Source organism: Mesorhizobium sp. M0664 (genome assembly GCF_040320565.1).
Classification (GTDB): domain Bacteria; phylum Pseudomonadota; class Alphaproteobacteria; order Rhizobiales; family Rhizobiaceae; genus Mesorhizobium.
The window spans coordinates 1-55,881 of record NZ_JAMYPW010000038.1 but is presented as its reverse complement, the minus strand read 5'-3'; the positions used below and the strand labels follow the sequence as shown (position 1 = coordinate 55,881).

Genomic DNA, 55,881 nt, shown 5'->3' with positions numbered 1-55,881 from the left:
ACATGCAGCGGGGTGGTTCACTCAGGTCGCTAGGGAACGGCGGTTGTGGATAGTACTGTATCGTCCGCTGTACATCGCGGGCGGTCGTATCGTCGCGTGTGAGCAGCCGGACAAGTTCGAGCGATTCATCGAGGCACGAGGAAATTCCACCGCCTGTGAGACGATTTCGATCACGATGGAAACGTGGAAACCCCGGTACGACCCGAACCTTCTTGAAGGATTTCAGACAGGGAAGAAATCTCCAGTGCGTTGTGGCCTCGTAGCCGTCCAGAAGACCCGCTGCAGCCAAAAGAAGTGCGCCCTCGCAGACTGAGCAAACCCAGGTCGCACCGCTTGCTGCTTGCACGAGATATTCGACATAGCGTCGGTCTCCACTGCCGTTCATCATCGGCGCCAGCGCTGCCGGGTTCCCACCGGGAACCCAGAGCACATCGGTTGTCGTGGCATCGGCGAACGAATGCGTTGGCAAAAAGCGAAATCCATCGCGCGTGACGATCGGGGCTTTCGCTGTTGCTACTACTAGACGGACTTCTAACCCATCCACCCATTTTAGGACCTCGTGAGGGCCAGCAACGTCAAGAAGGTCGACCTCATTGTACACGGGGATGCTGATGATCACAGAAGACCTCCGTCGAATGACAGGGGGGATCGCGAAAAATCGTGCGGAGCTATACGAAACGCAGCGAACCAGCGCGGTGGTCGCGGCACATGACGTCGTTCAAATATCGAAAAGGATACTATCGTCGCCATAACGACCCAATGGATCGGGCCCGTCACTACAATAGCGAGAAGCATGAAGGCCCAGCACGTGCCAACACAAGCTCGAGCATGCGATAGGCCGAACCGTAGGGCGCTAAATTCACCGTCTACAGAAGGGCCCGGAAGCTGATGGCATGCGTTGAGAGACATTTGCTTGAGCGGCGTAATCTGCCAGATCAGAGTGACGGTGCCGCCGAGGAGCGCTGGCATGAATGACGCCTGCATTAAGAACGCAATCGGGATCAGAACGACGCCGACTGCCACCCAGACCATGAGGTAGGGGAGCAAGAACAGCAAACTTACTCGCCACCTCCGGTGCCTTAAATTCGACTGCCAAACATGGAGCAAAGGTGCTGCCAGCAGCGGGGCCATCATCCCCATCAGCATGGCACACCACGACAACGCGACCACCGTCAGGTCGCCACCTGCAAGCGCCGCCTCAGCCCTGGCTGTGATCGTCTGTCCAGATGTTCCCGCTAAACACAGGTCAGGCATCGTCGGAATGATATTTGATCCGACCGTCAAGGCCCAGCCCAACACCGTGACGAGCAGCAAGGGCCATGGCAGGCGCAAAAGAAGTATCCACATGATGCTCATGAGCCGCATGTCATTGTCCTGAAAGTAAATACACTGCCAGATCGTTCCTCATGGCCCTCTACCAGCAGAGACGACGCTTGCTCATCAACAATGACGGCACCGGCTTGGCCAAGCTTTTCGGCGGCCTCAGCGGAGGAAGGAGGCTTTGCGCATTCCTTCTTCAGAATAACCTGCCTAGCGAAGTTTGCCGGCGTGCTTTTGCGCATCATTGGATGCCAATGGCGTCGAAGGCAGTCTCGACCGCCGACACACGGCGCGCCAATTGGTCGGCGTGCAAATTTCTGAACAATGTCCGTGCTGCGCTAAGTACGCCTCTCCGGCTGTCGGTGAATTGCGACGTACGTGAGAGTTGCTGAGTGACGGCGATATAGAAAATACCGGCGACCTGGTCCGCCTCGAAAACGAAGCCGCCGGCGTCTGAAGCAGTCATTATCAAATGTGCAGCCTTGTTATGTATGCCGCTGTTTGTATGCACCCCGCCCCAATCACCCCTCTGCGTATTCGGCAATACTCGAAAGTCATTCATATGCGCCGGCTGACCAAGAGAAGCCGGATCTGACAGGTCACGAAATGCTCCTCCCCCATTGGCGAAACCCTGGCCGAGTTTCCAGTCCCAACGGCGCCGGTCCGGCTCGCCTCGATTGGCAATAAGAATGCCAAAAATATCGGAATATGACTCGTTCAGCGCTCCCGACTGCCCGGCGTATTCGAGACGCGAAGTGTTGTCCGTTACGCCATGGAACATCTCATGGCCCACAATGTCCAAAGCGGCCGCCAAAGTCAGGAGTTGGCCGTTGCTCATAACCTGGCCATACACCATTTGCTGGCCGTTCCAATAAGCATTGAACCATTGCCTTCCGTCACGGCTCTCGCTCGCGACAACGCAGTTCACGCTCGCGTTCATAGGGCCGCCCTGATTATCGATGTTATTCCGAAGAACGACCGTGCGAAGAAAGTCCGCAACCGCTTCAGCGTTTGCATGGGCGCTCACCGCACCAGGGGGCCAAGCCGGCGTCACCTGCTGACCAGGTAAAGCCCCATCATGCACGTTTGGATCGTCGAACTGGAAATCGAAGGTCTCGATGTTATTTACCGTGTCCTTCAGAACGCTTCGGTTGCCGATCGTCTCAACTCGAATACTTCGCTGATTTTGCTGGGCATCGACTGCATTCTGCACCTCTGACGCCATACTAGGCGTACGCGGAAGCTCAGCAATTACCCTTCCCGTTTTCGCATCAACGACGTAGTCGAAATAGCGTGGGGCGATCGTATCGGTGCTCTTGGGGGCCCGTTTCGAGTGGGCGACTGGCACGTCCTCAAAGATGAATGCTAGGTGCCACTTAGCGCGCGAAGCGACATAGTAGTAATTGAGTCGCGGAGCGATGCCCGTAAGGTCTTTCTTGTAGGGTGGCTTATTCACGACCGCTTTAGCTGCCTCCGCGGGTGAAATCTTTGCTAGCGGCTGCACACCTGCTGGCTCGCCCAACGCGGAGTTAATGCTCACCAATCGGTTTTTTTCGTCGAGTTCGACTGTCACCAGCGACCCGTACACCGGGATATCATGAAAGGCTTGTCGAAACTTAACGGTTCGCGTGCCGGTTAGGGGCACCGTATCAGTTCCGATCGTTTTGAATTGGCTCTCCGCATCCTCCGTTTTGGGAGCAACGAACTCGGGAGTGAGTTTGCTTTCGAGCGTTTGATTCAGATAGCGCCTGGCTGCAGTTTCAGGGTCGACAGCTTCCGTAGCCGCAGCCGGGAAGGCAAACGTTGGGTGAGCTGCCTGCTCGCTTGCAAGTGCGGTGAATGTAGCGTGGGATTGCTCGTCCTGCGCGTGGATGGAGAATGACTTCAGACCGTTTCCGCTGCGGTCCACAACTGCGGTCGCCATGGGAGACTCTTTCGATCCATCAATTCTGTTTTCAGGTACCAGTAGCCCGTTCGTGTGCAGCCCTACTGGGTGTTATCGCATTTCTTCTCTGGGTCGGGTTTCCATTCCGCAGCTTTGAGCAAGGCCCCCTGCTGACAGATATCGGCGTCACCGCTCACGTGCCCGTTACGGTGCCATAGGTACCAGGAACTGGCTTCGGCGAGGCATGCGTAATGTTGTAAAGTGTGTCCTTGTCCTTCAGTACAACGCAGCCGCTTTCAACGCCCTTCTCTGCACAACCTGAGGCATTGACCTGTTGGGCGTGAGCGCTGAATGCAAGCGCTGCAAAGGCAGTTGTTGTGAAGATAGCTAGACCAAGCTTTTTCATTTCATCCTCCCATGATCCGTTTCTTGCTAAGCACATGCGCGCCGTTTGCTTTCAGGGACCGGCATTCCGTCGACAAAGGGCACTTGCGTTCCCCGCCTTACCAATAGCGAATTGTCAACGCGCAGAATCTTCCGAACGCTTGCGAGAGCGTCTTCATTCACGTCGATGTATGCGACGATGTACCATTCTCCGTTCTCTTCCCGAGCCATCCCCATCGGCTCTGCCCTCCATTTCAGGGCGCCGTGATGCGGCATGAAGTATGTTTCCTGAACACCTCCAACGGCGGCGAGGCCCTCCTCAAGGGCATATTCCATCACTGCGCAACATAGTTGGGTGAGCGTTCCACGCAGTCCGGTCGAGCGTTTTTCGGGAACGACGAAAGTCCGCGTCCATTCCGCCCAGTCGGGTCGACGAGGGACACCCGATCTCTCGCACATGTGAGGAAATATCTCCGAAACCATGTGTGGTTCGCTCGTTGGGATCAATCGAGCCGAGGTCACCACGCGCCCCTCTTCGATGCCAAGCAAATAGGTTGCGGCGTCCGTATCAAATTGGTCACGTTCACGACCATCCGGGCTCGGAGGGCGCCAACCTTTCTGGTGCACGAAGAAATCGTGGCGGCGGCGCAAGAACTCGTCGAATTCGTTCTCGTAGAGGCGCTTATTCAGCGCATTGACGACATGGGCAGTTATCACAACGCGACCCCCTTATCCTTCCCTGGAGGATAGTTGCAGGCTCGCTAAAATGCGTCACCTGTCCGATCGGACAGTTGACTAGGCTATGGATGGATTAGGCGCTTGCGAACTGCCTCAACTACGGCCTGGGTGGTGGTCGCAACCCCAAAGGCTTCGCGGGCCTTTGTCAGATGCCATTTCGCAGTCCGTTCGGTGAGCCCAAGGATCTGAGACGTTTCGGACGATGTTTTCCCCGCCGCGGCCCATAGAAGGACCTCTCTTTCGCGATCGGTTAGTAGATCTTCGTTCTTATCGTCTCTCTGTGAGAGTGCTTGGATAGCCATTCCTGCGTAAATGGCCATTGTCACCAACTGAACCTCCTGCCGAGGCGACAGCGAGCAGACCTTGGCTGAAGATGCAAACGAAAGTACCGATTGCCAATGACTGACACTAAGCATTGGCACCGCAAAACCACTCATGATGCCAAACTCAGCTGCTTCGCCCGCTACCCGTTGGGAGGCCTTTGTGCCAGACCATTTCGCCGGAACATCTGCCCAGAGAAATGGCTTCAAGGTCTTTGCCGAGTAGATGCAAACACCATCAACAACTGCATGCTCGGCATCGACGTATCGTTCAAACCAGCCGTTGGGCCAGCCGTTCAGTTCGACCATAGGAGCAAGCTTCTGGCCGCCAAGCGGCACGCCGCTCAAGATAAGATGTTCGAAGCCGAGGGTTTTGACCGTGTGAAGCAGGTCGGTGAGTAGTTGACCGACATTGGCATGTTTTCGACAGCGTTCGACGAAGTCAAACACCTCTGAATCGATCATGGCGTTTCCTCCCCGCCGCCGCCGATACAACACTTCCCCTTTTACCACCAATACCCTATTCAATGTGGAATCAATTTCCATTCAAATAGCGATGAACGTGCGGACTTTCGGAGCCGAGTCAAAGCAACCTGTTTTGTCAGATATCGATGCAGTTCCTGTCCAATGTTGATAACTTCGGTGTCGCCTCCATCGGGTCGCTGTATCGACGCTTAAATCCCTCGCTTGCTAACTACTTGGCGTCGATCGATTCCGGTCTTGCGCCCCCGATGCCGGTCGCCTGCTGGGGCCCACGCCGACGCCAGCATTGACCGTCAGTGACGATCACTGGTTCCCGTCTGTGGCCGTTCGGTTGCAGGCGGATCTTTTCGGTCCTATCCACCTTCGGCCAGCGGTGCCAAAAGGGGTAACAGTTTGAGATAGGAAATGTCTGCGATGAGAATGAAACGACAACATCGCATGGCGCGGTTCCGCGGCTGAGAGAACTTCGAGAGAGCCTTGGGGGGAAGCACTCGACTTGATGGCAACCAACCAAGCGCGGCGTCCAAAGGATATCCTGGCGAGCATTCGAGTTGGAGAGGCTAACACCTTCGGCAGAAGATCGCCCCAAAAGGGCTATCGGCGGTTCCGTCGCAGGAACGAAAAAGGAATAGGAGCAGAACTTTCGTGTGCGATTTATGCACACAACATCGCGTAATTAGTTGATTATATTTCTGTATCCGTCCAATCCATCATCGTCCCGACTCGCAATTTCGAGTTCGTGGTTGCTCGATCTCGATTTGTTGTCAGGCCGCTTGCCGACGATAGCAAAAGAACGCCTCCTCGATAGGGGGTCTTGCGATGTAGCGGTCTAGCGACTCGGCCCCCCACATTTGCAGCGGAACATTCTGTGGAGTATCATTTGTCCGATTTACACGTCGCTGTTCGCTTTTGCCGAACGAACTATTGAGGCAGCTTCCGCACAAAGCCACATCCTATTATGGCAGGACGATCTCGCCCTGTTGGGATGATATTGATATGCGGATCTGGTTGCACTCATGGCAACATAGCCCTGTTTCTTTGCCACGAAGCTGCCGAAGCAACTGCCTATTTTGGCTTCGCGCGGCTGCGGCCTTTTCGCGCCGATATCTCCGAGGCAGCGTCTATGAAGAGTGACGCGATCTCCTACCCGCCGAGAGGACTCTCTCGCGACGAAGCCGCACGCTACGTCGGTGTCGGATCGACGCTTTTTGAAGAGATGGTTGCTGACGGGCGCATGCCGAGACCTAAACACATCAACAGTCGGGCCGTTTGGGACCGTGTAGCGCTCGATATCGCGTTCACCTGGTTACCCGACAAAAACAACGGTCTGCAACAGCTTTTGGAGCGGAGCAAAAAGGAAGCAAGGAGATAGAATAGGCAGCTTGCGCATACGCTGCTGGCGTAATAAAGTCGCGGGCTCGTACGGAACACGCGACGTGAACGATCGTGAAAAGCTTGCGCATGAAGTTAAAACTTGGCGCGCCAAGGCAGGATTCACGGCCGAAGCCGCAGCCAAGGTGCTTGGGATACCGAAGCGCACATTTGAAGGCATTGAGCAAGGCAGGGGCTTCCCTTACCCGTTGCTCCTTCGGGTCGCCATGGAGAGCAAAAGCCCTTCGTCTCCGGCGACGATCGAGGTGCCCCGGCGCTTGGAACAGCAGAAGGCTGGAAGGAGGGCTTAATGGGCCGGCCATTCAAGGATGACAAATATCCCGGAGTCTCGTCGCGCCTGAAAAGCGGTAAGCTCGTCTATCGTTACCGCGGCAAGGGAAAGCCCGAAATTCGGCTTCCAGGCCGGCCGGGTGATCCAGAGTTCGAAGCCGCCTATGGACGGGCAACTCAAGGCCAGAGTCAGAAGGCCGTGATCATCGACTTGCCTGGACGGGCGTTGCCAAAGACTTTCGGTCATGCTGCCCGCCGACTTGAAACGACGATGGAATGGCTGGACTTCGACCAAGCGACCCAGCAGAAGAATGCTCGGCTTATTGAACGCTTCCTTGAGATGAAGGTCGACCCCGCCTATCCGCTGACCTGGCGCGACACGCCGATCGAGCATCTCGATGCCGACCGTCTGCGTGCGATTATCGAAGGCGTCTTTGGCACCAGACGGACAGTCGCAAAGCACCTGCTGGTAGCGATCAAAAAGCTCCTTTGGGTGGCGATTGACATTGAGAAATGGATCAAGCCGCAGGACGATCCTTCGCTGTCAATTCGCGTTCGCATTCCCAAATCGACGGCCAATCCCGGGTGGCCGATGGCCATTCGTGAAAAGTTCGAGTCGCGCCATGCGGTCGGCTCGGCGGCACGCACCTGCTATGCCCTCGGCTTCTGGCTCGGGAATAGACGCGGCGATATCGCCACACTGGAATGGGAAGATCTGGTCAGCGAGGAAATCGAACTGTTCGATGGCTCGCTGGTTTTGATCGAGGCCTTCGAGTTCCGGCAGAAAAAGAACCGAAACCGCCACGGCGGCAGGGAAGTGTTTATCCCCGTCGTGGACAAGCTGGCGCAGGCTCTGGAGCCGGTAGACCGTTCGAAAGGTGGACCGGTATTGAGGAATGGCTATGGGCGTCCGTTTGCGGAAAAAAGCCTCACCGGCATGATGGCACATTGGAACAAGCAGGCCGGCATTCCGGAGGGCTACACCCTGCACGGGCTCCGGCGTACCTTCGGCACGTATCTCGCCGAATGCAACATCCAGGCACGCGCCATTATGGAAGCGATGGGACATTCCTCGATGACGGTGACGGACGCGTACGTACGGGAAGCCAACAAGAAGCGGATGGCCGTCGATATCGCCCGCGCGATCAACGAGCGGGAGGCGAAACGCGACGCCATAAAGCAGCGGAAACCGCTTCGCGTCATCAAGTGAATGGTTTCAATTGGCCGGTGCAGGGCGGCTTATCTGCCGCCCTTTTTTGTTGGGCCCATAACGGGCCCAAAACGTTTTGGGCCGAGGCCACTTTTTCGTAATTAAATCAATGGTTATGGTGGGCCCGGAGGGTATTCAGAAAGCCATAAAAATCAATTGGTAAGAGATCAGTGGGACTTCAGAGCATTCAAATCTTTTCCAATGTTTTTCAATGTTGTTGTCCCACTCAGAAGTGCCTCAGTCCACCAAGCCGACGCACTGAACGCCTCACTCCGAAGGGAGGTTTGCGCAAGGCGAAAGGAAGATCGCGTCGGTGTGCAGCCTTCCTGAGAAAGGTCGCGGTAGCGCCAACTGCTGACGCTCAGCGCGAAGACATCAATGTCCTGTTATGGGGCCGTCAGAGGACCGGCCGCTTGTCGCGCCAAGAAGCGATAGCAGACATGCAACTAGGTGGTACAAAATCTCTAGCGTGACCCTTTCGAGACATTTGCGTGCGGCATTTGCGTCTCGAAAGCGGTTCTTTAGTGCTACCAGCACCAACGACCGTCGGCGGTCGTTCAGAACACGGGTTACCGTCTCTAAACCGTATATTGGACCGGGCAGCCGCCGGAAATTGATCGAATGGAGGTGATCGCATGTCAGGAGGCGTTCAAAAACGACCTACGACCGCGATCTTCATCGCGGCCGTTTTCATGGTGTCATTCCCGGCTATGCTGACAAGTTCTTTATGATCGGCAGCTTGCGGATCGTCTTGCCCGTCGCCGCCCGTAGCGCGTTGGCGACGGCCGGGCCGATCGGCGGCACACCCGGCTCGCCAACGCCCGTGGGCGGCTCGTCGGACGGCACAATGTGCACCTCGACGCGCGGCATCTGCTCGATCCTGAGCGGCATATAGGTGTCGTAGTTCTCTTGGTCTACGACACCGCCCGTCAGGGTCAGCTCCTCCTGGAGGATCGCGCCTAGCCCGAAGCCGATACCGCCCTCCATCTGAGCGCGGATCTGGTCAGGATTTATCGCGGTGCCGCAATCTACCGCGCAGACGACGCGGTCGACTTTGAAATCATTTCCATCGTTGAAGGTGATCTCGACCACCTCGGCGACATAAGTCGAGAGGCTTTCATGCAGGGCCACGCCGCGGAAACGGCCTTCCGGCAGAGGCTTGTCCCAGCCTGCCTTCTCAGCAGCCAATTTCAGCACGCCGGCATGCCGTGGATGGTGACCGAGCATCGACATGCGGAAGTCGACCGGATCACGGTTCGCAGCGGCGGCGAGCTCATCGATCAGGGTTTCCATTGCGTAAGCGGTGTGGGTGGAGCCTACCGAACGCCACCACAGCACTGGGATGTTCACGTCCGTGGTGGTCAGCTCGACCTTCAGGTTCGGGATCGCATAGGGCAGGTTGGTGGCGCCCTCTACGGAGGTCGGATCGATGCCGTTCTCGATCATCGCCGCAAAGGGCGAACCGCCCGCGATCGATTGGCCCACGATGTGGTCATGGAGAGCGACGACATTGCCTTCCTTGTCGAGCCCCGCCTCGACTGCGTGCACATAGGCCGGCCGGTACCGCCCACCCCGCATGTCGTTCTCGCGGGTCCACTGCACCTTCACTGGCTTGCCGGGTCCCAGTGCACGCGCTGTGGAAACAGCTTCGATAATGAGATCTGCGTCCGAGACCGCTCGGCGGCCGAAGCTGCCGCCGGTCTTCATCACGTGCAGCCTCACTTTGTCCGGCGTGGTGCCGCCTACTTGAGCGGCAGCCGCCTGATAAAGGTCGGGCATCTGGTGTCCGCCCCAGACGTCGATGGTGCCGTCTTCGTTGATTCGGGCGGCCGCGTTGAGTGGCTCGATCGAAGCATGGACAAGATAGGGGAATTCGTAGTGCCCTTGGATGACTTTCTCAGCACTGGCCAACGCTGCGGGAGTGTTACCGTCGTCGCGCGCGGTGGCCGCGCCCGGATCGTCTGCTGCCTTAGTGTATTCGGCCATGATCTCGGCCGTGCCGCGCCTTTCGGCCTTCTCTTCGTTCCAGGTCACCTCCACGAGATCGCGGCCCTTGAGCGCCGTCCACATGTCCCTGCCGACCACGGCAATGCCGCGCGGCGTCTGGACGACATCGACAATGCCGTCGAGTGCCTTGGCCTTGGAGGCGTCGAAGCTCTCGATCTCAGCGCCGAACTTCGGCGGATGGATCATAACGGCCGTATTGAGTCCATCCATCTTGAGGTCGATCGTGTAGGTCTGCGCGCCATTGGTCTTGCCGGCGGAATCGTAGCGCTTGAGGCTGTCCGATCCGATCTGGGCCCACTTGTCGCGCGGCTTTAGCGGCACGTCGTCGGGAACCGGCATTCCCGCTGCGGCTTCAGCCAGGTCACCGAAGCGCGCCTGCATCCCTGAGGCGTGCGACACGACCCCGGAAGCGACTGTGATCTCGCCGGCTGGCACGTCCCACCGCTGCGCCGCGGCCGCCACCAGCATGGCCCGTGCGGCAGCACCCGCCTTGCGATAGCGCTCCCACGACGAGCTCATCGACGTGGAGCCACCGGTTCCCTGCGCGGCCCCGCCCCAGGCGAGATTGCCGTAGAGCGCGGTATTGCCATATCCGCCGACCACGTGGACCTGCGCCCAGGCGCCGTCGAGCTCTTCCATAACCAGGGTGGCGATGCCGAAATAGGAGCCTTGTCCCATCTCGAACTGCGACGAGTGGATGACGATTCGGTTCTCCGGTGTGATCTCGACATAGGTCTGGAAGGGGTTCGCCTGGACCGCTGCAGGCGTCGTTTGTGCGTTGGCGGGCGCGGCCATCATTAGCCGGTAGCCCACGGCGAGGCCCGCGGTGGTGACGGCCGTGCCGAGGAGGAACTGGCGGCGCGTGGGCCCCACGGCATTATGCTTCGGGAGAAACTGCAACATGCCTCAAGTCTCCAGCCGGTTGGCGGTCTCGTGGATGGCCGCGCGGATGCGATGATAGGTGGCGCAGCGGCAGAGATTGCCGCTCATCGCCGAATCAATATCATCGTCCGTCGGCTTCGGCGTCTCTGTCAGGAGGGCCACGGCCGACATGATCTGGCCAGACTGGCAATAGCCGCATTGAGGTACGTCGAACTCGGCCCACACGGCCTGGACCGTTTCGCCGATCTTGCCCGACACGCCCTCAATGGTGGTGATCGAGGCTCCTTCGATGTCGCCGACTGCGGTCTGGCACGAGCGCGTCGGCATGCCGTTAACGTGAACCGTGCAAGCGCCGCACTGGGCAAGGCCGCAACCGAATTTCGTTCCTGTGAGTCCGATGCCGTCACGGATCGCCCAGAGCAGCGGCATCTCTGGATCGACGTCGAGTGTTCGCGCCTCGCCATTGAGGGTAAATGCGACCATGGCTTGCTCTCCTTGTCCTGAGCTGGCTATCTCGTTGCCCCTCCGCCCGGCTAGAAACCGGACTCTTCTTGCTGAGGCATAGCGACCACAGACTAGGATCGCGCAGCTCGAGCAACAAGCCGCTAGCTGGCAATCGCGAGATCGTGAAGTGGCTCGTGTCGAAAGGCTGGAGGCAACTGAATGTCATTTTTGGGCCGACCGGCCGGTCAGTTTCCGGCTCGATGACCTGGTTGGCAGTCATTCCGCTTCTAACCCTAAACACCAGACATGAACTGTAGCAGCATCATAAAAGACGACATCAAGCGGCGATTTTTCGTTGCGCTGCACCGCTAGCTCGTTCGCGTGGTTCATGATCCGCTGGTTATCCGCGGATGCTGGTTCACCATAGATGCCAACACAGAGCTTGCGAAACTTGCCACGCGCTATGCGGTTAAGGATGTGGTCGTCATTCGTAGCGAGCGAATGGCCGAAAATGAAGAAGCAATGGCTGGCGGTCTTCACATTCGCGGTGAACTGCTTGAAGCCTTGGTACAGGTGGGCATTGTGACGGATCTTCGCCTTCTTCTGGGCGCTGGTGGGCTGATGAAGGGCGGCTTAGGGTCATGATTTCCGGTTCATCGCGCTGCAATGACCGATGAGTCACAGACGCCGCATTTCGCGCTAGACCGCAGCTGCGGTATTCTCGATCATACGCTCACCCATCCTATTCGCACCTCGTTGCCCCCGTTCGCCGCACCTATCGATCGGAGGCTTCCAGCCTCGCGATAGCCGCGCTATGCGGCTGCACACAACCTGACGACGAACAGGAGCAAGATTGGACATACAAGCCAGCACAAGATCGCCCTCCCCCTGTCCTTGCTCGTTTTCATGCGAAAATAATCAACTGAGTGCTGCGGGGATAGCGAGGCCGATTTGGCCCACTTCAGAGCGAAGTCGGCCATAAGCCATTGACATTAAACATTTTGGTGGGCGCGGGGTGCTTGGAAAGTCAGAAATATCAAAGGCTTATTCGACAGTGGGACTGTGTTGCGTTGCTACGCTCTCCGGTCTTTTCCGTTTGATTTGTCCCACCCTGATGCCGATTGCGGTCATTCGCCGCTGCCTTGGTCAATTCCCGATTCCACAAGCATCCGGTCCTGAGTGGGCAGACGGCCTTCCTAGTGGCAATTAGCCAGCGACACGTTGACCTTTCTCGTCATGCGCGGGTGAAATCTGCGTTCGACCATATACGTCGTCGAAGCGAACGATATCATCCTCGCCGAGATAATCGCCGCTCTGCACTTCAATGATCACCAGGTCAATTCTGCCTAGGTTCTCCAGCCGATGCTTATGGCCGCAGGGGATGTAGGCTGATTCGTTTGTCGCCAGGAACAACTCCTGCTCGCCATTGACGATTTTCGCGGAGCCGCTGACCACGACCCAGTGCTCCGAACGATGATAGTGCATCTGCAGGCTCAGCCGCCGACCGGGCTTCACCTCGATGCGTTTGATCTTGAAGCGCTCGCCTTCCTCAAGAACCGTGTAGGTACCCCACGGCCGGTGTACCGTGCTATGGACCAGGTGAGCTTCATGTCCTGAAGCCTTGAGGCCCTCGAACAGCTTCTTGACGTCCTGAACGCGGTCGCGGGATGCGACAAGCAAAGCGTCCGGGGAATCGACGATCACCAGATCGCTGACACCGACCGTGCCGATGACGCGCTTGTCGGAGCTCACATAGCTGCCGGTCGTGTCGACCATATGCACATCGCCGCGTATCCTGTTCCCGCTTTCGTCGGGGGCGATCAAATCGGCCATTGCGTTCCAGGATCCGATGTCGTTCCAATCCATGTCGCAGGCAACCACGGCAAGTTTGTTCGTCTTCTCCATGACAGCGTGGTCGAGCGAGATTCGCGGGGCGGAGCCGAAATGCTCAGGCGCGAGTTCGATTTTGGCAAAGCCTTCGCCTTGACTGAAGCGCCCGTTCTCGTAGCTGTCGGAGACGGCCTGGATCACCGCGGGGCAATGCGATGCCATCTCGTCGAGCATGGTTTGTGCGCTAAAGCAGAAAATGCCGGCGTTCCAGAAGAAGCGCTTGGACGCGACATAGGCTTTGGCTGTGTCCAGATCCGGTTTTTCAACGAAACGGACGACTTTCTCACCATCCGCTTCGATATAGCCGAATGCCGTGTCCGGTCTGGTTGGGGCGATGCCCAATGTGGCGATCCGCCCGAGCTTCGCATGTTCGATGGCCCGGCACATGACGTCTAAAAATGCAGGCAGGTTGCCAACCATGTGATCGGCTGGGAAGACGCATAGAATCGCGTCAGGGCCTTGCGTTGCCTTGGCATGGATGGCGGCTGCCGCAACGGCTGCGGCCGTATCCCGGCCTTCAGGCTCGAGCAGAAAGGTGCGTGGCAGGACCACGGAATCTAGTTCGTCGAACTCGTCCTTGGTAAGGAAGAGGTGTTCCCCAGATGTCACGGCGACGAGTTCCACTACGCCCTTTATCGAACCGACGCGCAGCACAGTGTGCTGAATGAGAGAATGTCCATCTGCTACTTTAAGGAAAGGTTTGGGGTGCGATTGCCTCGAAGCGGGCCATAGCCGCGATCCGGCTCCACCGCTGATGATGACGGGAACCACTTTCATTAAACAACCTCGATTTCGTCTCTGGACGTCATTGCCCGCGCCCTTAGCGTCAGCGTCACGACCGCCGTCGCTCTAGGATGGTCTTGCGGCGCTCCGAGTAACAGCGAAGTTCTGGCGCGTTGCCGGACGGCCGCAGATGAATGATCTCGTCATTCTGTATTCGTGCCCTAAGGCCGTTGGTTTCATCGACGTCGGCAACAGTCCCGAATGGAGCCAAGAACTGCTGCAGTGTGTCCGGATCCTCGAGCCTGCGGATCAAGCTGAGCAGCTGCGGGACATTTAGCGTATGCCATGGCCCGCCTCTCGTGAATTGCGGTCGATGTCTCTATGCCTGTTCGTTGCATCTGCCGAATTGCCCCGGTAGCGGGCCCTAATCAAGATGAGAGATTCTTTGGCTGCCTTCTATCAAAATCAAACGACTTGGGTCCTTCAGATCGAACTCAATTACCCGCGGTACGAAAAGGCGTGCATATCGTGTAAAGGCGCTCGTCGGAGGAAACCGAATAACGGTATCGCAGCGCCCGAGAAGATACATCTCAACGAGGGCGGAAATTGCGCCGTCCATCCCAAGTGCTGCAGTGTGCAAGGGGCCGTCTTGATCGGATCGGAAATGCTTGGGGACGGTGAGAAGATCGGGAAACCTGGCCGACAGGTGATCCAGGATTTGCGCGCTGTCCGTGCAGAAGAACAGCCGCACAGGCTTGGGGTGCGGTAACGCTTTAGCCTTATCAACCGCAGTGCACACTTGTTGAACGGCGAACTCCGGATCGGCCCAGTAGGGCGCATGGTCCATGATGTCTTCACCGTTACCATGTCGAACATGAACCCCGATGATGCTGTGCCCCTCAAAACATTCTTGGTAAATGGCATCTATGCGTGTTTGAATTTCAGACCGAGGCTTGACACTCTGGAAGACCTGCCGCTCGGCATCCTCATCGCAGCGCCACATTAAGCAAGCGTCACACACTACTGTGTTCGCTTCGACATCGTGTTCGGCCTGAAAGAGCTCGCCCAACTCGTCGCGCTCTTGGAAAATCTGCTCATCTGGGCGGTAAAGGCAGTCGATCGCTGGCCTATTCCACCACTCCGGGAAGAATGGACCCGGGAAGGAAAAGTCGTTGATCCGGTCGTCGCAAATAGCCGGTACGCCAGCGATGTCATTGATCGGTTGGAAGAACACCGGAAAGGCATTTGTGAAGGGTTGGTCGAGATAGCAGGACCCGCGCCAGTCGACGGCTAGCGTTCGTCCCGACCGCTGAGCGTAGCGCCAAGCGGCCGCCAGCGACCACAGACAATCACCGAAGCCCGTACGCCTCTGAGAGACGACGAACCTGCGCTTTACCAATCCACTGACCTGCATTTTCGGAAATCTCGTTTCAGAGACGAGGTTGCATCTGGCTTGGGATCTCTTAATCGATACTAGTCGACCGTTACGCCGGGCGATTTGGTAGAGGCTGCGCGTGGGGCAGAAGAGCTCCCTCAGCACTGCCTATCCTTATCTTCTGTGACGCTCGCAAATCTTGACGCCGGGTACACTCGCTTCCGGTTTAAATTCAGCGTTCTCTAATGCGCCCGGCGACATGTGTAAAATTGATTGCGTGAATGTGGCCCATCCATGTGATGGATACTAAGGCGTTCCTTGACCATGAGCCTCTGCTGACGTGGGGCCGCGCTTAGCTAAGCGAAACAGCCGGTCGAGGCAGTCCACAAAGTCCCTTTTTCAGTCCAATTCTTAACTGCCTCAACGTAACATGTCATTTGCGGGCGTTTCCTGAAGGACGGATGTGCAGGACCCGCCAGCCGTCGAATGTCAGGCGCAGGCCATCCACGTCATTTATGGCCATCATGGCGTCGGTCCCACCGAAAGATGCGACACGGCGCCCTCTGACGCTCTCAAGTGCGCCAACATGGCGCAACTCCTGCCGGATAGCTTTCGAGCCGGCTGGACTGAGCGACTGGCACGCGATGCTGTGCGACGATGGCCGGGAGAGGAATTTTGGCGTCTGCAGCCATGTGGAGGATCGTTCCGACGGTTCTGCGGGTTCTCGGTGTCAGAGCCGACACCTGTGCGAACCCGCTCTCGTCCGTTTTCGACAGGCCCTTGAGGTTCATGACCCTGTTGTTCGCCGAGATCACCCGCCAGTTCAGCGATCCAGGTGAAGATCGGCACGCCGGTCGATGCGGCGATCATCGCCTCGGCCAGCGAAGATGATGAAGAGGGCCATTGGGTCAAGTACAAGCGCCGACCAGCGTTTCATTGCTTCAAAGCCCATTTCGGTGCCTACGCCGAGACGGCCCTTGTCGAGGAGATCGCCGTCACGGCGCCCACACCGAGGACGGCAACGCCGTTCCTGATGCTCTGCCCGACAATCCCGGCGAAGTGTTTGCCGACAGCGCCTACCGAGGCAATCATCTCGGCGACGCGGTGCGCGCCAAGGGTGGAAGGCCGCGCATCGTCGCAACCGCTATGTGGGGGCGCGACGAGGCCGAAAGCTCGACGCCTGGAACCAACCGATCCTTAGAATTTGTACTCGGATCGAGAAGATCTTCGGCACCTGTAGCCGGATGCGATGGCGAGGGCTGGCAAAGGCGGCCGTTCAAACACAGTTTGATGGTCGCCTCGTCCCGCCCATCGTTGAAGCCCAGCTACCGTTTTCGGGCTAGCGCGCCCGAAATTCCTTGGAGGTCAATACGTAATGCCCTACCCGGCTTTTCGCCGCCGTCTCAGATGTGCGGTTCGCCCAAAGCCCCCGACTGCCACGAACTTTGTCTTCGCGCGGAGCGAAACCTCGCGCCCACGACTTTGTGCCGCCGATGTGCCGCGCTGCCTGTCAAACAATCCATTTTATGGATGCACCTCATCCAAACAATCGATTTCACTGATCAAAACAATTTCCATTAGAAGACGCTGAAGCAGGCAAAGATTACTTGGTCAGCGCAAAAGAGGGATGGTGGAGTTCTAGTGTGGCTTGGACCCACATGCTCGCCATTTTATCTGGGAACGGCTACGTGCCCTGCTGGCGCAGGGCAATACGATTCTACTGGCCACCAACTTCGTGGAAGAAGCGGAGCGGCTATGCAACCGACTGTGCGTGCTTGAGAACGGATGTAGAATCCCAGAAGGGCGTCCTAACTCGCTGATTGATGAGCAAATCGGGTGCGACGTGATTGAAATCTATGTCGCTCACCCCGCGAGCTGAGTTCGGCACTCAGGCCGCATGTGCGACTTAGGCAGGTTAGCGGCGAGACTCTGTTTTGCTATGCCTCGAAGCCGGAGCAGGTGTGCTCGCTGGCTGACACTGTCAATGACGAGCTCCGCGCCGCATCTGTCGAAATCCTACCATAGGGTATGAGGCGGGCCGCCGGTGTGGCGAGCCAGATTCGAAACTTCAACTACCATAGAGCAGGAAGAAAATGGGCGAGAACAGGAAAGTTGCTCTGGTTACGGGCATAACGGGACAGGATGGTGCCTATCTCACGCGTCTTCTGCTGGAAAAAGGCTACGTCGTTCATGGGATTAAGCGACGTTCCTCTTCCTTCAACACGGGTCGCATCGAAGACATCTACCAAGACCCGCACGATCCCGATCCGCGCCTAATTTTGCATTACGGTGACCTCACTGATGCGACTAATCTCATCCGAGTAGTTCAGGAATCCCAGCCAGACGAGATTTACAACTTGGCCGCTCAGAGCCATGTCCAGGTGTCGTTCGAAACGCCGGAATACACAGCAAACGCCGACGGTATCGGAACATTGCGACTTCTTGAGGCGATCCGCCTCCTCGGTCTGAAGGACAAGACCCGCTTCTATCAGGCCTCGACTTCAGAGCTCTACGGCCTCGTGCAATCCGTACCGCAGAACGAAACAACGCCCTTTTATCCGCGCAGCCCTTACGCCGCCGCCAAGCTCTACGCCTACTGGATCGTGGTCAACTATCGCGAGGCCTATGGTATCCATGCTTCCAACGGCATTCTCTTCAATCATGAAAGCCCACTGCGCGGCGAAACTTTTGTGACGCGCAAGATCACCCGCGCCGCCGCTGCTATCTACCTCGGCAAGCAGGACAAGCTTTATCTCGGCAATCTCGATGCTCAACGCGATTGGGGCCATGCGCGTGAGTACGTGCGTGGTATGTGGATGATGATGCAGCAGGATCAACCGGATGATTACGTGCTGGCGACGGGCAAGACGACCCCTGTCCGCCAATTCGTCGAATGGGTTTTCGAAGATGTCGGCGTCGAGCTCGAATGGCGTGGTGAGGGAGTCGACGAAAAGGGCTATGATGTCGAGACCGGCAGATGCCTAGTCCAGGTAGACCCACGCTACTTCCGCCCCACGGAAGTCGATCTTCTCCTGGGCGATGCCACAAAGGCGAAGGAGAAGCTCGGCTGGGTGCATGAGACATCCGTGCGCGAGCTCGCCGCGGAAATGGTGCGGGAAGACCTAAAGGTCATGCAGACATCGGTAATCATGAAGGAAGCATAATGTACGATCTGAAGGGAAAAGCCGTGTGGGTCGCGGGCCACAAGCATGGTGGGCAGCGCTGTTGTAGGCCGCCTCGCGTCTGAAGACTGCAAAGTTATGGCCGCCCTGACGTTTCCCCCAAATTTTATCCAGTCGATTACCGGATAGCTATCTGCCTTCACCTACCTCGGCCTAGTGCAGAATCTTGGCCGAATGAACTCGGCGCTCTTGCTGCACACCAATGGTCCGTCCGCGCGAAGTGCGATCATACCGCCGCAGCTTACCTTCAAATCCGGCACTGGCGAGGATCTAGATCCAAGCCGACGGCGCCGGGCATCAAATAGAAAGCCGCCGACCCAAGCCAGCGGGCTTGATTGGGATGGCCCGCGCGGACGGTCAAGGCTGCGCCGGCCGACCATGGCGGAGGGACCACCTTGGTCAACGGCACGGCCCGATGACGCCGTGCCGATGTACCACAACATGCGGCGAGATAGAGCCTTCCGGCGTCGCGGAAAAAAAGCCCGCCGGTTTTGAGCCAGCGGGCAAGTTCTGGAGTGGCTGAGATCAACCCAGCATCAGTCAACGACCGGCGGAACGGTTGGTTGCAGTGGATGCCAGCTAGCCGCAGCATGCTGTGAATCGTAGCAAAGTGAAAAACAAAACTCTGGACTTCTAGGTCGGACTCGCCCCAATATTTGTTTGGGGGATTCACATGAAAATTGGAGCACTCATCGCAAGTGCAGCCCTGTGCGTCAGCAGCTGCTCTACGAGCGCTGTCGTGTCGGACAGCGATCTCACGGCAATGAATACCGTTGCGCTATGTCACGTTCTCGCCAGCAGCACGGACGAACAGTATCGTAGCAGGGTAGCGGCCCTTCTAGTGCGCAGGGGCGCAACAGCAGAGAAGTGCACCAGGCTTGTGCAAACCGACAATGCTGTCGCGACAGGCATAGCAATCGCGGCTGTCGGCGGCGCAGCTGTGGGTGTCGCTGCCAACAACGGCTATGGAGGCGGAACATATTACCGGCCACCGCCACCACAAACCTATGGCGTCGCGTGGGACCAATTCTATGGCCAGAACTACAGCGTTATCTGGCGCTGCCGCGACCGGTCCACCGGGCGGTTCCTTGACGATTACTATTGCGCCGGCCTGCCCATGGTCGACAGCGCATGGCCGGGCTGGTCGGCGTAGCGGATGAGCAGGCCATACCGCAAATATCGATCCAATCGGTGGCAGAGACCCACCGGTGCCAAGCTGTGGCGGCGCCAACTTGCGAGCGTGCCGGCAATGCTCGGTCTTACGGCAGCGGCGGTGGCCGCCTTCCTGGCGCCGTCGGGCGCGCAACGTAGCGACGATGCATCAAAGGCCAGCCCACGAAGGGCGGCGCCCGCCTCGCTTACCGGTGTCGCTTCCGTCATTGACGGCGATACGATCGAAATCCACGGCCAGCGCGTCCGCTTCAACGGCATCGACGCGCCAGAGAGCCGGCAGCTGTGCCGCGATGCGAATGGCGCCGAGTATCCTTGCGGCCGGCGATCGGCCGAAGCGCTGGACGCTTTCCTGGCCGCGTCGAGGCCGCTCGAATGCACATTCGTGACGTGGGACCGCTACCACCGCTTTGTCGGCGATTGTCGGCGCGCCGACGGCGCGGGCGTGGCCGCCTGGATGGTCAAGCACGGCCAGGCGCTGGATTGGCCTCACTACAGCCAGGGCGCCTATGGGGGGCAGCAGGCGCAAGCCCAAGCCTCAAAGATCGGCCTGTGGGCCGGGACGTTTCAGGCACCCTGGGAATGGCGCGCTGCGCACGCCGACGGCGCGGCGCCGTCGAGTCGCCCGCTGGGCATCATCAGCCGTAAGCTGGTCGCGCAGAGCGGCTATTCTTGCGAGCCGCGGAGAACGTGCAAGCAGATCGGTTCCTGCGACGAAGCCAACTGGTACCTGCAAAACTGCTCATGGGGCGGAAAACTCGATCGCGACAAGGATGGGATCCCATGCGAAACACTCTGCTAGCAAGATCGCTGCGGCAGCGATTGGCCTTACGACAGGCGTAGCTCTAGGTGTCCATGGCGTTTTCTGCGAGCGAATCCGTAACTGCCATGGATTTGACGCTCGCCAGTGCGCCCTTTCTCATGGTGGCAATTGCTGAGCTCACCAAAATACCGATAGCCACCCTGCTTTTTAGTGCGTCCTGGTTCTGGAAGCCCATGATCTTGGTCTTCCTCCTCGTTCTGGCAGGCATAACCTTTGAGACGGTGTTTATGGGAATGGAGCGAGCGGGTGCTCTGCGCCAACTGCGTTACGAGGAACTCGTAAACAAAATCGACGCGCTGGACCCAGGAGGCTATGAAGCTGGCCTCGGCCGACGAACTTGGCCGAAAATCCGATCAGGTCGAACAGGCGCGTTCCGAAATTGAGCAGCTTGCGTCTCTTGCGGAAAAATCCCGGGCGACCTTTCAGTCGCAGATTGCCGAGGTCAATGCTGAATTGGAGGGAACGACCGCCCTTACTCCAGAAGCGTCGCGCGTTCGCGACCAAGTGGAGGAAAAAAGCGCGGTTCGATTGGCGTTGATTCAGCAGCGCGACGGCGAAGCAAAGGAAGCCGTTGATCAGTTCGAGCGTCAACGCGACAGCTTTGTTGAACGTATCAAGATGGCGCGCGATTCCGGCGATAGCGACTCGGCACGCCGGCTAGAATCAGAAGTGGCGAAACTTGCTAATCCACGCACTAAAATTATAGCCAAGTTCGACACTCAGATAGAGCCGCTCGACCAAGAGGTCGCCGCCCTGCGTGCAGGTTTCGATGTTTGCGGGCAAGCAGCCCTCCTATGACTGCCGACCAGAGGCAAAAACTTATGGATAGACGCTCGACGTTGGAACAGACGCGCGACAGTGATGCCGGGGCTTGGCAGCGCCGATTGGATGACGCTGGCAAACGGCTCGCAGAAGCGCAGGCCGCTGAGGCCAACAAGGCACACATCTCGGCCCAAAACCAGGTCAGACAAGACCTGATTGCCAAGGAACTCAGCGGTTTGGAGAAGGAGCGGATCCCCATGGCGCGAACAGATCAGGTCCGCCGTATTGCCTCCCGCTGGTACGGCAGCAAACCTGAACTGGAGACTGAGGCACAGGCCGGAATAATCTCTGTGATTTGGTTCGGCTCGCTCGCGCTCATCGCCGCGCTCGCGGGACCAATTACGGCAATGGTCGCTCTAGCGCTCCAGCGCATTGCCGCCCGAGAAGAGGACAATTCAGAGAGCAAGACTTCCAGGCTGCTCCGCAGAATGCTTCTGAGTTGGCGTTGGCGCCGAATTCGAACGATTAAGGTACCAGTCGAAGTTATGGTCGAGAAAGAGGTTGAGAAGCGGGTTGAGGTGCCTGTGGAAAAGGTGGTCAAAGAGATCCTCTATGTTCCGCTCTTCACGGACGACCCCGAAGTTCTTCGAAAAGCCCTGGACCAAGATTTGCCGCCTGAGGTCGCTGATCTCGTGACGGTATCAATGAAGGACCGCAAAAGTGCTCGTCAGGCATAACACCACGCTGCTTGAACAAGCCGTCGATCTCGCCGTCAAGAGGTCGGCAATTCCGACCCTGCAAGCTCAAGCCGCGGCTCAAGAGAAAACAGCTCGAGCGACCGCCATTCGCCGAATGGCGACAGGCGGGGCCATTGCAGTGGCGGCAGTCGGGATTGGGCTGGGCATCAAGCTTGGTCTCTGGGATAAAACCTTGCCGGAGCCAGTGGCTTTGCCGACCATAGAGCAGCCAAGCGATCTCACCTCCCCAACAGATGAGCCGCCTATTCCTGTTCCAACTCCAAAGCCAACTCAGGAGCAGGCGCCCCAAGGCGTCGCGTGCCTCTTCAACATCCTTGATCTGCTGGATCAGCAACTCGATGCGATCAAGCTCGCGGCTGATCTGCGCTAATGAGCGCTGGCGGCAGTGGACGCCCATCTGCGGTAATGAGCGCGTCGAGACATCTGCGTCGATCGCCTTTCAACGGTTCGTATCCGGACACACCTTGGCTGAACAAAAGGCCCTTTATCCTGTTGACGTGCCTGATCGCTCGTTCGTCAGAGCCTTCCGCTCCCGCACCAACCGGCGACGGTCTTCCTCCTCCAGCGTTGGCACTCGCAACATGGCGCAAACCCTAGGCTCGCCGCGGTTGTAGGCCAGCAACGCTCGAACCAGTGCTTCCCCGTCAATCCTGTCGGTCTTGGCCCGCCGGCGGCGACGCGATGTGGCAATGGATGCCGGGTCAACGACATAACTCTCGATGCCTTCGCGTTCGAGGACCCGATGTATCCAGAATCCATCCAGACCAGCTTCCTTGATTGATATGACCCGGAAACGCTGCCCTGTCCGCACTTCCGCCTTTCGTTGCAGCTCTGCGAAGTGATCGAGCAAACCCGGAATGTCGCCCCCGACACGAGGTGTCTCGACATTCTCTCGCCCCCACCTGGCGAAAGCGAAGTCACGAGCCATTTTGAACGAGACAGTTCTAACGAGACAAATATTGCGGCAAGATCGACGCGGATAGCGGCCGTGGTGTTGGCTTGCATGCTGACCTCCAGGTGATGTTTGGCGGCTTCACTCTGGCAGAGCGCTGGTCGCCTTCCATCCCCATAGGATCTTCACGAGAGCGGACTGGCAGCACACAGTATGATGATGCTCAGAGGCGGCCGTTCCGCTGTTGGCCCGTGAGCTGACGTCAAAATTCCTTGGGCATGTCCGATAGTGTGAAAACCGTATTTCACACTGACGACATACACATCGAGGGAATTTGCGACATCTACGCACCCTACACCTGCACCCGGATCTCTTCGGCTCTCGGTGGACTTGAGTAACTTGGCCGACGATTTGGCGAGTTTGGCGAATTTCTCGTCAAGCTCGCCGACCTTTTCGAGGTGATTCTTCTTTGTCACCGCGCGGTCATCCAGACTTAGCTTGCCGCCAATACCCTCATCGCACTAATTGCTATAGGACCGTCAACTGCCTTGGCGCGAATCGTAGCAATCAGATACGGTGCTAAATAGTTCGTCGTGAGGGCGACGGGGGTAAATACTTGGAACACGAAGCTGTACGCCAGATACATTATATCCAGCAGGCTCTATCCCAAAACAAGAGAGCGGTCGGCTTCTTCATTGGAGCCGGATGTCCGCTATCGATCCGGTTGGCCGACGGCTCGGCCTTGATCCCTGACGTCGCCGGCCTAACCAAAGTGATTAGCGAGACCTTCGCCGTCGGGGCGCACAAGGAAGCATGGAAGAAGTTGCTCACGGCCGTGATCGAGGACGATGGCGGAGCCAATAATATTGAATATATCTTAAGCTACATCCGGCAACTGGCCGCCGTTGCTGGTCCTAGTACAGTCAGAGGGCTCGACCGAACAACGCTCGATCAGCTGGATGCCGAGATTTGCGCCGTCATCAGTGAGCAAGTGGATAAGGCCCTGCCGGATCGCAGTTCTGCGTATCACGACTTGGCGATCTGGGCCCGATCGATCCGACGCGCCAAACCGGTTCAGATATTTACTACCAACTACGATCTCTTGGTCGAACAAGCGCTCGAAGAGTCCGCCACACCTTATTTCGATGGCTTCGTCGGAACTCGGAAGGCGTTTTTTGACCTTGGGGCCGTAGAAGATGAAAACCTGCTTCCAGCTCGCTGGGCGCGCTTATGGAAAATACACGGCTCGCTCAATTGGCGCTTGACGGGTGATGGCAAGAGAGTCGTGCGGTCAGACAACCGCGACACGAGCACCTCGTATCTGATCTATCCGTCGCATCTTAAATACGATCAGAGCCGGAAGATGCCCTATCTGGCAATGCTCGACCGATTGAAGGCCTTCATCCTTCAGCCGAATGCAATCCTGTTCATGTCGGGCTATTCGTTTAGCGATGAGCACATTAATGACGTCATCTGCAGGTCTCTGGAAGCCAATCCGACCGCCCAGGTCTTCGGCCTTATATACGGTGATCCCGCTGATGTTCGTTACAAGAAGGCTCGCGAGTGCGGACTTCAGCTGCCGAACCTGAGCATCTTGGGCGATCATTCGGCTATAATCGGGCGAATTGAAGGGCTCTGGAAGGCCCTCGCTGATGACGTTTCCTCTTCTATACCACCGGGCATAGTCATCAAAGCGGCCGACGGAAAGACAAAAGTCGGCGTAGGTAATTTCGCTCATTTCGGCTTTTTGATCCGTTATCTCACCGGTGAGGTGACCGAAGATGACGCCGTCTGAATCGGCCCTCGCGACGGTCATTGGCACGGTTCAGGACGTCAGTGGAACGACTGTGAGCGTTACGCTCGGTTCCGGGCAGCATTCGGGGCTGACCTTTGTCAGGGGCCAAGGCTACCGCATCGGCCAGATCGGCAGCTTCGTCAAGATCCCGGTCGGCTATACAGAATTATTCGGAATCGTCAGTCAGGTGGGAGCCAGTGCTGTCCCTGCCTCCAGGGTCGGAGAGCAGGCAGAAAGTCATCGGTGGATGACGGTGCAGCTGATCGGGGAAGGTCATAAGTCCGAGAGCTTCCAGCGGGGCATCTCCCAGTACCCCACCATCGACGACGAGGTTCACCTCGTCTCCGAGACCGATCTTCAGGCGATCTACGGCCGCGTGGGCGCGCTCAACAACTACGTAAGAGTAGGACACATTACGGGAAGCGAGTCGATCGACGCCCTTGTCGACATCAATAAACTGGTCACGCGCCACTCGGCAATCGTCGGAACCACGGGATCGGGCAAGTCGACGACCGTCGCAGGCATCTTATCCGCGCTGTCGGATCCAGGCCGGTTTCCATCATCAAGGATCGTTGTTCTCGATCTTCATGGAGAATACCCAAAAGCGCTGGGGGATCGGGCGAACATTTTTCGAATCAATCCAAACGCCAAGGCCGCCAACGAGCTTCCGCTCCGCATCCCCTATTGGGCTCTGAATTTCGATGAAATGCTCCGCCTGACCTTTGGGGCTCTACCGGCAGACGGCAAGGCGCGGAACGTCATCCTAGAACGCGTGATCGCAGCCAAAGGCGCGTTCCTGCGCACCTACCCACTTGCCGGGATTGACGAAGCCAGTGTCGGCGGAGACAGCCCTGTTCCCTTCTCTCTGAACAAACTCTGGTATGACCTGTATTGCGCCGAGTTCGGAACTTACAATCCCGCGCTCGGCAATCCATCTGATCCGAGCTCGTGGATGTATGAGAAGGATGGCGCGGGCAACGATATGGTGGGCGACGCGATGAAGGGCGTCGCTCCTCGCTTCCGCAGGGTCAAGGATATCAAGGGGGACGATGAGAAGATCCGCTATCTTCCGGACCCTCTCAATCTCGCCAGCGCGCTTGAAAATTTAGGGTCCAAGCTCCGGGTGTCACGGTTCGACTTTCTTCTGAAGGCGGGTGATTGGCATCCTGCCCTGGACGGAAAGGTCGAAAAAGACCTAATGGAGTTGATGAAGCAATGGATTGGGGGCGCTCGCAACACCAGCATCATCGACCTGTCCGGCGTGCCGTCATCCATGACCAACGACATCATCGGGGTCGTGCTGCGCGTCCTCTACGATGCACTGTTCTGGGCTCGAAACCTCTCCGAGGGAGGGCGAGAACGTCCGTTGCTGATAGTCATGGAAGAGGCTCACAACTATCTCAACGGCGCTAACGACGGCCTGGCGGCGAGCATCGTGCAGCGGATAGTCAAGGAAGGGCGAAAATACGGCATCGGTGCAATGATTGTCAGCCAGCGCCCCGCCGAAATCGATCCGACCATCCTCTCTCAGTGCGGAACTTTTTTCGCGCTACGGCTGAGCAACGCGACCGATCGCTCACACGTGACGGGCACGCTCTCGGACAATCTTGAGGGTCTGACGAACATGTTGCCTATCTTGCGGACGGGAGAAGCCATAGTGCTAGGCGAAGCCGTCAACATGCCGATGCGAGCAACTATCCAGGCCCCGCCCAAGGACCGCAGGCCCGACAGCCAGGATCCACTGGTCTGCGACGTCCAGATGCCAGAGGATTCCCAATCGCCGGGCGGATGGAATATTCACCTCAACGCGGACGCATCATACGACGATTTCGTTCGTGTCTGGCGGCAACAGAATCCTTCCCTCACAAACTCCAACGAGGCCTAGATCATGGCATTCCGAGACTTTGCACCATTCACTTCCTCCAGCATCCAGGCATTGCGATACGATGAGGGGACGCAGGTTCTGCAGGTTCTGTTCAATAATGGAGGCGTGTACGAATATTACGGTGTGCCGGCACGTATGGCTGAGGAGTTCGAACGGTCCGAGTCAAAAGGCGTCTTTCTAGCCGCGAACTTGAAGGGACACTACCGCTACAGCCGCGTCTGAACCCTGGAGGCCCCAACCGCATGGCAACCGTCTCGCTCGACCAGAAACGACGCCGGGTCGAAATCTCGTCCTTTGAGCTAGCAAACGAGGTGGTGTTCGCCTTCTTCAACCGGTTGCCTGCAGCCGATCGTGATGAAAAGCTGCATCGAGCGCTCTACATCGGTGTCCTTGCTCTGATGGAGGACCGGCTGTCTTCGTTCCTCTCTCAAACTGCAAACAGTCTCGGCACCGAACTGGAAAGCCTGAAGCTGATCTTCGATATGAAGCAAGAGCTTTTCTACAAAAGCGCCGCCAAGGGTGCGCACGCTGAGATTGAGATCGCGGACTTCCTCAACGACCTCATCAAATCACGCCGGTTTGAAGACACCGTGCATCTAACCGGAAGCAGCACAGGACTGCTTCCGCGGAACAAGACGGGGGATATCCTGTGCGAGATAGCGGGGCGTCCGGGCGCGCGCATCGCTATCGAGTGCAAGTTCGACAAGGGTATTCGGCTCGGCGACATCCGATCCAAGGACGTCTTCTCCAAGTCTTTCGACACCGCCTGGAGCCAACTTCTGGAGACCCAAGCCAACCGCGACGGACAGGCCGGCATCATCGTTCTGGACGCTACTTTGGCTGACAATTCGGTGCTCGCCGAAGTCAACGACCTGAAGTTCATTCCCGGTGTCGGTTTTGTGGTGATTGTGGATTCAGCCCGCGGCGACTACCGCAACTTGGCGATCGCCTATGCGTTGGCGCGGGACCTTGTTCTGCGACCCAAGAGCGATGACATCGATTTGGAAATACTCGCCCTCATCGTTAGCCGGACTGCGAAGGATCTTTCTGACGCGGCAGCCATCCGCTCGCTTGTCCTTTCCAATATCGAGACTGCCAAAGCGATTCTGGCGCGGCTAGAAAAGAGCATTTCCCTGATGGAATTCAACGGCCGGTATCTGGCGAAATTCATGAAGGACGGAACCCTGTCGAAACAGGATCTAATCAGCTTCTACTCCGGAGAGGAGGTTAGGGAGCGCTATCGTGTGGTAGAACAGGAAATCAGAGCCCTGGGCACTTAAGCAGCGTAGAGAGACTAGAGAGCTTGACGCCGCCCGTTTTAATGGCGGGTGACAGATTGCGTTCTTCGGATGGGAGAGTGCCGGTGTCCAGCAGGTTACGTGTGTTCATTAGTAGCACGATGAATGATCTCGGCGATGCGCGTCGGGCCGTGTCTGCACGGCTCAGCTCTCTCAACCTTGAACCCGTCAATGCCGAAAACATGCATCCCGATGGTAGCGCCAGTTGGGACGTCATCCGCGCAGAGATTGAGGCATCTCACCTCTTCGTCTTGCTGAGTGGAGACAGCTACGGTTGGATCCCGCCGACCGGCCCTGGAGGCGGCGAAGGACGATCGGTAACGCATATGGAGGCTCTGTACGCCAAAACGATCGGGCTGCCGATTCTTCCCTTCTTCAAGAAGATCCCGTACGGATCGTCCAACACCACGGTGGAGGCAATAGCGCGCGACTCGTTTCGCCGGGAGGTCGGAGATTGGGAGGCTGGCCGTTTCAGGCAAGAGTTCGAGTGGATTGATGAACTCGAGCGCAAGGTAGGAGACGCTTTGCTTGATCTTTTCCACCGCTCGGTCTTGAAGGAGATGGCCGAGAAGCGGCTCACTGGCATCCGGACACTTACGGGGGCCTCTGGACGGAAATTCGACAGGATGCCGATTCCTACCGGCTTCGTCGGTCTCGACCCGGTGCTCTTAGCTGGCGCAGGCATATCGGTGTCTGCTGGACTGCCGACGGCTAACGTGATGATTGAACTCTTCGGCGCGCGTTTGTCGCTTGGCATCGACGGGGACCGTATCCTCGCGAGGCACCGCTTCGCGGACGTCGCTTCTGCCGTTGAGCGCCGGTTCGGCCGAGCGGAGCTGGAAAGGACTGTGGTTCAAGCATTCGATATGGTGCAAGGTGTGGCGCCGACGCTTGGCCATCTGGCGGCGGTCTCAAGCTTCCGCCACATCGTCACCACTAATTACGACGACCTGTTCGAGCGGGCCAGCGTCGCACGAGGCGTGCCCTACACAGTCCGATCATCGAACGGTGAGGTTCGTGGGGACGGAGAGCAACTCACCATATTTCAGGTCGATGGGTCCGTCGGTAGCCCCTCTTCATTGATTGTCACCGAAGAGGACGCAGCCCACGCTCGCCTCGACAGTCTATACTGGAGTAGCATCGCCCAAGTGATCGGGAATCGACCAGTGATTGTTGTTGGCCACTCACTCCGGGATGAAAATGCGAGACGCGTGTTGGTAGAGCGCGGTAGTGGAGCCGGGCTCTACGTGTCAATCGCCAGTGATCCGATGGACGAGATCCTGCGCGATCGGTTCGGACTTGCGGAATGTGTCGGCACTGCGGACGACTTCCTGCAATCCTACGAGTACGCCCATAGGCAGGCGGAGAGCGGAGCCCTCACCCTGTAGCAATCGTTGCGTCGGCGAGCTACGATCTATACGACCATCCAAAGGCCACGCTAGAAAAACTCGGACGGGTTGGACTGCAAGCGGCCCAAAACAAAGCCCTCACTGTCTGGCGCTGTCTTTGGATCAATTCCATAGTAGAAGTGTTCCCCAAGAGCCTCCTATGGATAATTCGATCTACTAAATTGAGTCGTTCCTTAGAGAAGACCGTCTCAGTGTGAAAGTCCCATTTCACACTCTCGGACGATTCGAAGGAATTGTAGCGTCTGCTTTTAGGAGCCTGCATAACAGTCCGCAACGACCGACAACGGGCGCAGAGCCGGCATTGGTTCGGGGCAGATCAGCTCGTCTTTTGTGCCCTGTGTTTCGGCTTGCCGCCGGCAAGTTGCTTCAATGCATTTGCCCGCCTAGAAAGGTGCCCCCTCGGACTCACTGGTCGCTGTCACTTATTCGGACCCTGAAATTGGCTGCCGCCGCGATTTCTCTGACTTGTCGACGACAGGGAGCCCTTCCTTTCTGGCCTTGGCAAACGCTCGATCGCTCTCCAGGAACTCCGCCAGCATGAACGGGATGAGTTCCGCTACCGATTCGGACTCGCCATAGGTCTGACGATAAAGCGCCGCATAGTCCTTCAGTGCTTGGTTCAGGTCTGCACTTACGCTTATGGTGATCTTCGAAGGTGTCCGATCCGGAAGTTTGCCGAGTTTCAGATTGGTCATGATGACTCCAGTCAATTCGGGTACGGTCGCAGCACAAGATCCTTGTGCACGATGACGCGCAGTGGCCAACCAGGGCGGACGGTGATCGTGGGCTGAATATTGAGGTTCTTCTCGGTGATGCGCTGGCCAGCTTGACTGACGTTCTGCTGAGCGGATTCGCGGATTGCTTTGACCAGGTCGCTTTCGTCTTGCCCGAGGCTCAGCTCGGTGCCGACCCCCAGCAACGTGGCCAGCGCAACGCCTTTCATCAGCTGCCAGGTGTGGAAATCCACCTTGTCCTCAAGCCCGGCATAGCCGGCGGTGTCCGTCGCCGGCAGATTGTCGATTTCGATCGAAGAGCCGTCGGGCAGCAGTATCCGTTGCCAGACCAGCAGCGCGCGCCTTTGTCCAAAGGCAACAACGCTGTCATAGGTGCCAATCAGGCGAGAGCCTTGCGGAATGAGCAAGGTGCTGCCGGTGACTGTGTCGTGCACATTCTCGGTGACCTGTGCGACGACGAGGCCGGGCAAGTCGGAATTGATGCCAGTGATCAGGCTCGCTGCGATGACGCTGCCGGCCATCAGCTGATACGGCGAAGCCGGCGTCTGCAGTGCATGCAGATTGTAGATTCCACTTGTGTTCCGCTGGCTGACAAAATCGAGCTTGCGCTGTTGATTGTTTTGGTCGCCCTCGGCCGGTGCAACGGAAGCTGAATCGCGTGCGGCATCGGATTGTGGAGCCGTTCCATCAAAGGGTGGACGCCCGCCCTGCCCGTTGCCGGCGGCATCCGCTTGCCGGGGTCGATTTTCGATCCGGAAGAAGATTTGCGATTCGCGCGCCTCGATCGCCTGCTGTGCAAGGCGCTGCTCCTCCGCCGAAACCTCCTGGCCCGGCGCGATGCCCAGCTGGCGTTGGTGCTCAAGGATGGGGCGGCCGAGGTCGCCGGGCAGCGGTGGTCCAAGCACCGGAGGCTTGGGCTTGATCCCGGAATAGTCCTTGGGCAGCCTTTCAATTGCCTCCGCGGTTGGCTTCCGCTCAGTGTTGTAAAGCTCTTCAGCCTGCTCTTTGATGCGCAGTGCCGGTCCCTGCAGCGCCATCATGGTGATGCCTAGAACGGTGCCGGAACCAACAGCTGCAATGGCGACAATAATGCCGCGCTTGAAGCGCACAGCGCGGCGGGGCGGGGCCCGCAGCTGGAGCTGTTCTGGATCGAGTTTCGGTGAAGGATCGGAGCGGGAAGTATCCGTCATGGGCCGTCCCTCACCTGCTGGAACGCGAAAAGAGCAATATCCGCCGCGGCGCTTGCCTGCCGTCGGTCCTCGTGATGCGCACCACCTGTTGCTGCTTGGCGCCGAGGCGCAGTTCGGCCGCGGCGAAGAGGCGATCGACAATGTAATAGTTGCCGCGTATGCGGTAGTTGACGAGCTGGTTGTCCCCGTCAGCACCGACGATGAAGAGCGGCGGGGCCTCGCCCTGATCGATGCGGCGCGGAAACTCGATGTAGACCTTGCTGCCATCATCGAACGCGCGCGTCGGCCTCCAGGGCGGCATGTCGCCGGTAATCGAATAGCGGAAGCGAATATTTTCGAGAGCCACATTCGACGCCACTGGCATAGCAGCCTCGGCCTGCGCATCGCGCCGGCGTAGCGCGATAATCTGGTCCTCGCTGTAGGTCCAGGAGATTGCCGCCATGGCGGTCTTATCCGTGCTTTGAAGCTGCAAGTGATAGCTTCGCCGGTCCGTGGTGATCACCAGATTGGTGGCAAGTCCTGGCGCGAAGGGCTTCACCAGCACATGGGTGCGCTGGTCATCGCCGGAGCCACTGACGGTGTCGCCAATTACCCAGCGCACTGTATCGCCGGCCGACACGGATTGGAGTTTCTCGCCTGACTGCAGAGCGATATCGCTGACGCGCTCCGGTGCGGCATAGAGCTGGTAGAGCGCGCCTTCGGCAAAGGGGTAAACCTGCACCGCATTCACATAGCCATATTTGGTGGGTTGCTGCGTCGCCGCCTTGTTGGCATCGGCGACACGTTCTTCAGGCGAGCGCCTGTCTTCAGCAGCCTTGCCCGGCTCGGGCTGCAACTGGCCGGGCAGCGGTAGCGGTTTCGGCACTTCCACGACTTTGACGGGCTTCTCCGGCGCCTTCTCGATTGCCGCCGGTTGGAACTTGGCAGCATCATAGGAAATCTGAGGTGGCGGCACCGGCTTCGAGGCACAGGCGGAGATGACCGCAGCCGACGTCGACAGGACCAGCGCAGTGCGGAGCGACGAGAGTCTATTTTTCATTGGCGGGCTCCTTTGGGGGAACGGAAGTCTGCGCGGCACTGTCGAGCTCGCGCGACCAGTCGATGGCATTGATGAAGACGCCGAGCGGGTTTTTGCGCAGCTGATCGGTATTGTTCGGCGGCCGGATCACAATGGTGAGGATCCCGGTCCAACGCGTTGTGCTGGCGAGGCTGCCGCGCTCAAAGACCTGCTCGGTCCATTTGACTTGAAAGGAGCTGTCGGACGCTCGAACCACGCTCGTCACCTGCACCGAGACGCTGCGCGTGCCGATCTTGCCGAACGGGTCGTTGGCCTTAGCGTACTCGTTGAGAAAGAGGGCTCCGCGGTCGGTGGCAAAGTCGTAGGCCGAGAGCCAATTCTGCCGCACCAGCACCGCATCGGTGGAAACAGAGCGGACATTCTGGATGAAGCGGCCGAGATGCCAGGCGATCTGGGCATCGGTGGGCTCGTAGTCCCGGATTGCTGGAGCGACGGCGCGCGCCTCGCCGAAACGATCAACCTCGACGACATAGGGCACGACGCGGCCCTGCATCGACTGCCACAAGAGTCCACCAGAGAGCCCGGTGGCCAGAGCGAGGCAGCCAAAGGCCATCAGGCGCCAGTTCCTTGCCTGCACGCGCGCAGTGCCGATGCGCTCGTCCCAAAGTTGGGCGGCCTTCTGGTATGGTGTGACGGGGTGGGGCGTCTTCCCGTAACGCTGAACAGGTCGCTTGAAGAGCATCTAGTCTTCCTTATCGTTGAGAGAGGGGTTGGCGCCGCTTCCACCCCGATCGCCATCGCGGACGGCCTGCGTGGCGGCGTGGCGATGGGCGCGCGCGGTCTGTTCGGAACGCAAGCGCCTCGCCCACGCCGGCGCGGCATTGGCACCTGACGCGGCAGGGTTTCCGGTCATTGATGCGGTCGGCGTGCCGCCCGTCGCGGTCCAGGCGGCATCGCGGCCGGCATCGGCGCTGCGCCGGAATGGTTCTGTTGCAGGTCGCATTCCCCGAATCGCGGCGCCGCCAGCTGCGCCGGCAACGCCCTGCAGTCCAGCAGCTACGCCGGAGAGGCCGGACTCGGGCGATGTTGCACGCCTCATCTGCCAAGCTGTGGAAGCAGCCGATCCCATGGCCGTGCCGGCTCGAAGGGCGGCGAGACCGCCGCCGGTTGCCATGCGCGCGCCGGCAAGCGCCGCACCTCCGGCAACGAGCGTTGATCCGGCGGCCGCCGCGGTGGTTCCGAGTGCGGCTCCCGCGCCAAGCTGCGGCGCGCCGGAAACAAGACCCGAGGCAATTCCCGGTCCGAAAATGCCGAGCCCAAGCAGCGCCAACGCGCCCAGTACCTGTGACATGGCCGCGGCCAAGTCCGGCTCCTTGCCTTGCAGCGCGGAAGCGAACTCGCCGAAGAGCGTGGAGCCGATGCCGACGATGACAGCAAGCACCATCACCTTAATGCCCGACGAGATCACATTGCCGAGCACGCGCTCGGCCAGAAACGCCGAGCGGTTCCAGAGCGCGAAGGGCACCAGAACAAAACCGGCCAATGTGGTGAGTTTGAACTCCAGGATAGTGATGAAGAGCTGAATTGAAAGAATGAAGAAGGCGATGAGGACCAGAAACCAGGCGAGAAGCAGCACGAAGATGGTCAGCGCGTTGCCAAAGATCTCGGGGAAGCCGACTAGCTGGCTCGCTTGATTGAGCAGCGGCCAGGCGCCCTCGAAGCCGGCCGCGGCAATGCGGCCTGGCCGCAGGAGACTGTCGGCGGACAGATTGCCGGCCGATGCGTTGATGCCGAGCCCGGCAAAGGAATGGTAGATGATGTCGGCGAGGTTCTTAAAATTGTTCAGGATGAAGGCGAAGGCGCCGACATAGAGCACTTTTCGGACAAGCCGGCCAAGAACATTGGGCTCGCCGCCGAACGCCCAGACCAGGCCTGCCAGCGTGATGTCGATGCCGATCAAGATGGTGGTGAGAAAGGCGACGTCGCCCGAAAGCAGACCGAACCCGCTATCAATATAGCGGGTAAAAGTCTCCATGAAGCGATCAATGACGCCGAGGTCGTTCATGTCGCCGCCTTCCTCGTTGTCTTGAAGAACTGCTGATCAGTTGCCGGGATAGGCCGTTCCGGTACCCAGGAAACGCTTCGTCGTCTCGCGGGCGGCTTCCTCGGACTGCGCCTTGCGGGCAGCATCTTCGGCTTCAGCCCGGAACTGGGTCGCGAGCAGCGTCTGGATCTGAATCTGCTGCTTGGTCGAAAGCGCGATCAGCTGATTGGTGGCCTGGCTTGCCTCAAGGGCACCTGCCGCGCCCTGACTGCGGTTGACGAGATCGGTAAGCAGGTCGCCGTCGGCCCGCACGTTCTCCACGATCTGCGACTGCGCGCTCATGGTTTGGCGGAACGCCTGCATGGCGTTTTGCCAGCGCTCGCGCGCGGCGCTCGCCACATCGCTGACCTTGATTGTGGCGTCGTAGCTTTCCGGATATTGCACACGCCACTGGTTCTGAAGCTTGTCGAGATCGAAGCTCAGGCCGCTGGCCTGGGTCATCAGGCCGTCGATCCGTTGGAGCGAACCTGTGAGCTGGCCGACGGAAGAAAAATCCAGGCGCTGAAGGTTGCGCGCCATGTTCTGCAGCATCGTCGCCTGGTTCTGAAGCGACTGGATCTGGTTGTTTATCTGCTCCAGGGAACGTGCCGCTGTCAGCACGTTCTGCGCATAATTCGACGGATCGAACACGATTAGGGCGTGGGCCGGCTGGACGTAGTCGGCCATCGGTTTTGCGATTAGGGAAACGGTGATCAGGCTGGTGAGAAGGCGGCGCCGCATCATGACGATTGCTCCTTGTCTGGTTGAGGGAATTGCTGGAGAAGCTCGGCAGCCCAATCGAGGCCGCGCGCACTCAGGAACCGGGAGGCAAAGCTGTCCTGCCCGTGCTCTGACAGGACGCTGTCGATCAAAGCTTGCGTGGCCGGATCAGAGGCCCCGCAGAGCGCAAGAGCGATCGGGCCGAGCCCGAGCTCGAAGAGGCGGTTGCCGCGGCGCGACTGCAGATAATACTGGCGCTTCGGTGTGGCACGGGCGACCAATTCGATCTGCCGCTCGTTCAGGCCGAAGCGCTCATAGGCTGCCCGCGCCTGCGGTTCCACGGCACGGTCATTGGGAAGAAAAATGCGCTGTGGGCAGCTCTCGATGATCGCCGGCGCGATCGACGAGCCAGCGATGTCTGCAAGTGACTGCGTGGCGAAAATGACGGAGACGTTCTTCTTTCGCAGCACCTTCAGCCATTCACGGATGCGGGCGGCAAAGAGAGGGTTGTCGAGATAGACCCACGCCTCGTCGAGCATCAGCAGCGTCGGCCGTCCGTCGAACCGCTCCTCGAGACGATGGAACAGATAGGTGAGCACCGGGAGCACAGCGCCTTGGCTGTGCATCAGCTCTTCGGTCTCGAAACACTGCACATCCGACAAAGCCAGCCGATCTTCATCGGCATCGAGCAGACGCCCGAACGGGCCGTCGAGCGTGTACGGCATCAACGCGGATTTCAGCGCATTGGACTGAAGCAGGACCGACAATCCAGTGAGCGTGCGTTCCTGCGCCGGCGCGGTGGCAAGGCTGGTCAGGGCCGACCAGATCGCCTCCTTCACCTCCGGCGTTACGGTGACATTCTCATGGGCGATGAGGCCGGCGATCCATTCGGCTGCCCAGCTGCGGACAGCCTGGTCATTGATATTACGCAGCGGTTGGAAGGCAAGCGCACCGTCCGCACCAAGCCCATGGTGCTCTCCACCCATGGCGAGTGTCGCCGCGCGGGCCGAGTTGCCCTTGTCGAAGACATAAACCTGTGCGCCGGCATAGCGGCGGAACTGCAGAGCGACGAGGGCAAGCAGAACCGACTTGCCGGCACCGGTCGGACCAACGATCAGCATGTGACCGACATCGTCGACATGGGTGGAAAGCCGAAACGGGGTGGACCCGCTGGTCTCGGCAACAAGAAGCGACGGTGCTTCGATCCGGGTGACTTTCGCGAGATGCTCGTTTGTCGCCGGACCGGCCCAAACCGACGATAGCGGCATGAGATGGGCAAGGTTCAATGTATGAATGAGCGGCTGGCGAACGTTGGCATAGACATGGCCGGGCAATGAGCCGAGCCACGCCTCGACCGCATTGATGCTTTCACGGATTGTGGTGAAGCCGAGTCCGTTGACGATGCGCTCAACCGCGCGAAGGTTCTCCGCGGCGGCTTGGCGATCCTGGTCCCATACCGTCACCGTTGTGGTGAGATAGCCGAAGCCGACGTGATCGCCGCCCAATGCCTGAAGGGCGGCATCCGCATCGAGCGCCTTGTTGTCGGCGTCACTATCGACGAGAGGGGCGGGTTCGTTGGTCACGACCTCGCGCAGGATGGCTGCGACCGATTTGCGCTTGGCAAACCACTGACGGCGCAACCGGGTCAGTGTCTTTGTGGCTTCCGTCTTGTCGAGCGGGATGAAGCGCGTCATCCAGCGGTAGGCGAAATCCTGATGGTTGAGCGCGTCGAGGATCCCTGGCCGGGTGACGTTCGGGAAACCAAGGATGGTGAGGTTGCACAGATGCTGCTCACCCAGCATCGGCTCCAGGCCGCCGGTAAGCGGCGCGTCAACCAGAACACCGTCGAGATACATTGGCGTTTCCGGCATGGCGACCGGATGGCGGTAGGTCGAGATTGTGCCGTGCAGATAGGTTAGCGTCTCGGCATCATCGAGGGCGCGCACTTCCGGCATGAAGCCGGACAGCAAATCCAGGACGCGGTCGGTCTCGTCGCGAAACCACGCCAGCTCCTGGCGCCAGTCTCTAGCCCCTCCCGAGTGATGCGAGTCGACCAGTGCGCTTTCCGCCCGCGCCTGGCCATCTGGCGCCGGCATGAAGACCAAGGTCAGATGATAGCGACTCTCGAAGTGCGCGACCTTGCCCTCGAAGGCCGCGCGCCGTTCTTCATCGACCAGCCATGAGGCAGCATCGGGAAAAGCCGAGCTCGGATAGCCCAGCGCTTCAACGCGCTCGGCCTCGAAAAACAACCCCCATCCGGAGCCCAACCTTCGTAGCGCATTGTTGGCTCGTGCGCAGATGCCGACCAACTCGGCTTCGGTCGCGCTTTCAAGGTCGGGGCCACGGAACCGGAAGGTTCGCTGGAAGCTACCGTCTTTATTGAGCACGATGCCGGGCGCGACCAAAGCGGCCCAGGGCAGATGATCGGCAAGCCGATCGGCTTTGCCGCGATACTCCGAAAGGTTCAGCATGCAAGCCACCCCTTCAGGCGAAGATGACGGACAAGCACGCTGGCGAAGTCCGGATCGCGGCGAGCGGCAAAGACCGCGAGGGTGTGGCCGGCGATCCAGAGCGCCAGTCCGGCGATCCACTGCTGCAGGCCAAGGCCTATTGCCGCGGCCACCGTGCCGTTGAGGATCGCCACCGCTCGCGGCGCGCCGCCCAGCAGGATCGGCTCAGTCAATGCCCTGTGAACGGGGACTTCGAAATCCTCGATATGCTGCTCTCCGGTGGCCATCAGACGAGTGCCCCGCCGCCGAAGGAGAAGAAGGAGAGAAAGAAGCTCGATGCCGCGAAGGCGATCGACAGGCCGAAGACAATCTGGATCAGCCGGCGAAAACCGCCTGCCGTGTCACCGAAAGCAAGGGTCAGGCCGGTGGTGATGATGATGATCACCGCGACGATCTTGGCGACCGGTCCCTGCACCGACTCAAGGATCTGCTGCAGCGGCTGTTCCCAAGGCATGCCGGAGCCCGCTGCGTGGGCCGGGACGGTGAGAAGAAACGCGAGCGCGGTGGACGAAAGGAAGCGAAGCTTCTTGCGCATGAGGTGACCTTTCAAAACTGCTGGAGTTGCGGAAGCGTGAGCGGGGTGACGGCGTAATCACCGCTGCTGTCGAGACCGGTGACCTCAGCGATCGCGTCAATGCGGCGCGAGGATCCGCGCCCAGCGATGAAGACGATCAGATCTACCGCATCAGCGATGAGGCGGCGGGGAACGGTGACGACGGCTTCCTGGGCGAGCTGCTCGATACGGTAGAGAGCGGAGCGCGCCGAATTGGCGTGAACCGTCGCGATGCCGCCGGGATGCCCGGTGTTCCATGCCTTCAGCATGTCCAGGGCTTCCGCGCCCCTGACTTCGCCCACGATGATGCGGTCGGGTCTGAGCCGCAGGGTCGAGCGCACGAGATCGGCGAGCGTGACCGACCCCCGCCTCGTCCTCAAGGCAACGCAATCCTTCGCCGCGCATTGCAGTTCGCGCGTGTCCTCGATCAGGATCACCCGCTCGTCGCAATCGGCGACTTGTGCCAGCAGCGCGTTGGCAAGTGTTGTCTTGCCCGACGACGTGCCGCCGGCGACCAGGATGTTGCGCCGCTCGCGGACCGCCGTCTTCAGCGCATCGGCCTGCAGCGGCAGCATGACCCGGTCGGCGACATAGTCGGCCAATGTGTAGAGTTTCGCCGCAGGCGTTCGGATGGCGAAGCATGGCCCCAGCACGACAGGCGGCAGCAGACCCTCGAAGCGCTCGCCCGATGGCAATTCGGCGCTGACAATCGGATTGTCAGCATGCGCCTCGGCGCGCACGTGGGAGGCGACCAGGCGGATGATGCGTTCGGCCTCAGAAGGATGCATGTGCACGCCGGTATCGACCCGGCCTTCACCCAACCGGTCGAGCCGCAGCGCACCGTCGGGATTGACCATCACCTCAATGACGGTCGGATCGGCAAGGGCTTCAGTGATCGCCGGACCCATGGCGGTGCGCAGCATGGCGCGGCGGCGATGGTCGGCTTCCGGATGAGAACTCATCCTTCCCCTCCCCTGCGATCGTCGGTGCCAAGGGACCGTTTCCCGGAAGCGATTTGGCGGCCGACCTGTTCGACGAATTTGTCGAAGCGCTCCTGGGCAATCCCTTGCGTGGCCCTGTCCGGCACCGGCGTGTGAGCATGAAGCGTGATCGAAAAGCGGATGAAGAGCGCCAGGCTCTCCAGGATCATCTCGACATCGCGCCTGACATGTCCGAGGTCGCGGGAAAGACGGTCGAGCCTCTTGCCGTAGCGCTGGTCGAGTTCATTCTCCCCACGCCGCTCGATAAAGGCCTCGACCGCGTGCGCCACAATGGCCGATTTGGTGGTCGATGGATTGCGGCTGAGGTTCTCCAGCTTCTCGCTCAACTCGGGTTCAAGCAAAAACTGGTGACGAATGCGGTGGGGCTTCATGCTGCTCGTTCCTCTGACCGGCGCTGATGCACCGGCGACGGGAACGAGCATCGTCGAGATCCTCGAAATCGCTTACGGCCGTTATCTACGCTGAGATGCGCCCGCGTATGGCGCGCCGTTCAGAAGCCGGGCACGATGTCCTTGTCGTCGCCCATTCCCTCATTGAGGCCGTACGCACGTGCTGCGGTGGAAATCCGATCCATGACGCGCTTGTCGGCGAGCGTCTCGCAGTCATCGTCTGCGGGCGTGAACAGATCGCCATGATCAGGCTCCTGGGCGACGAGGGTCCGTTCTTCGGGCAGGCCCGGATGGCGCTGCTGCTGGACACCTCCGTCTTCGATTGCCGCGCCGGCACTGTCGTCGTCGCCAGCAAGACGCCGATCCACGCCGCGCACCTGTCCGCTCCAATCGTCCGGGCGCGACGTGGGCCGATCCGCGTAGGCACCGTCGCGCAGCACCGGCGAAGGCAGCACTCGCTCCGTGAAATTCGGATCCTGGTAATAACGCAACTTCTTGGCGCGAATCGGCGGCAATCCCGAAACCAGGATTAGTTCGTCAGCCTGCGGCAACTGCATCACCTCACCCGGCGTCAGCAGGGGACGAGCGGTCTCTTGGCGGCTTACCATGACGTGGGACAACCAGGGCGCCAACCGATGGCCGGCATAGTTACGCATCGATCTGAGTTCCGTCGCGGTACCGAGCGCGTCCGAGATGCGTTTGGCCGTGCGCTCGTCATTTGAGGAAAAGGCAATCCGCACATGGCAATTGTCGAGAATGGCGTTGTTCTCGCCATAGGCCTTGGAGATTTGGTTCAACGATTGCGCTATCAGATAAGCGCGGATGCCGTAGCCTGCCATGAAGGCGAGCGCAGTCTCGAAGAAGTCGAGCCGACCGAGCGCCGGAAATTCATCCAGCATCATCAGCAGCTGATACTTGCGGCTCTTCTTTGGATCGCCCTCCAGGCGCTCGGTCAGCCGCCGGCCGATTTGATTGAGCACCAATCGCACCAGGGGCTTAGTGCGCGAGATATCCGACGGCGGCACGACCAGATACAGCGACATCGGTCGCTCGGCATCCACAAGGTCGGCAATGCGCCAGTCGCAGGCCGATGTTGCCGCGGCCACCGTTGGATCACGATAGAGCCCGAGAAACGACATGGCGGTCGAGAGAACGCCTGAGCGCTCGTTCTCTGACTTGTTCAGCACCTCACGAGCCGCCGAGGCCACGACCGGATGGACCTGGGGCTTGTCCACCGTGCCGAGGTGGTTGGTGGTCATCATCCGCTGCAGTGTCGCAGCGAATGAGCGTTGCGGGTCCGACAGGAAGGTGGCGACACGGGCGAGTGTCTTTTCCTCTTCGGCGTAGAGCACGTGCAAGATGGCGCCAACTAGGAGTGAATGACTGGTCTTCTCCCAATGGTTCCGCCGCTCCAGCGCGCCTTCCGGATCGACGAGAATGTCGGCGATGTTCTGAACGTCGCGGACCTCATCTGGACCTTTGCGCACTTCCAGCAGCGGGTTGTACCGCGCCGATCTCGGATCGGTCGGATTGAACAAGAGACAGTGCGAGAACTTCGACCTCCAGCCAGAGGTCAGCTGCCAGTTCTCGCCTTTGATGTCGTGAATGACGGCCGAGCCGGTCCAGGAAAGAAGGGTTGGAACAACGAGTCCGACGCCCTTGCCCGAACGTGTCGGCGCAAAGGCCATGACGTGGTCCGGTCCGTCATGGCGCAGATAGCGATAATTCAGTCCACCAAGGAAAACGCCGGCCGGCTGAAACAGCCCCGCCTTCTCGATCTCCAGCTTCATGGCCCATCGTGAGGACCCATAGGTGGTGACCAACCCCCGCTGCCGTGCGCGCCAGAGGGACCCAGCTATCGCGGCGGCACAGCCCAGGAACCCGCTGGCTCCGGCAAGTATGCCAGCCTTGTCGAAGACTTCAGGCGCATAGGCGTCAAATTGGAACCACCATTCGAACAGTTTCCACGGCTGGTAGATCGGCCAGCCGACTGTCACAAACCATGGCGCGCCGAGTGGCGGCTGATAGGAGAGCATGTGGGCGCACCATTGGGTTGCAGTCCACACGCCAAGAATGACAATTGCGAATACGACAGCGATCTGCCCAATCAGCAACTTCGTGGGTGTCAATGGCTTGCTCCGCTCTTCTGGCCAGACGGACCAAACATCGCGCCGAGCGATGAGAATTCGAACGGCCGCTACGTGCGACTAGGTGCGATGACAAGGTTGATAGGCATTGTTCAGCTGCGAACAGCGAAAATCCGCCGCAGCAACCGATCGGCGGTGCCAGGTACGCGGTTTGGTCGCAGAAGATGTTGGGGCTTCAGGCGCGGGCACATTGAAGATGTGCTGACAGACAAACCTTTGGAGCCGACGCGTTTGTGCGAGTAGCGAGCTGAAGGGCTCGGCGAGAAGTCGTCGTTCTCAATCGGGCGACGGGGGATACATCGGCGAAGACGGCATAAGGGAGGATGGGCCAGACCGAGCCGACGGAATGGGCGTAGCCAAGGCCTTGGAGCGCATAGCGCTTGGCCGGGAGGCCGCCGCCCGTCAGACTTACGCGGCGCGTCGTTGAGCGAGGTGGAGACCCGAACGGGCTCGACGAGGGTCCACGGCGGTCACAATGTTGTGGTGGTGATCGCAGTAGACGCGATCCGGCGAAGTTGGCCCAGCACAAAAACGATAACCGCCGGGTACTGACGGGTCTTCGCTCACCGGGAAGCGGCATTGATAGAGGCCTAGCTGAATGAGGGGGACATCTCTCGAAGTTAGTCTGATATTTTCAGGCATGATGGTTTCCTAGTTCGTAGCAATTGCCGGGTGACGGCCGCAGTGCGACCCGTCAGGGGCGAGCTTCTCTCGTTTGGGAGGCTATGGATTACCATATGGTGTTGGCAGCACCGTCAATGAAGCCCGACGCCCTGCTTCTGAAGCCAATAGTTTGCGACTTAAGGCCACACCCGCAAACGCATTAGCGATCTACCATCTTGTCCCCGAGGCACCCGCCCGCCGCGGTTGTCGGCGGCGGTGGTGGCACCGGCTTGTGGGGCCCCTAGGCCCACTCGCGGCGCTCGCACTGGATCTCGGTGCGGGTTTCCCTTGTCTCATCGCCCTGTCAGCGCCTTGCAAATGAGCGAAACCAAGCGGTCGCGCGCTCGCTCGTGGAGTGCGCCTTTCGGCCGCCATGCAAGGAAATCATCAACGCTCATCCAATCAGCCGGGTTTGTGTCGGCGTCTGGCTGGCTGAATTCCACATACAGATGCAGTTCGTCCGGCACGAAGACGACCCTCCACAATCCTTTGATGTCATTGGCAAGGTTGTAGGCGAGGACGGTCATGGCGGGGCACTCCTTTCGCCGTGGAGCGTGCCTATCTCACGGGAAAATTCCATCACCAGAAGTTAGTATTGACGCTCGCGCTTTCTCAGAAATCCAACGTCCGCGTGATGCCGAAAGGTGCAGCTAGCTTTTTGTGTATCTCGATTGGGAACACGGGACCGCCGCGAAAGTTCGGTGCACGCAGCGAATCCTCCCCCTCCAGGTATTGCTGCAGATCGGTATCCCGATCGGCCCGCGCTCCCCGCAAGGGCGCGGGCCTCGGCCTGTGGTGCTCATGCCATCTACTTCGATCCGCAAGATGGAATATGATCCTGACAGAAGAATCCTCTCTGTCTGGTTTGTGGCCAGCGTCAAGCGGTACGAGTTTGAGGGGGTACCGCCGGAAACCTTTGCCGCGTTCCGGGCCGCGTTCGCCAAGGGCCGCTACTTCAACGACCACATCCGCAACAATTTCCGCTACCGTCTGGTTGCGAGCGATAGCGACCCGGGATGACCTGACCTGCCGGCGGCTCAATCGTCCTGTCGCTCCAACCGGCGGTTGGTGGACGCGTTGCCGCTGTGGCGCTTAGGGTTGGTTACGGTCCGCGCTCACTTGGCAAGCCCACCCCCCCGCATCCCCCCGCCTGGTGCAAAGCGTTTGATCGGTCCCGCCGTTCTGGCAGTGCGGCGGGACTTTTTTGCGGTCCAGGTGGAGCATCGGCGCGCGGGGAAGGCGCGGTGCACGCAGCACCTTTTCCTCATCCAACGTACGTCGGTGGCGCGCTGAAGGATCTCAACATCGGTCTGCCGCCGGAGCTCAACTAGCTGGACTATTGCTCGACCGGAAGCGGCTCGTGCTGCGGCTCAGCGTGGTGGAAGACCTGTCCAAGATCGCGCGCGTCGAATGTTTGGCCGCAGACTGGGCAGTAGAGCAAGTGCTTCGACTCGTCCTCTACCGGCCCGTCATGCGGCCTGCCCTCATAGCCCGTCGCGATGTTGTCGGTTCTAATCCGGGGCAACGACAAGTGCCTTTCGTCGTTTTGGCGGCCAATATTTCTCCATTAGCCGGACCTTGTCACGGTCGACCGTGACCAGCGGCCCGAGGTCGATCGTCACGGTGTCCTCGTCGATGCGCGTGACCTCGCCTTTCAGGTCGATTTGCTGGCCTCGGTTCACCTTGGTGTGGTCGATGATGGAATGTGGGAAGTCATAACCTGGGATAGAGACGCTTACGCGGTCCTCTGTTATCCGCCTTCGAACCGTGGCAGTAATCGCCACCTGGTCACCAATACCTATTCCCTGAGCCATGCCATGGATTCTGGTGCGGGCAGCGTCTTCTTCAAGAGGCTTCTAATATACGCCCGCCATCCTAAGGCTGACCTACGACCAGAGTTACAAAAGTTGAACTTCATCGGGGAACACTCCTTCTGTCTGCCTGTTCGATTTGCCAGCGCATCCCGTGCATTCAGACAGGAGAAAGAAGATGAAACGCATCCTTTTGGCTTCGGCCGTGCTGGCGGTGTCGGCGGGGCTTTCCTTTGCCCAGACGACGAGCGGAACTTCGAGCGGAACCTCGACGAGCGGAACCTCGACCACGACAACCATGCCCAGTACGACGGATCAGGGCACCGGCACGACGAGCAGCGGGACCAACATGTCCGGCGATCAGGGCACCGACACGAACACCACCAGCGGCATCACAAATCCGAACTCGGCCAGAGACTGCGCGCCCGGCCAGCAGACTGGCAGCGCTCAGCAGGCTGCGCCAGGTCAGCAGGACACGACAGCCAACACCGCCGCGCCAGGCCAGGTGAAAAAGACCGACGAAGGTTGCTGATTGGCACATCGGCACACCAGCGTGTGGCTGGCCAGTCTCCCCCGACCATCCCCTGAACTCAACTCGGCTGGCGAGCAAGTTCCCGCCAGCTCAACGCTCTGATGCTGAAAATAAGTTGTGTGCGTCAAGTTCTGCAAAATGGCGTGGCATTGCGGTGACGTCGGCGTGTCCGCCGCGCAGCCCCCGTGTTTAGCGGAGCGGCGGACACATGACGGTGCTCAGGCGGCCAAGGCCCTCAGGCTCTCCTTCTTGTGCTCGCGCAGATGATCCATGTTGAGGTAGCGGGTCGCCTCGAGCCAGTTCTCGTGGATCTCCACCGCCAATGCCCGAACCAGCCGCAGACAGCTCCGCGGGTTGGGGAAGATGCGAACGACCAGGGTGCGCCGCTTGATCTCCTGGTTCAGCCGCTCCAGCATGTTCGTAACCGGTATGATCATGACGATGCCATCCGATCCCCGCTGGAGATGAGCGATTTTTGGCGTATGGTGCGACCATCCGGGACAGGGGCACCGGGAGCACGCCAAGTGCGGGCAGGCCGATGTATTCGATGAGCTGCGAGCTCGCGTTAGTAGCTGGCCGCCCCTGCGACCTGCCCGGTTGCGCCGAGAGCGCGGATCCGTAGGTGTCGCGTCGCCCGCCGGCTCCCGACTGTTTGAGGAGAGGGAGCCGATGAGACGTGTGATTGGAATGGACATCCACCGCACCTTTGCGGAGGTGGTGGTTTGGGAAGACGGCCGGCTGCGCCATCACGGACGGGTCGACATGACCCGCTCGGGACTGGAAGGGTTCGGCCGCAGTTTGCGACGGACTGATGAGGTTGTCGTCGAGGCTACGGGCAACGCCATGGCGGTGGTGCGGGTTCTGTCGCCCTATGTCGGCCGGGTGATTGTCGCCAACCCGATGCAGGTGAAGGCGATCGCTCATGCCAGGATCAAGACCGACAAGATCGATGCCGGCGTTCTGGCGCAGCTCCATGCCAGCGGCTTTCTGCCGGAGGTCTGGGTACCTGACGAGCGGACCGAGCGGCTTCGCCGCCTCGTCGCGCGGCGCAACCAGGTAGTTCGGCATCGCACGCGCGTGAAGAACGAGGTGCATGGCATCCTGCAGGCGCACCTAGTGCCGAAGTGCCCGCATGCCGATCTGTTCAACAATCGCGGTCGCGCCTGGCTCGAGCGGCAGGTGCTTCCCGATGACGAGCGGGCCGCTATCGCCCGCCACATCCGCGAGATCGATCGCCTGGCCGAGGATCTGGCCGACCTCGATCGCGACATCGCCCGGGAAGCGATTGATGATGTGCAAGTCCGGCGGCTTCAGACGATCACCGGCGTCAATGCCATCGTCGCGAGCGGTATCATCGCCGCCGTCGGCGATATCCGGCGGTTTCGCGAACCGCAGAAGCTGGTGAGCTACTTCGGCCTCAATCCGCGTGTGCGCCAATCCGGTCTTGGCTTGGCGCAATATGGCCGGATCAGCAAACATGGTCGTTCCCATGCCCGCGCCATGCTGGTCGAGGCCGCCTGGGCGACGGCGAAGGCGCCCGGACCGCTCAGGGCCTTCTTCCTACGCATCCGTAACAAGCGCGGCCATCAGGTCGCAGCCGTGGCACTCGCCCGCAAGCTCGCCGTGCTGATCTGGCATCTGCTGACAAAGGAGCAGGACTACTTCTGGGCTCGCCCGGCGCTGGTGGCGGCAAAGCAGAGGCAGCTCGCTCTCAAGGCCGGCGCGCCGGGCGAGCGCGGTGTCGGTCGCCGCGGTTCGGCTTACGCCTACAACGTGAAGGAGTTGCGAAACAGCGAGAAAGCCGCGGCCGAGAATGCCGAACGTGCCTACGAGCTAATGGTTCGGCATTGGCGGTCACGCGGGCCGAAGCGGCGCACGGACGCCACAAACGAGGAACGACTATAACGGCTGCGTGGCGGCACTCTCATCCTCTCGCACCACTCTTTGCCACGTGGTCGTCCGTGCCGGACAAATATAGCACAAGGAAATCTGGCGGCACGACCGACGCCCTCGGTCCGCTCCAGAATGGCGCCGTGCTCGACGCCGTCAAGGCGTGGCCTGGAAACCTCGCAGCCGGCCGTGGCGCCATCGCACCGGCCAGCCTTGACTGCGTCTCGACACGCTCGCGTGGGAAATCCTGTGGGCCGGGACGAAGAAACAGGCTCACCTGAGCCGAACAAAGAAACGCAACAGGAATCGAAAAAGTCGAAATCAGGGTTGTCGATGTCATCCGTAGCTGGCCGCCCCTGCGACCTGCCCGGTTGCGCCGAGAGCGCGGATCCGTAGGTGTCGCGTCGCCCGCCGGCTCCCGATTGTTGAGGAGAGGGAGCCGATGAGACGTGTGATTGGAATGGACATCCACCGCACCTTTGCGGAGGTGGTGGTTTGGGAAGACGGCCGGCTGCGCCATCACGGACGGGTCGACATGACCCGCTCGGGACTGGAAGGGTTCGGCCGCAGTTTGCGACGGACTGATGAGGTTGTCGTCGAGGCTACGGGCAACGCCATGGCGGTGGTGCGGGTTCTGTCGCCCTATGTCGGCCGGGTGATTGTCGCCAACCCGATGCAGGTGAAGGCGATCGCTCATGCCAGGATCAAGACCGACAAGATCGATGCCGGCGTTCTGGCGCAGCTCCATGCCAGCGGCTTTCTGCCGGAGGTCTGGGTACCTGACGAGCGGACCGAGCGGCTTCGCCGCCTCGTCGCGCGGCGCAACCAGGTAGTTCGGCATCGCACGCGCGTGAAGAACGAGGTGCATGGCATCCTGCAGGCGCACCTAGTGCCGAAGTGCCCGCATGCCGATCTGTTCAACAATCGCGGTCGCGCCTGGCTCGAGCGGCAGGTGCTTCCCGATGACGAGCGGGCCGCTATCGCCCGCCACATCCGCGAGATCGATCGCCTGGCCGAGGATCTGGCCGACCTCGATCGCGACATCGCCCGGGAAGCGATTGATGATGTGCAAGTCCGGCGGCTTCAGACGATCACCGGCGTCAATGCCATCGTCGCGAGCGGTATCATCGCCGCCGTCGGCGATATCCGGCGGTTTCGCGAACCGCAGAAGCTGGTGAGCTACTTCGGCCTCAATCCGCGTGTGCGCCAATCCGGTCTTGGCTTGGCGCAATATGGCCGGATCAGCAAACATGGTCGTTCCCATGCCCGCGCCATGCTGGTCGAGGCCGCCTGGGCGACGGCGAAGGCGCCCGGACCGCTCAGGGCCTTCTTCCTACGCATCCGTAACAAGCGCGGCCATCAGGTCGCAGCCGTGGCACTCGCCCGCAAGCTCGCCGTGCTGATCTGGCATCTGCTGACAAAGGAGCAGGACTACTTCTGGGCTCGCCCGGCGCTGGTGGCGGCAAAGCAGAGGCAGCTCGCTCTCAAGGCCGGCGCGCCGGGCGAGCGCGGTGTCGGTCGCCGCGGTTCGGCTTACGCCTACAACGTGAAGGAGTTGCGAAACAGCGAGAAAGCCGCGGCCGAGAATGCCGAACGTGCCTACGAGCTAATGGTTCGGCATTGGCGGTCACGCGGGCCGAAGCGGCGCACGGACGCCACAAACGAGGAACGACTATAACGGCTGCGTGGCGGCACTCTCATCCTCTCGCACCACTCTTTGCCACGTGGTCGTCCGTGCCGGACAAATATAGCACAAGGAAATCTGGCGGCACGACCGACGCCCTCGGTCCGCTCCAGAATGGCGCCGTGCTCGACGCCGTCAAGGCGTGGCCTGGAAACCTCGCAGCCGGCCGTGGCGCCATCGCACCGGCCAGCCTTCACCGGGGCGGGACAGGCGAGGCCGCTACAGCTCCAGGCTTGCGCACGGCGTCGACGACTTCGCGCATCGAGTCGAGGACGAGCTGCCGACGGTCCGCATGCGGATCAGCAACTCAGGGTCGATCGAGGGACGGCCGATCGGGCAGGCCGCACCATAATACCCAAGCGGAAAGGCCACGCCCACGCCTGGACACTGCCAGTGTATATCGGCGGGCTGCTTGCCAATGAGCTCTAGTGATGTCGAGCGCCCGCTGCGCCGATATGAGCGTGGAGGCCATGAACAGGCGTATCAAAGGCGGGGGTCCGTCGCCTCTCCTTGCTGGCGGCGGGCTCCGCAAAGCGCGGTGTTGGTCGGAGACAATAGAACCTTATACCGCAATCCAACTTAGCTAGTTGTAATGTCCCCTCCTCTTTTGCAGCAGCCAGGAATGCCCTGCAGGCCTCCTCCGGCTCCATCTGACGCTGCCCCCAGTTTCTATCCATTTTTGAGTTCCTCAGCCCTCCAGGAACGCCAGAAGCGCCGCATTCACCGCGTTGCTCTCTTCGCGTTGAACCCAATGCGTCCCTTTCTCGAAAGTCTGCACGCGGCCATCGTCGCAAAGGGCGAGACTGCGCTTGGCCAGCCCGGATTCTAGAGCCTGGTCCTGCATCCCCCACATAACAAGAGTGGGCGTCGTGATCCGCTCCTTCAAGCTCGGGCGAAAGGGCAAGGCGCGATACCAGTTGAGCATGTTGGTCAGCGCCCCCGGCCGCTCCCAAGCCTGCCGATATTCTGCAATCTCCTCTTCTTCGAAGGCGCCTTCCCGGCTGGATGTCCTAAGTGCTCGTGCGAGCAAGGCGGAGCGCCGCGCACCCAAAACGGCTTCGGGCAGCAATGGGATCTGGAAGAAAACCACGTAACTGCTCCGCAGAATCTGCGTCGGAGATCGCAGGGCATGGGTAAACACAACGTCGGGATGGGGCGCATTCAGGATGACGAGCTTGTCCAGGCGATGAGGCAACTTTGCCCCGGCGGCCCAAGCGACGATGCCGCCCCAGTCATGTCCGACGAGGTGAAACCTTCCGATGCCGAGCGCGTCGGCCAGGGCGAATACATCGCCGAGCAGCTTGGGGAGCGTGTACTCGCTGATACCCTCTGGCTTGTCGCTGGTGTTGTAGCCCCTCTGGTCGGGAACGATGACCCGATATCCGGCGGAAGCGAGCGTACCGATCTGCCGTCTCCAGCCGATCCAGAAGTCCGGGAAGCCGTGCAGGAGCATGACCGGCTTACCCCCGGCAGGCCCGGCCTGAACGACATGAAACCGAATGCTTCCGGCGTTGACGAACTGATGTTCAGGCGCGAGCGAGACCATGGCTGGTAACGCGGGTGTCCTAAAACTGATCCAGTGCAATGAGGATTATCAGGCTGTCGTCCCGACAACATGCACGCTCAGCCGTCGCATCCCCCGCCAGATGAGCATGGGAGCCGAAGGGCCAAGTGGGGATCGCGCAGTTGTTGCTGCAGGCGGCGGATGTTTATTTGTAAGCGCAGGTCTGCACCTGCATCCTTTGGCGCTATTATACGTTTGCCCCGCGAAGAAGATGCTCCGGACCGGCGGCCATGTCGAAGAAAACAACCGAGGACGCTTACGAAGGTCAAGTGCAACTTGAGCGGCGGGCCGAACGGGAGAGCCGCGGACGCAATGCCGAATGGCCGTCAGAGATTCCCAGCCGCGGCTGGAAGGACGTGCTGTGGCGGGTCTTTGCTGAGGTAACCGAGGACCGTGTTATGCTGATCGCGGCGGGGGCTGCATTTTATCTGCTTCTTGCCCTCTTTCCAGCGCTTGCCGCGTTCGTGTCCATCTATGGTTTCGTCGCCGATCCTCAGACCATCGCTGAGCACATTGCGTTCCTTGGCGGCGTACTGCCTTCGGGAGGTCTGGATATTATCAGATCTCAGCTTGCGTCCTTGGCCGCTCAGAAGGCTGGCGCGCTCAGCTTCGGCTTCATCTTCGGCCTTGCCGTCGCACTGTGGAGCGCCAGTAACGGCATAAAGACGCTATTCGAAGCCATGAACATCGCCTACGAGGAGAGTGAAAAGCGCGGCTTCATCCACCTGAATCTCCTGGCCTTGGGCTTCACACTTGGCGCCATCCTCATTGGTATCGGCTTTATCATCTCGGTGGGGATTGTGCCGGCCGTGCTTGCGCTGCTGAACCTCGGCGGCTGGACCGAAGCCCTTGTGCGGATCTTTCGGTGGCCGATGATGCTGATCATGGTGGGCGTCGGGATCACGCTGATTTACCGCTACGGACCCAGCCGGGAAAGGGCAAAGTGGCAATGGGCGACATGGGGCGCCTTCCTCGCCGCTGTGGTCTGGATCGCAGTCTCGATAGGCTTCTCCTATTATCTTGAAAACTTCGCCAACTACAACGCCACGTATGGGGCTCTTGGGGCAGTCATCGGCTTGATGATGTGGACTTGGATTTCTGTGATTATCCTGGTTGTAGGTGCGGAGCTGAATTCCGAGATGGAGCATCAGACAGCGATGGACACCACCACAGGTGCGCAGCAGCCGATGGGTGCGCGAGGTGCCACGGTTGCCGACACGCTGGGCGGATCGGCCGATGCCGCCGACCAGCAGTCGCGTTTTGACGAGCGCAACGAGTAGCGCGCAGATCACTTTGGACATCATGGTCAAGCGGCTGTAACCAACGCCGCGGCGCGTAGCCCAGAACGGCTCAAGGCGCTGGTCGCCCGGCTTGCCCAGGTGACTGGCGATCTCACCATCCAGAAGCAACGCAAAAGCGCCGTCGCCGATGCCGAACCCCTCGCCAGCCTCGACGAGGTCATTGTTCTGCTCAAGCGTCAGAGCCGCCGACTTGAAGGGCGAGATCGCCTCGCTAGCGACGACGACCCGCTGTGGGCCTGTCTCGATTAGGTCTTCCGTTCGGTCAACGGTGTCGCCCGCGTACTCCTGATGGCCGAGTTGCCCGAGATTGGCACCCTTTCCAATAAGGCCATCGCCAAACTCGTAGGCTTGGCGCCGATCGCCAGTGACAGCGGCAGGCGCAGCGGTCGAAGACCGGTGCGCGGCGGCCGTGAAGGTCCGCGCTCCAGCCTCTCCTCGTCGCGCTCACCGTCGCCAGATATGATCCCCTCGCGCCTTCAGACAGGAAAGGAAAAGATGACTATTCGCATTGCGCCCGCCCGCAAGCTACCCATCATTCCCAATGCAAAAGCACGCGATGCGCGCCTCGAGTTCGCAAACGCAACTTGAAACCCCAGATAGTCACTCATTGGGAACCAACGGGCCTTACCTCCGTTTGCTCCTCGAATGGAGGAAACCATGAACAACCGGAATTCTGAACGGCGTCCCCCAACTGCGGTAAGGGCTGGTGACGGTACCTCGGAAGACATAGGAGCGACTGTAAGCGGCACGTTATCCAAAGCGTCCGACATAGCGCAAGGGGCAGCGGAAACCGCCAAACGGGCGGCCGTTGGTGGCGCGTCCACCGTGACCAATCAGGTGAAGGAGATGTTGGACCGTCAGGTCGGCAGCGGCGCCGAGGTGATGGGCCAACTGGCGAGTTCGACCAAGCGTGCGGCCGAGGACCTCGACGCAAACGCACCGATAGTCGCTGGGGTCGTGCGCACCTTCGCGAATAGGCTTGATGGATACGCAGACGACCTGCGAGACAGGTCCGTCGATCAGCTGGTTCTTGCAGCGTCCGATTTCGCGAGGCGCAAGCCGGGTTTGGTGTTTGGGCTGGCCGCCGTAGCGGGCTTTTTGACGTTCCGCACACTGAAGAGCGCGCCTCCCGCACCAGAGTCCATCAAAGGAAGGCGGCAGGGAGCGAACTGATCTGATGGCACAGGAACATCTGAAGAATTCGCCTCTCCCTCAAGCACTGTCGGCAGTGTTGGCGGACGTCGCGGACCTCTTTCAAAAAGAGTTGCGCCTGGCGCATGCGGAGCTGTCCGCCAACGTCTCAACGAAGCTCCAAGCAGGTGTGTGGATGTCTGCTGCTGGCGCGCTGGGAGTGGTCGCCGCTCTGCTTCTAATGCAAGCCCTCGTACTTGGAATCGCCAGCTTAGGGATAGCCCTGCACTGGTCGTGTCTGATCGTCGCGGCCGCAACGGGCGTCGCCGCTGCTTTCGCCTATTATAGGGGCCGGGCTGATGCGCAAAAACAACTTCTGCCGACACACTCCATTAGCCAAATAAAGCAGGATATTGCGACAACCAAGGAGCAACTAACATGAGCCGCAATTCACAGGTCCAGGATTTTGGAACGAAAGAATGGCTTCTCAGCTCCGCTAGGAACAATCCCGAAGGCCTTCTGCTCGTCGCAGCAGGGTGCGCGCTGCTAATGCGCAGCCGCGGTTCAAGTGCCGGGCATCGCGAGCAATCCCGTGGAACCAACGGGCGCCAAAATGCTCCGCACGTACGCACCGCCAGCGGCGGGGCGTCAAAAACGCAGGAAGAGGCTAGCGAGACAGCTGAGGCCATGCGCGACAATTTAGCCGGCATTGGGGAGAAGGTGAGTGAAACCGCAAGTCACTACGCATCATCGGCCGCGGCATACGCAGAACAGGCCGGTCGCACCGTATCCGAGAAGTCAGGGCGCGTGGTGCAGCAAGCCCAATCAACGTTCCAGGACACGATTGGCCGCATGGTGGAAGAACAGCCATTGGCTTTTGTCCTGGCCGGCTTCGCAGCCGGTGCCGCTATAGCTGCTGCTTTACCGGCCAGCGATGTCGAGAGGCGCACGCTCGGCCCTGCAGGAGAGCGATTGACGGATGCTGCTGAAAAAGCTGGGGACCGCTTGAAGTCTTCGACAGCAAAGGCGGGCGAACGGCTCAAGAGCGTCGCCGAGGAACGTGGGCTGAATTCGGACGGCCTCAAGGAGGTGGCGAGGGACGTTGCGGGCGCCTTTGGAAGCGCCTTGTCAGAAGAGCAATCAAGTGAACCCGTGCAGCCGCCTTCGCCAAGCCCAAGTGGATCGAGCGGTTCATCCACTCCGGCCGCCAAGCTGCAACCGGGCAGCGCCACCCCTTCGGAAGGAATAACGGCCAAATCGCGGTCGGGCAACGCTCGGTCGAGCAAACCTGCCCGCCCCGGTGGCAAGAGAGATTTATGATGGCCGATCCGCAACTTGAGCATCTTGAATACGAAGTTGAGGCTGCCCGGGCTAAGCTCGCCGAGGACTTGTCGACACTTCGGTCGCCAAACACGCTCTCCGAATTTACCGATGATTTGAAACACGAAGCGCTTGAGGCAAAGAATGCCCTGGTGGAGAAAGCAAGAGCCTCAATGCAATCGGTGGCGCAGGCGATTATTGACGATCTCAAGGCCAAGGCGGCTGCCAATCCGAGCGCTGCTTTGGCGATTGGGGCCGGTTTGGGGTGGCGTTTCCTCCGCCATCCGCCGATCGCAACCGCACTCGTCGGAGCGGGATTGATCAGCTTGTGGCGGACCAATTCAGCCCGGCCACCCGGCGAGCAGCAGGTGGATCACCTATCGTACGCCAAGGAGCGCCTGAAGGAGCAATCTAGTGATTTGGCGGAAAGCGTCAGTGATTTCGCTCTTGAAACGGCTGGTAAAATAAAACGCGAAGCTGCCGAGTTGACCGGCGTGGCCAAGGAAACTGTTAAGAAGACAGAACGTCTAGCTGCGGGTATCCGCCATAGCGGCGCTGGGGCGCACGAGGGCGAGACTGCCGCAAGAGCATCCGCACCCTTCGATGAAGCTTCGTTAGCTATTCAAGACGCATCGGGCAATGAGCATACCGAGGACAAACTCCTTCTGGCGGCGGCAGGTTTGGCAGTCGCCGCGGCTGTCGGCTTTGCCTATCAACGACGTCTGAATGAGCAGATGGACACCGACCGAACTGGATGAGCGTAGACAGAGGTCATTGCAGAGAAACAGTCGTCCTGAAGGCAAAGTATGATGCCGCGCTGACATTTATCGAGTCCCGACGAGTTCAGCCATCGGATTGCATATTCTGGAACCACGGACGGCGCGATGACGATGCGCACGGCGGAGAAGACAAAGCGGTCAACCCCTTCGAGCATGATGATCGTCGGCCGGTCGGTCACGGCCTTCAGCGAAACCGCCAGCGACCGGCTGAAGCGGAATTCACCCCGAAAACCGTGCAAGTGCTGCCGACCCCATAACGTGAGCGCAACGGCGCGCTCTGTCCGCTGTCAGGACGAACTTTCTCCGATCCGGCTTGGCGCTGCCGGTGCCCGCGCACGCAACTGCTCAGTCATCTGGGGCGTTCTCGGGCATTCCGCTATCGCGACCTCGTTTCGAACGTTTTAACACGCCCACTCGAGCTTGATCTCGCGGAGCGCTGCGCTAGCCCTTCCGATCTGGCTATTGCCAATGCGTATTTAACCAGGCTTGCGCAGGCGAACGCTTCGACTCGACCAGGCTTGCGCAGGCGAACGCTTCGACTCTCTAAGTGACGACGCCGCAATATTAGCATCGCTCGTCGTTGCAATTTCTCGAAATGCGCAACTCGACGACCGCTTGCTAGGCGTGTTCGTTGCCCAGCGTTCACGAAGGGGGACGCGCTAGCGGACGAATCCCGATCACCCAGTTTACGGTTACTGCGTTCCTACCCGATCACCGCTTGGCGCTGTCACTGTCCGCTTCGGCCCGCACAAGGAACTGCTCGGTCGTGGAGGGAAGACGGGATTTCAGCCAATCCGCCATCGCGACTTCCTCTTGCAGATTCTCTTCGCAAGCCCGAAGAACCTCGGTTTCGCCGAGCGATCGAGCGGCGGCAATCAGGATCGTGTAGGAGGCGATTTCCATGTGCTCGAACGTGTAGCTCGCGAGCGATCCTTTCATCACCTCGTCTCCAGCGAAGACGCCGCTCAGCGATTGCGCCATCGCCGTCAGCTTACCGCCAGCATCCTTCATCATGGATGAACCCTCGTCCATCTGATCGAGACAAGTCTTCAGCCGGGCAGCCTGCTGTTTGGTCTCGTCGAGGTGCTGTCGGATCCGGTCGCTCAGTTCGGGATAATTCTCGATACGGCTCAACTGCCCGTTCAACATCGTTTCGGCCTGCTCTTCCATGGCATGAGCATCTCTAAGCCATTGGACAAACCATTCGCGGCTTTCTGACATCTTGAATCTCCTTTGCGATGTAAGGAAAAACTTTCAGAAGAAGACATTGTTCCGGAGTAGAGCCCGCCGAACGCCCCTGACAGTCGTGGCGGGTCTCAATTCACCTCGCGAAAAATCCTGCAGCGATGCGTGGAAAAGGCAAAGATCGCGGAAGATCGGCGCAAGGAAAACGGCCCGTGGACGCTCGCCGCTGCGCCGCTCCATCACAAAATCCAACTGGCACTGGCCGCTCCTGGCCATCCGACGCGGCGACATACGGCGTACGCATCCGGTGAAGACCGCAGACGTGCGCATCCGGCAGCCAGGAGAACCTGAGCACCGGAGTGCTGGGGTCAAGCTTTCT

The 55,881-nt window shown here is 59.7% G+C and carries 54 protein-coding genes and 4 pseudogenes (1 of these 58 only partly in view); 27 read left to right on the top strand and 31 right to left on the bottom strand.

Annotated features, from left to right (window positions below):
* The 6 genes from NKI39_RS25670 to NKI39_RS25645 all read right to left on the bottom strand — a co-directional run.
* Positions 1–619, bottom strand: partial view of a DJ-1/PfpI family protein gene (locus tag NKI39_RS25670; protein WP_352835284.1) — the 5' portion only. The gene continues 11 nt to the left of window position 1, outside the view; 619 of the gene's 630 nt are visible here — the first part of the coding sequence; its start codon is at positions 617–619; its stop codon lies beyond the left edge, outside the window.
* Positions 616–1,365, bottom strand: coding sequence for a copper chaperone (locus NKI39_RS25665; protein ID WP_352835280.1), 750 nt, complete (start codon positions 1,363–1,365; stop codon positions 616–618). Before NKI39_RS25665 ends, NKI39_RS25670 begins: the two co-directional genes overlap by 4 nt.
* 196 nt (positions 1,366–1,561) lie before the next feature.
* Positions 1,562–3,244, bottom strand: a complete 1,683-nt coding sequence (locus NKI39_RS25660; RefSeq protein WP_352835278.1) for a M4 family metallopeptidase — start codon at positions 3,242–3,244, stop codon at positions 1,562–1,564.
* Positions 3,245–3,398: 154 nt separating this feature from the next.
* Positions 3,399–3,611, bottom strand: a complete 213-nt coding sequence (locus tag NKI39_RS25655) for a hypothetical protein (RefSeq protein ID WP_352835276.1) — start codon at positions 3,609–3,611, stop codon at positions 3,399–3,401.
* A 26-nt stretch (positions 3,612–3,637) separates the two neighbouring features.
* Positions 3,638–4,306, bottom strand: a complete 669-nt coding sequence (locus NKI39_RS25650; protein WP_352835273.1) for an acyl-homoserine-lactone synthase — start codon at positions 4,304–4,306, stop codon at positions 3,638–3,640.
* An 83-nt stretch (positions 4,307–4,389) separates the two neighbouring features.
* Positions 4,390–5,112, bottom strand: a complete 723-nt coding sequence (locus tag NKI39_RS25645; RefSeq protein ID WP_352835272.1) for a helix-turn-helix transcriptional regulator — start codon at positions 5,110–5,112, stop codon at positions 4,390–4,392.
* A gap of 1,141 nt (positions 5,113–6,253) precedes the next feature.
* Between NKI39_RS25645 and NKI39_RS25640 the strand changes: the two genes are divergently transcribed.
* The 3 genes from NKI39_RS25640 (at position 6,254) to NKI39_RS25630 (ending at position 8,002) form a co-directional block, all read left to right on the top strand.
* A complete protein-coding gene (locus tag NKI39_RS25640; RefSeq protein ID WP_352835269.1) occupies positions 6,254–6,502 on the top strand; it encodes a helix-turn-helix transcriptional regulator in 249 nt (82 codons plus the stop codon).
* A gap of 64 nt (positions 6,503–6,566) precedes the next feature.
* Complete coding sequence (locus NKI39_RS25635) at positions 6,567–6,812, top strand: helix-turn-helix domain-containing protein (RefSeq protein ID WP_352820161.1); 246 nt, start codon at positions 6,567–6,569, stop codon at positions 6,810–6,812.
* Positions 6,812–8,002, top strand: coding sequence for a tyrosine-type recombinase/integrase (locus NKI39_RS25630; RefSeq protein WP_352835266.1), 1,191 nt, complete (start codon positions 6,812–6,814; stop codon positions 8,000–8,002). The genes NKI39_RS25635 and NKI39_RS25630 overlap by 1 nt, the downstream gene beginning before the upstream one ends.
* 708 nt (positions 8,003–8,710) lie before the next feature.
* Here NKI39_RS25630 and NKI39_RS25625 read toward each other — a convergent pair.
* The 6 genes from NKI39_RS25625 to NKI39_RS25600 all read right to left on the bottom strand — a co-directional run bounded on the left by NKI39_RS25625 (position 8,711) and on the right by NKI39_RS25600 (position 15,362).
* Complete coding sequence (locus tag NKI39_RS25625; protein ID WP_352700478.1) at positions 8,711–10,912, bottom strand: xanthine dehydrogenase family protein molybdopterin-binding subunit; 2,202 nt, start codon at positions 10,910–10,912, stop codon at positions 8,711–8,713.
* A gap of 3 nt (positions 10,913–10,915) precedes the next feature.
* The gene (locus NKI39_RS25620; protein ID WP_352467057.1) at positions 10,916–11,374 is read right to left on the bottom strand and encodes a (2Fe-2S)-binding protein; all 459 of its coding nucleotides are present in this window, start codon (positions 11,372–11,374) and stop codon (positions 10,916–10,918) included.
* A gap of 237 nt (positions 11,375–11,611) precedes the next feature.
* The gene (locus tag NKI39_RS25615) at positions 11,612–11,908 is read right to left on the bottom strand and encodes a DUF4917 family protein (RefSeq protein ID WP_352700502.1); all 297 of its coding nucleotides are present in this window, start codon (positions 11,906–11,908) and stop codon (positions 11,612–11,614) included.
* Between the two features lie 633 nt (positions 11,909–12,541).
* Positions 12,542–14,002: a mannose-1-phosphate guanylyltransferase/mannose-6-phosphate isomerase gene (locus NKI39_RS25610; RefSeq protein WP_352700477.1), complete on the bottom strand. Its 1,461-nt coding sequence runs from the start codon at positions 14,000–14,002 to the stop codon at positions 12,542–12,544.
* Positions 14,003–14,057: 55 nt separating this feature from the next.
* Positions 14,058–14,219 carry a hypothetical protein gene (locus NKI39_RS25605; RefSeq protein WP_352479197.1) on the bottom strand — a complete coding sequence of 54 codons (162 nt, stop codon included), beginning with the start codon at positions 14,217–14,219 and terminating at the stop codon, positions 14,058–14,060.
* A gap of 153 nt (positions 14,220–14,372) precedes the next feature.
* Positions 14,373–15,362 carry a nodulation protein NodZ gene (locus NKI39_RS25600; protein WP_352835263.1) on the bottom strand — a complete coding sequence of 330 codons (990 nt, stop codon included), beginning with the start codon at positions 15,360–15,362 and terminating at the stop codon, positions 14,373–14,375.
* Between the two features lie 796 nt (positions 15,363–16,158).
* Between NKI39_RS25600 and NKI39_RS25595 the strand changes: the two genes are divergently transcribed.
* The 5 genes and pseudogenes from NKI39_RS25595 to NKI39_RS25575 all read left to right on the top strand — a co-directional run bounded on the left by NKI39_RS25595 (position 16,159) and on the right by NKI39_RS25575 (position 20,477).
* Positions 16,159–16,524, top strand: coding sequence for a hypothetical protein (locus NKI39_RS25595; protein WP_023718700.1), 366 nt, complete (start codon positions 16,159–16,161; stop codon positions 16,522–16,524).
* A gap of 444 nt (positions 16,525–16,968) precedes the next feature.
* Positions 16,969–17,285, top strand: a pseudogene (locus NKI39_RS25590) (nodulation factor ABC transporter ATP-binding protein NodI); the annotation flags it as partial.
* 131 nt (positions 17,286–17,416) lie between these two features.
* Complete coding sequence (gmd, locus tag NKI39_RS25585; protein ID WP_023718702.1) at positions 17,417–18,487, top strand: GDP-mannose 4,6-dehydratase; 1,071 nt, start codon at positions 17,417–17,419, stop codon at positions 18,485–18,487.
* A gap of 898 nt (positions 18,488–19,385) precedes the next feature.
* Positions 19,386–19,658 (top strand): hypothetical protein, encoded by a 273-nt coding sequence (locus tag NKI39_RS25580; protein ID WP_023680062.1) that lies wholly within the window; start codon positions 19,386–19,388, stop codon positions 19,656–19,658.
* A gap of 120 nt (positions 19,659–19,778) precedes the next feature.
* Positions 19,779–20,477, top strand: a complete 699-nt coding sequence (locus NKI39_RS25575) for a thermonuclease family protein (protein ID WP_245278576.1) — start codon at positions 19,779–19,781, stop codon at positions 20,475–20,477.
* Positions 20,478–20,520: 43 nt separating this feature from the next.
* On the opposite strand, the gene NKI39_RS25570 is transcribed toward NKI39_RS25575, so the two are convergent.
* Positions 20,521–20,673 carry a hypothetical protein gene (locus NKI39_RS25570; protein WP_352700475.1) on the bottom strand — a complete coding sequence of 51 codons (153 nt, stop codon included), beginning with the start codon at positions 20,671–20,673 and terminating at the stop codon, positions 20,521–20,523.
* Between the two features lie 137 nt (positions 20,674–20,810).
* On the opposite strand from NKI39_RS25570, the gene NKI39_RS25565 reads away from it, so the two are divergent.
* From NKI39_RS25565 to NKI39_RS25555, 3 genes are read left to right on the top strand one after another with little or no spacing between them, the layout of a single operon-like run.
* A complete protein-coding gene (locus NKI39_RS25565) occupies positions 20,811–21,296 on the top strand; it encodes a hypothetical protein (RefSeq protein ID WP_023718705.1) in 486 nt (161 codons plus the stop codon).
* Positions 21,293–21,997, top strand: coding sequence for a hypothetical protein (locus NKI39_RS25560; RefSeq protein WP_352680970.1), 705 nt, complete (start codon positions 21,293–21,295; stop codon positions 21,995–21,997). The genes NKI39_RS25565 and NKI39_RS25560 overlap by 4 nt, the downstream gene beginning before the upstream one ends.
* Positions 21,981–22,388, top strand: coding sequence for a hypothetical protein (locus tag NKI39_RS25555; RefSeq protein WP_352700504.1), 408 nt, complete (start codon positions 21,981–21,983; stop codon positions 22,386–22,388). Before NKI39_RS25560 ends, NKI39_RS25555 begins: the two co-directional genes overlap by 17 nt.
* Here NKI39_RS25555 and NKI39_RS25550 read toward each other — a convergent pair.
* Positions 22,317–23,023: pseudogene (locus tag NKI39_RS25550) on the bottom strand (IS110 family transposase); the annotation flags it as partial. The gene NKI39_RS25555 and the pseudogene NKI39_RS25550 overlap by 72 nt on opposite strands.
* A 503-nt stretch (positions 23,024–23,526) precedes the next feature.
* On the opposite strand from NKI39_RS25550, the gene NKI39_RS25545 reads away from it, so the two are divergent.
* From NKI39_RS25545 to NKI39_RS25525, 5 genes are all read left to right on the top strand, one after another.
* Positions 23,527–24,705 (top strand): SIR2 family NAD-dependent protein deacylase, encoded by a 1,179-nt coding sequence (locus tag NKI39_RS25545; RefSeq protein ID WP_352700474.1) that lies wholly within the window; start codon positions 23,527–23,529, stop codon positions 24,703–24,705.
* Positions 24,692–26,590, top strand: a complete 1,899-nt coding sequence (locus tag NKI39_RS25540) for an ATP-binding protein (protein ID WP_023718710.1) — start codon at positions 24,692–24,694, stop codon at positions 26,588–26,590. The genes NKI39_RS25545 and NKI39_RS25540 overlap by 14 nt, the downstream gene beginning before the upstream one ends.
* Positions 26,591–26,593: 3 nt before the next feature.
* Positions 26,594–26,812, top strand: a complete 219-nt coding sequence (locus NKI39_RS25535; RefSeq protein WP_023718711.1) for a KTSC domain-containing protein — start codon at positions 26,594–26,596, stop codon at positions 26,810–26,812.
* Between the two features lie 20 nt (positions 26,813–26,832).
* Entirely contained in the window at positions 26,833–27,870 is a 1,038-nt protein-coding gene (locus tag NKI39_RS25530; RefSeq protein WP_023718712.1) for a hypothetical protein, read from the top strand.
* 83 nt (positions 27,871–27,953) lie between these two features.
* Entirely contained in the window at positions 27,954–29,276 is a 1,323-nt protein-coding gene (locus tag NKI39_RS25525; RefSeq protein ID WP_352835261.1) for a DUF4062 domain-containing protein, read from the top strand.
* Between the two features lie 443 nt (positions 29,277–29,719).
* On the opposite strand, the gene NKI39_RS25520 is transcribed toward NKI39_RS25525, so the two are convergent.
* The 13 genes from NKI39_RS25520 to NKI39_RS25455 form a co-directional block, all read right to left on the bottom strand.
* Positions 29,720–29,992, bottom strand: coding sequence for a DUF2274 domain-containing protein (locus NKI39_RS25520; protein ID WP_023718715.1), 273 nt, complete (start codon positions 29,990–29,992; stop codon positions 29,720–29,722).
* A gap of 11 nt (positions 29,993–30,003) precedes the next feature.
* A complete protein-coding gene (locus NKI39_RS25515; RefSeq protein ID WP_352700473.1) occupies positions 30,004–31,221 on the bottom strand; it encodes a TraB/TrbI/VirB10 family type IV secretion system protein in 1,218 nt (405 codons plus the stop codon).
* Between the two features lie 10 nt (positions 31,222–31,231).
* The gene (gene trbG, locus NKI39_RS25510; protein ID WP_352700472.1) at positions 31,232–32,260 is read right to left on the bottom strand and encodes a P-type conjugative transfer protein TrbG; all 1,029 of its coding nucleotides are present in this window, start codon (positions 32,258–32,260) and stop codon (positions 31,232–31,234) included.
* Complete coding sequence (gene trbF / locus NKI39_RS25505; RefSeq protein ID WP_352700471.1) at positions 32,250–32,981, bottom strand: conjugal transfer protein TrbF; 732 nt, start codon at positions 32,979–32,981, stop codon at positions 32,250–32,252. Before trbF ends, trbG begins: the two co-directional genes overlap by 11 nt.
* The gene (gene trbL / locus NKI39_RS25500; protein WP_352835258.1) at positions 32,982–34,304 is read right to left on the bottom strand and encodes a P-type conjugative transfer protein TrbL; all 1,323 of its coding nucleotides are present in this window, start codon (positions 34,302–34,304) and stop codon (positions 32,982–32,984) included. It lies immediately after the preceding gene.
* Between the two features lie 36 nt (positions 34,305–34,340).
* Complete coding sequence (gene trbJ / locus NKI39_RS25495) at positions 34,341–35,066, bottom strand: P-type conjugative transfer protein TrbJ (RefSeq protein WP_023718720.1); 726 nt, start codon at positions 35,064–35,066, stop codon at positions 34,341–34,343.
* Positions 35,063–37,513, bottom strand: a complete 2,451-nt coding sequence (gene trbE, locus NKI39_RS25490; RefSeq protein WP_352700469.1) for a conjugal transfer protein TrbE — start codon at positions 37,511–37,513, stop codon at positions 35,063–35,065. The genes trbJ and trbE overlap by 4 nt, the downstream gene beginning before the upstream one ends.
* The gene (locus NKI39_RS25485) at positions 37,507–37,779 is read right to left on the bottom strand and encodes a VirB3 family type IV secretion system protein (RefSeq protein ID WP_352700468.1); all 273 of its coding nucleotides are present in this window, start codon (positions 37,777–37,779) and stop codon (positions 37,507–37,509) included. Before NKI39_RS25485 ends, trbE begins: the two co-directional genes overlap by 7 nt.
* Entirely contained in the window at positions 37,779–38,087 is a 309-nt protein-coding gene (locus NKI39_RS25480; RefSeq protein ID WP_352528997.1) for a TrbC/VirB2 family type IV secretion system protein, read from the bottom strand. The genes NKI39_RS25485 and NKI39_RS25480 overlap by 1 nt, the downstream gene beginning before the upstream one ends.
* Before the next feature lie 11 nt (positions 38,088–38,098).
* A complete protein-coding gene (trbB, locus tag NKI39_RS25475; RefSeq protein ID WP_352700467.1) occupies positions 38,099–39,067 on the bottom strand; it encodes a P-type conjugative transfer ATPase TrbB in 969 nt (322 codons plus the stop codon).
* Positions 39,064–39,477: a CopG family transcriptional regulator gene (locus NKI39_RS25470; RefSeq protein WP_352700466.1), complete on the bottom strand. Its 414-nt coding sequence runs from the start codon at positions 39,475–39,477 to the stop codon at positions 39,064–39,066. The genes trbB and NKI39_RS25470 overlap by 4 nt, the downstream gene beginning before the upstream one ends.
* Positions 39,478–39,596: 119 nt before the next feature.
* Positions 39,597–41,624, bottom strand: coding sequence for a conjugal transfer protein TraG (locus NKI39_RS25465; protein ID WP_352835255.1), 2,028 nt, complete (start codon positions 41,622–41,624; stop codon positions 39,597–39,599).
* A gap of 974 nt (positions 41,625–42,598) precedes the next feature.
* Positions 42,599–42,832 (bottom strand): hypothetical protein, encoded by a 234-nt coding sequence (locus tag NKI39_RS25455; RefSeq protein ID WP_352700464.1) that lies wholly within the window; start codon positions 42,830–42,832, stop codon positions 42,599–42,601.
* A gap of 274 nt (positions 42,833–43,106) precedes the next feature.
* Between NKI39_RS25455 and NKI39_RS25450 the strand changes: the two genes are divergently transcribed.
* Positions 43,107–43,325, top strand: a complete 219-nt coding sequence (locus NKI39_RS25450; protein WP_352662409.1) for a KTSC domain-containing protein — start codon at positions 43,107–43,109, stop codon at positions 43,323–43,325.
* 491 nt (positions 43,326–43,816) lie between these two features.
* Here the strand turns inward: NKI39_RS25450 and NKI39_RS25445 are convergent, their stop codons facing one another.
* Entirely contained in the window at positions 43,817–44,119 is a 303-nt protein-coding gene (locus NKI39_RS25445) for a hypothetical protein (RefSeq protein WP_352662251.1), read from the bottom strand.
* A gap of 175 nt (positions 44,120–44,294) precedes the next feature.
* On the opposite strand from NKI39_RS25445, the gene NKI39_RS25440 reads away from it, so the two are divergent.
* Entirely contained in the window at positions 44,295–44,648 is a 354-nt protein-coding gene (locus NKI39_RS25440; RefSeq protein ID WP_352662254.1) for a hypothetical protein, read from the top strand.
* A gap of 218 nt (positions 44,649–44,866) precedes the next feature.
* On the opposite strand, the pseudogene NKI39_RS25435 reads toward NKI39_RS25440, so the two are convergent.
* Positions 44,867–45,070, bottom strand: a pseudogene (locus NKI39_RS25435) (transposase); the annotation flags it as partial.
* Between the two features lie 265 nt (positions 45,071–45,335).
* On the opposite strand from NKI39_RS25435, the gene NKI39_RS25430 reads away from it, so the two are divergent.
* Positions 45,336–46,553 (top strand): IS110 family RNA-guided transposase, encoded by a 1,218-nt coding sequence (locus NKI39_RS25430; protein WP_352516397.1) that lies wholly within the window; start codon positions 45,336–45,338, stop codon positions 46,551–46,553.
* Between the two features lie 445 nt (positions 46,554–46,998).
* Positions 46,999–48,216, top strand: coding sequence for an IS110 family RNA-guided transposase (locus NKI39_RS25425; protein ID WP_352516397.1), 1,218 nt, complete (start codon positions 46,999–47,001; stop codon positions 48,214–48,216).
* Between the two features lie 694 nt (positions 48,217–48,910).
* On the opposite strand, the gene NKI39_RS25420 is transcribed toward NKI39_RS25425, so the two are convergent.
* Entirely contained in the window at positions 48,911–49,768 is an 858-nt protein-coding gene (locus NKI39_RS25420; RefSeq protein WP_352835251.1) for an alpha/beta fold hydrolase, read from the bottom strand.
* 248 nt (positions 49,769–50,016) lie between these two features.
* Here NKI39_RS25420 and NKI39_RS25415 point away from each other — a divergent pair, with 248 nt between their 5' ends.
* The 7 genes and pseudogenes from NKI39_RS25415 to NKI39_RS25385 all read left to right on the top strand — a co-directional run bounded on the left by NKI39_RS25415 (position 50,017) and on the right by NKI39_RS25385 (position 54,296).
* The gene (locus tag NKI39_RS25415; RefSeq protein ID WP_352467848.1) at positions 50,017–51,066 is read left to right on the top strand and encodes a YihY/virulence factor BrkB family protein; all 1,050 of its coding nucleotides are present in this window, start codon (positions 50,017–50,019) and stop codon (positions 51,064–51,066) included.
* 99 nt (positions 51,067–51,165) lie between these two features.
* The gene (locus NKI39_RS25410; RefSeq protein ID WP_352662260.1) at positions 51,166–51,336 is read left to right on the top strand and encodes a hypothetical protein; all 171 of its coding nucleotides are present in this window, start codon (positions 51,166–51,168) and stop codon (positions 51,334–51,336) included.
* Positions 51,337–51,351: 15 nt separating this feature from the next.
* Positions 51,352–51,675 (top strand): annotated as a pseudogene (locus NKI39_RS25405) (transposase); the annotation flags it as partial.
* A 69-nt stretch (positions 51,676–51,744) separates the two neighbouring features.
* Positions 51,745–52,260, top strand: coding sequence for a hypothetical protein (locus NKI39_RS25400; protein WP_352835248.1), 516 nt, complete (start codon positions 51,745–51,747; stop codon positions 52,258–52,260).
* Positions 52,261–52,264: 4 nt separating this feature from the next.
* Entirely contained in the window at positions 52,265–52,660 is a 396-nt protein-coding gene (locus NKI39_RS25395) for a phage holin family protein (protein ID WP_352662262.1), read from the top strand.
* The gene (locus NKI39_RS25390) at positions 52,657–53,538 is read left to right on the top strand and encodes a hypothetical protein (RefSeq protein WP_352700463.1); all 882 of its coding nucleotides are present in this window, start codon (positions 52,657–52,659) and stop codon (positions 53,536–53,538) included. Before NKI39_RS25395 ends, NKI39_RS25390 begins: the two co-directional genes overlap by 4 nt.
* Positions 53,535–54,296, top strand: coding sequence for a hypothetical protein (locus tag NKI39_RS25385; RefSeq protein ID WP_352835245.1), 762 nt, complete (start codon positions 53,535–53,537; stop codon positions 54,294–54,296). Before NKI39_RS25390 ends, NKI39_RS25385 begins: the two co-directional genes overlap by 4 nt.
* A 732-nt stretch (positions 54,297–55,028) precedes the next feature.
* Here NKI39_RS25385 and NKI39_RS25380 read toward each other — a convergent pair.
* Complete coding sequence (locus NKI39_RS25380) at positions 55,029–55,538, bottom strand: ferritin-like domain-containing protein (RefSeq protein WP_352612666.1); 510 nt, start codon at positions 55,536–55,538, stop codon at positions 55,029–55,031.
* Positions 55,539–55,881: the final 343 nt, after the last annotated feature.

Excerpts from the sequence above, each read along its gene's own strand:
- NKI39_RS25665 (WP_352835280.1), bottom strand. The coding sequence starts at position 1,365 with ATGCGGCTCATGAGCATCATGTGGATACTTCTTTTGCGCCTGCCATGG.
- NKI39_RS25660 (WP_352835278.1), bottom strand. The coding sequence starts at position 3,244 with ATGGCGACCGCAGTTGTGGACCGCAGCGGAAACGGTCTGAAGTCATTC.
- NKI39_RS25655 (WP_352835276.1), bottom strand. The coding sequence starts at position 3,611 with ATGAAAAAGCTTGGTCTAGCTATCTTCACAACAACTGCCTTTGCAGCG.
- NKI39_RS25645 (WP_352835272.1), bottom strand. The coding sequence starts at position 5,112 with ATGATCGATTCAGAGGTGTTTGACTTCGTCGAACGCTGTCGAAAACAT.
- NKI39_RS25640 (WP_352835269.1), top strand. The coding sequence starts at position 6,254 with ATGAAGAGTGACGCGATCTCCTACCCGCCGAGAGGACTCTCTCGCGAC.
- NKI39_RS25630 (WP_352835266.1), top strand. The coding sequence starts at position 6,812 with ATGGGCCGGCCATTCAAGGATGACAAATATCCCGGAGTCTCGTCGCGC.
- NKI39_RS25625 (WP_352700478.1), bottom strand. The coding sequence starts at position 10,912 with ATGTTGCAGTTTCTCCCGAAGCATAATGCCGTGGGGCCCACGCGCCGC.
- NKI39_RS25620 (WP_352467057.1), bottom strand. The coding sequence starts at position 11,374 with ATGGTCGCATTTACCCTCAATGGCGAGGCGCGAACACTCGACGTCGAT.
- NKI39_RS25610 (WP_352700477.1), bottom strand. The coding sequence starts at position 14,002 with ATGAAAGTGGTTCCCGTCATCATCAGCGGTGGAGCCGGATCGCGGCTA.
- NKI39_RS25600 (WP_352835263.1), bottom strand. The coding sequence starts at position 15,362 with ATGCAGGTCAGTGGATTGGTAAAGCGCAGGTTCGTCGTCTCTCAGAGG.
- gmd (WP_023718702.1), top strand. The coding sequence starts at position 17,417 with ATGGGCGAGAACAGGAAAGTTGCTCTGGTTACGGGCATAACGGGACAG.
- NKI39_RS25570 (WP_352700475.1), bottom strand. The coding sequence starts at position 20,673 with ATGGGCTTCCAGAACCAGGACGCACTAAAAAGCAGGGTGGCTATCGGT.
- NKI39_RS25565 (WP_023718705.1), top strand. The coding sequence starts at position 20,811 with ATGAAGCTGGCCTCGGCCGACGAACTTGGCCGAAAATCCGATCAGGTC.
- NKI39_RS25560 (WP_352680970.1), top strand. The coding sequence starts at position 21,293 with ATGACTGCCGACCAGAGGCAAAAACTTATGGATAGACGCTCGACGTTG.
- NKI39_RS25540 (WP_023718710.1), top strand. The coding sequence starts at position 24,692 with ATGACGCCGTCTGAATCGGCCCTCGCGACGGTCATTGGCACGGTTCAG.
- NKI39_RS25535 (WP_023718711.1), top strand. The coding sequence starts at position 26,594 with ATGGCATTCCGAGACTTTGCACCATTCACTTCCTCCAGCATCCAGGCA.
- NKI39_RS25530 (WP_023718712.1), top strand. The coding sequence starts at position 26,833 with ATGGCAACCGTCTCGCTCGACCAGAAACGACGCCGGGTCGAAATCTCG.
- NKI39_RS25520 (WP_023718715.1), bottom strand. The coding sequence starts at position 29,992 with ATGACCAATCTGAAACTCGGCAAACTTCCGGATCGGACACCTTCGAAG.
- NKI39_RS25515 (WP_352700473.1), bottom strand. The coding sequence starts at position 31,221 with ATGACGGATACTTCCCGCTCCGATCCTTCACCGAAACTCGATCCAGAA.
- trbG (WP_352700472.1), bottom strand. The coding sequence starts at position 32,260 with ATGAAAAATAGACTCTCGTCGCTCCGCACTGCGCTGGTCCTGTCGACG.
- trbF (WP_352700471.1), bottom strand. The coding sequence starts at position 32,981 with ATGCTCTTCAAGCGACCTGTTCAGCGTTACGGGAAGACGCCCCACCCC.
- trbL (WP_352835258.1), bottom strand. The coding sequence starts at position 34,304 with ATGAACGACCTCGGCGTCATTGATCGCTTCATGGAGACTTTTACCCGC.
- trbJ (WP_023718720.1), bottom strand. The coding sequence starts at position 35,066 with ATGATGCGGCGCCGCCTTCTCACCAGCCTGATCACCGTTTCCCTAATC.
- trbE (WP_352700469.1), bottom strand. The coding sequence starts at position 37,513 with ATGCTGAACCTTTCGGAGTATCGCGGCAAAGCCGATCGGCTTGCCGAT.
- NKI39_RS25485 (WP_352700468.1), bottom strand. The coding sequence starts at position 37,779 with ATGGCCACCGGAGAGCAGCATATCGAGGATTTCGAAGTCCCCGTTCAC.
- NKI39_RS25480 (WP_352528997.1), bottom strand. The coding sequence starts at position 38,087 with ATGCGCAAGAAGCTTCGCTTCCTTTCGTCCACCGCGCTCGCGTTTCTT.
- trbB (WP_352700467.1), bottom strand. The coding sequence starts at position 39,067 with ATGAGTTCTCATCCGGAAGCCGACCATCGCCGCCGCGCCATGCTGCGC.
- NKI39_RS25470 (WP_352700466.1), bottom strand. The coding sequence starts at position 39,477 with ATGAAGCCCCACCGCATTCGTCACCAGTTTTTGCTTGAACCCGAGTTG.
- NKI39_RS25455 (WP_352700464.1), bottom strand. The coding sequence starts at position 42,832 with ATGACCGTCCTCGCCTACAACCTTGCCAATGACATCAAAGGATTGTGG.
- NKI39_RS25450 (WP_352662409.1), top strand. The coding sequence starts at position 43,107 with ATGCCATCTACTTCGATCCGCAAGATGGAATATGATCCTGACAGAAGA.
- NKI39_RS25445 (WP_352662251.1), bottom strand. The coding sequence starts at position 44,119 with ATGGCTCAGGGAATAGGTATTGGTGACCAGGTGGCGATTACTGCCACG.
- NKI39_RS25440 (WP_352662254.1), top strand. The coding sequence starts at position 44,295 with ATGAAACGCATCCTTTTGGCTTCGGCCGTGCTGGCGGTGTCGGCGGGG.
- NKI39_RS25430 (WP_352516397.1), top strand. The coding sequence starts at position 45,336 with ATGGACATCCACCGCACCTTTGCGGAGGTGGTGGTTTGGGAAGACGGC.
- NKI39_RS25425 (WP_352516397.1), top strand. The coding sequence starts at position 46,999 with ATGGACATCCACCGCACCTTTGCGGAGGTGGTGGTTTGGGAAGACGGC.
- NKI39_RS25420 (WP_352835251.1), bottom strand. The coding sequence starts at position 49,768 with ATGGTCTCGCTCGCGCCTGAACATCAGTTCGTCAACGCCGGAAGCATT.
- NKI39_RS25415 (WP_352467848.1), top strand. The coding sequence starts at position 50,017 with ATGTCGAAGAAAACAACCGAGGACGCTTACGAAGGTCAAGTGCAACTT.
- NKI39_RS25400 (WP_352835248.1), top strand. The coding sequence starts at position 51,745 with ATGAACAACCGGAATTCTGAACGGCGTCCCCCAACTGCGGTAAGGGCT.
- NKI39_RS25395 (WP_352662262.1), top strand. The coding sequence starts at position 52,265 with ATGGCACAGGAACATCTGAAGAATTCGCCTCTCCCTCAAGCACTGTCG.
- NKI39_RS25390 (WP_352700463.1), top strand. The coding sequence starts at position 52,657 with ATGAGCCGCAATTCACAGGTCCAGGATTTTGGAACGAAAGAATGGCTT.
- NKI39_RS25385 (WP_352835245.1), top strand. The coding sequence starts at position 53,535 with ATGATGGCCGATCCGCAACTTGAGCATCTTGAATACGAAGTTGAGGCT.
- NKI39_RS25380 (WP_352612666.1), bottom strand. The coding sequence starts at position 55,538 with ATGTCAGAAAGCCGCGAATGGTTTGTCCAATGGCTTAGAGATGCTCAT.